The sequence below is a fragment of the Mesonia mobilis DSM 19841 genome, from assembly GCF_000423405.1.
In the GTDB taxonomy this organism is placed as follows: Bacteria; Bacteroidota; Bacteroidia; order Flavobacteriales; family Flavobacteriaceae; genus Mesonia; species Mesonia mobilis.
In genome coordinates this window covers 519043-562720 of the sequence record NZ_AUHX01000001.1, presented here as the reverse complement: position 1 = coordinate 562720, position 43678 = coordinate 519043, and the positions used below count along the sequence as shown (strand labels likewise).

Genomic DNA, 43678 nt, shown 5'->3' with positions numbered 1-43678 from the left:
GTAAAGTAAACACTATAGGCTTAAGACAAGCTAACAAGTGTATGCAGCTCTCAGCTATAGCCTACAACCTCAAAAAATACCTCAAGTTCACTCAAAACCGGGTGAAAAGTGGAGCAGGAATGTTCGCCTTGTTTTTTAAAATTCACAATGACCTTAAATCGGGAGTATACGTCATTTTAAAAACACTTCATTCTTCTAATTTGCAAAGGATATAAAAACAAAAAACCTCCTAAAAGCGGTTTAAATAAGTGAGATTTTCTAAGAATTAAAGGCTTGTGCAACGGTTACCATTGTTGTAGCACGTTTTTTATTCTTTCGTAATTTCGGATTTTAATTCTTGCGTTTCTGGATTGTATTCAAAATTTCCACTGTAAGATGGACAGCAAGAAGCATCTTCATCAATCCAAATGTATGTTTCTCCATTAATTGTTCCATCAAAAGACTTCAATGATGTTGAAAGTTTCCAAATAGAATAAACTCCATTTTCCGCCAATTCACTTTTTATCTTTTTCTCAATCCTTTCAGTCAGCTTTACATCTTTGTAGTATTCTCCTTCATTAGAAAATATAAGAACAGAATAATCAGATGATGTTGCGTTTCCACCATTACAAGGTTCAACTTCCATACTTACAAACGCATCTACCATTCCGTCATTATTGAAGTCAGTTTTTTTAATTGTTATGTTATCTGAAATACCAAATACCTGGTCTGGATTTTCTTCTATCCACTTTTGGAAACTGTCATAATTACAAGGGTTTCCTAATTCACCAGTTAAGATTAATTCTTTTTTCCATTTCTCAATTTCGTTATCTAAAGTTGGTTTGTTAGATTGACTTTGGCAGCTCAAAACTGAAAGTCCACAAAGAACAGAAGTTAAAATTTGTTTTTTCATTTATTTAGTTTTATTGTTTTTCAAATGTGCTACAACGGTCTTGTATATTTGTCAGTTGTGGGAATTTAGGAACTAAAGATAGTAAAAAGAACTGACTTTGACGCGTGAGCGTCTGTGTCCGCAGGACACAAAACCACAATTGGAAATATACGTTGTTGGCTACAGTATTTATTTAGATGGTAATATTGTTAGAGATATAGTGACGTGAGTTTTATTTTCATAATCAGAATTTGGAGTAAAAGCACAAACTAATAGAGAAGTATTTTGCGAAATCATTTGATTAGTTATTTCAAATGAAATTTTATTATTTGATTGTGATGGAACGTTAATTTTTCCACCAATTGAGTATAAATAGTATTGTATTTCTCGATCTTTAGGGTCATTGGCATCTATAATTAATTCATAAATATCTCCAACCCTTAAAATTATATTTTCATTTATATTAGGCCATGAATTTCCAAAATTGTCGTTAATACTTATAATTTGAATAAAATAATCTTCTTTCATTATATTTTTATTATGATATATAGTGATTTGATTTCTTGTGTCATCGACTATACCATTCATTAAGTTTTCTTGACTTGATGTAAGTTCTCTACCATGTGATAAAGTATTTCTAAATTTTTCTATTTCATTAAAAAAAATATCAAATCTTTTTTTTTCTATAAAAATAGGAGAAAATATTTCCCAATTTTTATGGATAATAGTTCTCAAATCGTAAAAATCTGAATAATAGATAATTCTATCTTCGATTAAAGTTCCTTTATATTTTTTTCTTTCTATTTCCCGTTTTTCTTTCCAAGCGTTAATTCGTTGTTCAGTTACTTTATAATTACTATCATCATCTGAACCAATTAGTTTGATGAATAACTGTCTTAATGTATTTTCAAAAAGGATAATGGGAGATTTTTTCATTTATATTGTTGCCAACGGTCTTGTATAATTTCCCAGCTAAGGGAATTTGGGAACTAAAGATAGTAAAAAGAACTGACTTTGACGCGTGAGCGTCTGTGTCCGCAGGACACAAAACCTTAGTTGGAATTATACGTCTTAACTCCACGCTTATAGTTTAGAGTTCTATGAATCTAACTTTAAATTTAAAAAATCATTCCAGATTATTAGCAGGTATATTATTTAGTATTTTCATCTTTAGTTAAAAATTTATATTAAAAGGTATCTTAAAGTTGGTTAGGATTTCCAAAATAAATAATAATGAATTATAAATGGAAAGACTAAAAATTAAAAATCAGAATTGTAATTATAAAGTTTACTAAACATTTATTGATCACAATAATCAATAAAATAAAATTTCAATAATGTCGATAGGGATTACAATCTCAATTTTATATTTAATTAATAGTAGAATTTAATATCATTTATCTCGAAATGAGATTATCTAAATCACTTTAACTTTTAAATTTGAAAAAGGTAAAATTCTGTACCTATTCTGTACCCATTAAAAAACAAAAGGCTTTCGATTTCTCGAAAGCCTTGTTATTACTGTAGCGAGACCGAGATTTGAACTCGGGACCTCCGGGTTATGAATCCGACGCTCTAACCAACTGAGCTACCTCGCCGTTTGCGGGTGCAAATATAAAATTATTTTATTGTGCCGCAAATATCTTTTTAAAAAATAAAATAATTAATTTTTCTTTCAATGTTAGTAAAGAATATATATATTGCCTTACAACTAATAACAGAATATGAGTACTAAAATAAAATACGAAATGGAGTTTCCTATTCAGGCATCTCCGTCATTATTATATCAATATATTTCAACTCCTTCAGGTTTAAGCGAATGGTATGCAGATAACGTAAATTCTAGAGGAGAAATTTTCACCTTTATTTGGGAAGGAAGCGAAGAGCAAGCCAAGTTAGTAAGTAAAAAAAGTGGCGAGCGTATTAAGCTGCGTTGGTTAGAAGATGAAGAAGAAGGCGATCCGTATTTTTTTGAATTAAGAATTCAGGTAGATGAGATCACCAAAGATGTTTCTTTAATGATTACCGATTTTGCGGAAGACGAAGATGAAGTAAATGAAGGAAAAATGCTTTGGGAAAACATGATTTCAGATTTAAAACATGTATTAGGTTCTGTTTAAAAGACCCTTTTAATTTAGTATATTTGCCCCGTTTTTACTTAAATACGGGGTTTTTTATGATACATTTTGAAGGTGAACTATTAGAAGATCAAAACGCAAAGTTAGACTTAGATAACCGATCTTTTAATTACGGAGACGGCCTTTTTGAAACCATTAGAGTGATTAATGGTAAAATTATGTTTTGGGAAGATCATTATTTTCGTTTAATGGCTTCGATGCGAATTTTACGTATGGAAATCCCGATGAATTTCTCTCCAGAATATTTAGAAGAACAAATCCTTCAGCTTATTGAAGCTAATGGCTTAAGCCAAAAACCGGTAAAAGTAAAAATAAACGTTTACAGAAAGCCCGGTGGTCTTTATCGTCCAACGACAAGAGAAGTTGGTTATGCGATTAGAACTTACGAATTAGAAAATCCTTTCTACATTTTAAATGAAGAAGATTATGAGGTAGAATTATTTAAAGATCATTACCTCACCAGCGGATTGCTTTCTACGTTAAAATCGACCAATAAAACCTTAAATATCTTGGCAAGTATTTTTGCTGAAGAAAACGCTTACCAAAACTGTTTATTGGTGAATGAAAATAAAAGTATTGTTGAAGCGATTAATGGGAATTTATTTGTTGTAAAAGGCAATAAAATTAAGACTTCGCCATTAAGTGATGGTTGCTTAAACGGTATTACGCGTAAGCAATTAATAGGGATCATTCAAAAAACGGAAGAATTTACTTTTGAAGAAGCGTCAATCTCACCATTCGAGTTACAAAAAGCTGATGAATTATTCATCACCAATGTAATTTCTGGGATTCAACCTATTACAAAATACAGAAAGAAAAAATTTGAAAATAAAGTAGCGAAGCAACTGTTAGCTAAATTAAATACGACGGCAAGATTAGGTTAATTATAACTAGGATTTTCTGGTGCGTTAGACCAAATAAGGTAATCACCACCAAGCTCTTCCATCTTATCTTTCCAGAAGTTGGTAGCATCTTGTTGTAAAATACCTTTGTTGTCTTTGTTTTCGATCACGACCCAAGCATTGGCATCTAATTCTACGTTAAGTTGATTAGAATCCCAACCGCTATAGCCTAGAAAAAACTTGATATCATCTTCAAAAATAAGATTATTTTCAATGAGGCTTTTTACGACTTCAAAATTACCGCCCCAAAAGATACCGCCATCAATTTCTATACTGCCAGGAATAAGGTCTGGAACTTTATGTATAAAATAGAGATTGTCCTGCTCGACCGGACCACCGTTATAGATTTTAAAATCTTTATTTACGCCGGGTACAAGTTCAGAAAGGCTATAATCTAAAACCTTATTCAAGATAAAACCTACCGATCCTTCTGCATTATGATCTGCCAATAGAACAACAGATCGATTAAAGGATACGTCTCCTATGATCGAAGGTTCTGCTACTAATAATTTCCCTTTATTTGGTGGTAATGATATCAAAAATTCAATTCTTTTAAATTAAATCTAATTTAAAAATCTTATAAATGCAATAATTCAGTAAAAAAAGTCAATAAAAAAAAGCCTTTCAAGAGAGAAAGGCTTTGATTTTTTATGAATTACAGTTAATTCATAAATTAATTAACTGCTTTTTGTAAATCAGATCCAGCTTTAAACTTCACTACGTTTTTAGCAGCGATCTTGATAGTTTTTCCTGTTTGTGGGTTTCTACCTTCACGAGCAGCTCTTTTAGATACAGACCAAGATCCAAATCCTACTAGAGAAACTCTATCTCCTTTTTTAAGAGATCCTTCGATGTTTTCTAAGAAAGATTCTAATGCTTTTTTAGCAGCAGCTTTAGAGATTCCGGCATCTTCTGCCATTGCATCAATTAAATTCGTTTTGTTCATAATTTTTGTTTTAAACTAATTGTTGGTTAAACATTTATTGAATTCCTCTACAAATTTATACGGAAATCTCATCTATGCAAGCAATAGCAAGCGAAATGCGGATAATTGTTAATAACTTTGGTTAATTGTTAATAAAACTATCTTGTTTTATTTAAAATTTGCTCACTTCACTATTTATAAGGGTTTACAACATTTTTGCATTTTCTTCTAACGAAAATCCGTTGAGCAAATCTTTTGTTGCTAATTTTCGTTTTCCGGGAAGTTGAATTTCTTCAATAAAAATAAAACCATCTGAGGTAGCGACTTTTAGCTTTTTTTCTTCAACAGCAATATTCCCGATCGGTAATTCGTGTTTTTCGATAGAATAGTCTGCCGAATAAACTTTACATCGCAATTGCTTTTCACCGTTGTTAAAATACGTCCATGCCACGGGATACGGACTTAAACCTCTTATTAAATTAAAAATAGTTTTACTAGGTTGTTGCCAGTCTATCTTGGTGTTTTCGTTATTTAGTTTATAGGCTGTTTTTAAATTATCGTTTTGGTCTTGAGTGATCGTTTTCACTTCATCTTTTGCTATCGATTCTAAAGTATTGGCAACTAAATCTGCTCCTAAATGCATGAGTTTGTCGTGTAAAGATCCTGCATTTTCTTTCGGGTTAATATCAATTTCCTTCCTGTCGATAATGGCTCCAGTATCAATTTTTTCATCAATAAAAAATGTGGTTACACCGGTTTTTTCTTCTCCGTTGATAATTGCCCAATTTATAGGAGCGGCACCACGATATTGGGGTAATAAAGAAGCGTGCAAATTAAATGTACCTAATTCTGGAAAATCCCAAACTTTTTTAGGTAACATTCTAAAGGCAACGACGATAATTAAATTAGGATTCAAACGTTCTAAATCTGCTTGAAAGTCGTCAGATTTTAAATTAGTAGGTTGTAAAACTTCTAAATTATGTTTTAAGGCTGCTTGTTTTACGGCAGAAGCTCTTAGTTTTTGTCCTCTTCCGGCAGGTTTATCTACTGCAGTTACAGCGCCAACAACATTATAATTTTCAGCAATTATTTTATCTAAAATGGTAACAGCAAAATCTGGCGTTCCCATAAATAGTATTCTTAGATCTTTCATTTGAGCTTGTATTTTTTATCTGGGGTTAAGGTAATTTTTTCTATTTGATGCAAACGTTCTATAATTTCTAACATTAATTTTTCATCTTTCTGTAGAAGTAAAATTAATTCTCTTGAAGAATAAGCTTTTCGGCTTAAAATTTTTAAAATATTTAAAGCTAATTCTTTTTTGTAGCTATTTTTTGCAGGCTTTTTTTCTTCCGCTAAACAAACAGAGCATTTGTTACAGTTAGAAACATTTTTCTCTCCAAAATAGGAGAGGAGTTGCACCATTTTGCAGGTTTCTTGATTTTCAATAAAATCGAGTACTGCATTTATTTTATGTTCTTTATTCTTGTATTGCTGCTGAATATAAGGAATTAACGGATTAATGGTCGAATTGTCTTCTCTAGGCTGAAGAAAAAATACCGAAGTATCTTGATTCACGATTTCTAACTCAATAATTTCTTGCTGCTTTAATTCGCTTAAATCTTCTTTTAACGCAGAACGACTAAAACCGGTTTTGTATTGAAGTTCTTTAAATTCTAGCGGAGTAAATTGCTCAAAAATACCGGAATAATTCCTGGTTAAAACTTGAGTTAATTGAAAGTATTTTGGGTTCTTTTCTAAGTAAAAATCTAACTGTTTAGCGCTTACTCGAAATTTAATTTCGATTCGCTGCGTATATTCTTTTTTTAAAGTAAGCACGCTGGTTCGATCTAAAAGTTGTAGCGACTGAAAAGTTTTAGACGTATGTAATTGGTAAGTTTTGCAGAATTCTAAAAAGTTGAAATTATGAAAACTTTCTTTGCCTTCACCAAATGCGATCGAAAAATAGGCGTTTAACTTTTTATAAGTCAATTTTACATCTTCTACCTGCGGAAGCGTATTTAAAAACTGATTTTTTAAGCGTAAGCGATCGGCTTCATTATAAATTAAATACGTATAAGCTTCTTTACCATCACGACCGGCTCGACCAATTTCCTGAAAATAGCTTTCTAAACTTTCCGGTAAATGGTAATGAATCACGCTTCGCACATTGGCTTTATCGATACCCATTCCAAAAGCGCTGGTCGCTACCATAATTTGGGTTTTTTCTGCCAGCCAATCTTCTAAAAGTTGATTTTTTGTTGAATTATTTAAACCGCCGTGAAAAGCTGCCGCGGTAAAATTTTCGGTTGTAAGAAATTGCGCAATTTCTTCGGTTGCTTTTCTGTTTCGAACATAAATAATGCTTGAACCCTGATATTTTTGAAGAAACTGCTGAAGCTTATAATTTTTGTCTTCAAATTTTTCAAGGTTGATCGAGAGATTATCTCGCTTAAAACTTTGCTTAAAGACCTTCGCATTCGGGATATCGAGATATGTTGTAATATCTTCAACCACTTTTTGAGTAGCGGTTGCCGTAAGTGCAATGGTTTTTATAGTTGGATGTAAGTTTTTAAATGAAATTATATTCTGGTAAGCCGGTCTAAAATCGTGACCCCATTCAGAAATACAATGTGCTTCATCGACCACCAAATAACTTACATTCATTAATTTGATGCGTTCTTGTACCAATTCTTGACTTAAACGCTCTGGCGATAAATATAAAAATTTATACTTCCCGTAAATGCAATTATCAAGGGTTTTGTCGAGATCTGCGTAAGAAATTCCGCCTTCGATCATCAACGCGGGAATCCCGATTTTATTTAGATTATTTACTTGATCTTGCATTAAGGCAAGTAGCGGAGAAACCACGATACAAATGCCTTCTTTTAGCAATGCGGGAACTTGAAAACATAAAGATTTGCCACCACCGGTAGGCATTAAAGCAATCACATCATCTTCATTTAAGATATGACGAATCACTTCTTCTTGGCTTGGCCTAAATTTAGTATAGCCCCAATATTTTTGTAATATGTTTTCGGCTCTTCCTATGAGTTTGATTTTATATTTTCTAAAATGAAGTTAACTCTTTTTTCAACAGAAACTTTAGGAACTTCAATTAAATTATAGCCTAAGCTTTGATAAGTTTTTTCAAGGTATTTTTCAATCTCGATCGCTTGTTCTAAGTTTTCGTAACGTTCGTTATCAGATTGATAGATCTCTTCCCAGATCGGAAAAATAAAGGTTTGATCGTAGGTATATTTTTTATTGGCTTGCAGAAATTCTTCCGGGTAAGTATCACCTTTAAAATCCATATAAGCCGTCACATCGGGAATACCGCGATCTAAGAAAACGGGTTCGTTAATTTTTTCAGCTTCTTCAAACTGTTTTATTCTACCTTCTAAAAGTTTTTGGCTAAACAGTAAAGGATCGGTTAAAAATAACTGCTCGATTCCTTCTTGTTGTGCTTGCTGAATGATCTCTCTAGAAACTTCATCGAAACACGTGTAATTTCTGTTCTTTAATCCGTTAATTACAGATGTTTTTCCGGTACCGGGACCTCCGAGAATTAATATTTTAGAATGTTTTGGCATGAATCGCTATTTAATTAAAGGCAATTTAAAAAAATAGCTTAATTACAGTATCTTTGTGACACAAAAAAAGAAATAGATTTTATGAGTGCAAAAGAGAATCCGGAAGAGTTTTATAAAAAATTGCATAGCCAATTGCAAGAAACTACTTCTTGGCCAAGTGAATACCTATATAAATTTATCGTTCCTTCAGATAATCATAAAATAGCTTTGGTTGAAGGTATTTTTGATAATATGGGAGCAGTTATCAATACCAAACAATCTTCAAAAGGGACTTATACCAGTGTTTCTGTTAATGTAACGATGAATAATCCTGATCACGTGATCGAAAAATATAAAGAAGTTGGAGAAAAAGTAGAAGGCGTAATTTCACTTTAATTATTTATTATACATTTTTTTAAGTAACCTTCAATATAATTTGTTATTTTGCGCAAGAAGGTTATGACTACTACGATAACCAATAACTTAATATTTAGTAAACTTCAGTTTTGATATACGATTTAGAATACAATTCAGAGAGAAGCAAATTAATTATTCCTGAATATGGACGTCATATTCAAAAAATGGTTGAATATGCGGTGAGCATTGAAGATGATAAGAAAAGGAATGAAGTTGCGAACTCGATTATTGCGGTGATGGGAAATTTGAATCCGCATTTGCGTGATGTGCCCGATTTTCAGCATAAACTATGGGATCAGTTATTTATTATCAGCGATTTTAAATTAGACGTAGATTCGCCGTTCCCAAAGCCTTCTCGAGAACAATTACAAGAATCTCCAGATGCGTTAGCATACCCGCAAAACTTCCCTAAATATCGTTTCTACGGAAATAATATTAAGCGAATGATCGATGAAGCGATGAAAATGGAAAGCGGACCTTTAAAAGAAGGTTTAGTATTTACCATTGCTAACCATATGAAAAAATGTTACTTAAATTGGAACCGTGATACGGTTGAAGATAAAGTAATTTTTGATCATTTATTTGAGTTAAGCGACGGGCAAATTAACCTAAACAAAAAAGATGAAGACCTTTCTGATTCTTCAGATCTTTTAAGAGGAAAACGTCGTAATAACAATAATAATCACAAGAAAAATACAAAAGGAAAAAACCGCGGACGCAAGCGTTATTAAAACCAACTAACCAACTATGGCTACATTTCAGATCGAGGGTGGGCAACCTTTAAAAGGTGAAATTCAACCTCAAGGCGCAAAAAATGAAGCACTTCAAATTTTATGTGCAGTACTTCTTACTAACGAAACCGTAAAAATTAATAACATACCCGATATTAGAGATGTAAATAAACTTATAGACATCTTAAGTAATCTTGGAGTTAAAATTCAGAAACTAGGTAAAGGCAGTTACAGTTTTAAAAGTGACGAGCTTAATTTAGAATACTTAGAAAGTGAACAATTTAAACAAGAGGGTAGTGGTTTAAGAGGTTCGATCATGATTGTTGGGCCGTTGTTAGGTAGATTTGGAAAAGGATACATTCCGCGTCCCGGAGGTGATAAAATTGGTCGTCGTCGTTTAGATACCCACTTTGAAGGTTTTATTAAACTTGGCGCAAAATTTAGGTATAATAAAGAAGAACGTTTTTATGGTGTTGAAGCTCCCGATGGTTTAAAAGGAACTTATATGCTTTTAGAAGAAGCATCGGTTACCGGGACTGCAAACATCGTGATGGCAGCTGCTTTAGCTGAAGGTGAAACGACTATTTACAATGCCGCTTGTGAACCTTACTTACAACAACTTTGTAAGATGTTGGTTTCTATGGGAGCTAATATCGATGGTATTGGTTCTAATATGCTGAAGATTAACGGAGTTAAAGAACTTGGTGGTTGTACGCATACCATTTTACCCGATATGATCGAAATTGGATCTTGGGTTGGTTTAGCCGCAATGACAAAAAGTGAATTAACCATCAAAAACGTAAGCTGGGAAAATTTAGGATTAATCCCAAATACGTTTAGAAAACTAGGAATTACCATCGAGAAAAAAGGAGACGATATTTACATTCCTGCACATAAAGAGGGTTACGAAGTGCAAAGTTTTATCGATGGTTCTATTATGAATATTAGCGATGCTCCTTGGCCGGGTTTTACTCCAGATTTGTTGAGTATTATGTTGGTGGTGGCTACACAAGCTAAAGGAAGTGTGCTAATTCATCAAAAAATGTTTGAAAGTCGTTTGTTCTTCGTCGATAAATTGATCGATATGGGAGCGAAGATTATTTTATGTGATCCGCACCGCGCTACAGTAATTGGTCATAATTTTGAATCACAATTAAAAGCTACAACGATGACGAGTCCGGATATTAGAGCCGGTATTTCGTTATTAATCGCTGCCTTATCTGCCAAAGGAACTTCAACTATTCATAACATCGAACAGATCGATCGTGGTTACGAAGATATTGACGGAAGACTTAGAAAGATCGGAGCAAAAATTACTCGTCTGTAAATAACTAAAATATAAAGCATAAAAAAAGGAGTTTCAATTTGAAACTCCTTTTTTTATTGGTTAAAGTTGAATTGAATTTATTTCTGTTCAATTACTTTATTGTTATTTCGATACCCAAATAAGTTTTGAGATTTAATCATTTCTGCAGTTTCCGGCGGAAGCATTTCTTCCCAGCCATCTTCACCTTCAGTAATCATTTGTAAAACTTCTCTAGAGAAAATATCCATAATAGTTGGGTCGTAGTCTTGAATATCGACTACTTTACCGTTGTATTTAAAGAATTTGTACAATTCTTTCATACGAGGATGCACTTTTAAGTTATCACTATCGGTAATTTCTCCGGTTTTCTTGTCTTTTAAAGGATATAAGTAAACCTTTAGATCTTTAAAGAACAATTTACCAAAAGCTTCCAAAATTCCTCCACTTAAATGGCGATAATATTTTTCATCAAAAATATCGACTAAGTTATTTACTCCCATTGCTAAGCCCATACGTTCTTTGGTATAACGAGAGAAATATTCAACTACTTTGTAATATTCTTGGAAATTAGAGATCATTACGGTTTGTCCTAAAGCACACAGTAATTTAGCACGCGCCATAAAATCTTTTTCGTCAATTTCACCTTCAGATCTTAGGTTAGAGAGTGTAATTTCAAAAACACAAACGGTATTTTCTTCTTCAACTCGGCTTTCTTGCTTAAACAATTCCATCGAGTTCCTGTAAATATCCATATTTACTTTAGTTACCGGTCTAAAACTACCTCTTAAAGCAAGTACGTTTTTCTTGTATAAAATTCTCGCCGGTAAAACATTGTTACCATCTGGAGAGAACATTACTGCTTCGGTCATTCCGTTTTTAACCAATTGCAGACTCATTAAACGATTATCTACATTTTCAAAACGCGGACCAGAAAAGTTAATCGTATCTATTTCTAATTGATCTTTATCTATATGATCGTATAAATAGCGTAAAAGTTTCTTAGGGTTGTCGTATTTATAGTAAGCTCCATAAATTAGATTTACTCCTAAAATTCCTAAAGTATTCTGTTGTAAGCGAGCATCATTTTCTTTGAAGCGAATGTGAAGACTAATTTCATTATAATCTTCATCTGGTCGCACTTGGTATCTAATTCCTACCCAACCGTGACCTTTGTATTTCTTAGCAAAATCGATGGTTGCAACGGTGTTAGCATAGGTGAAAAATAGCTTCTTAGGATGTTTTTTACGATCCATTCGCTCTTCCATTAAACGCATTTCGTGAGAAAGCATTTTTTTAAGTCTAGCTTCAGTTACATATCTCTTATCATCTTCAATACCATAAATAGCATCACTAAAATCTTTATCGTAAGCACTCATTGTTTTGGCAATGGTACCAGAAGCTGCTCCCGCTCTAAAAAAATTTCTAACGGTTTCTTGTCCGGCTCCAATTTCTGCAAATGTGCCGTAAATATTTTCATTAAGATTAATGCGCAGCGCTTTACTTTTTATCGAAGGAACGTTTTCAAATTCCTTATCGCCCATAATGGTTATTGGCATATCGATCTAGAGATTTAAGTTGTGTGTTATTCTTTATATCAAAGGTAGTGAATTGGCGTTTAAACAAAAAAATATAATTACTTTTGTGATAAAATTAAGCTGTGGAAATTACATTTTTAGGAACAGGAACTTCACAAGGTATTCCTATAATTGGTAGCGACCATCCCGTATGTTTAAGTGAAGATTCTCGAGATAAAAGATTGCGTGTATCTATTTTGGTAGAATGGGATAATTATACTTATGTAGTAGATTGTGGTCCCGATTTTAGACAACAAATGCTCGCCAATCAAGTATCGAAAATCGACGGAATTTTATTTACCCACGAGCATAATGATCACATTATTGGTTTAGACGATGTAAGACCATTTTATTTTAGACAAGGCGATATTTCGGTATTTGCTCACCCAAGAGTTATTAAGGCTTTAGAAAAGCGTTTTGATTATGTTTTTGAAACGGTCAACAAATATCCAGGAACACCGAGTTTAAAAATTAACGAAATTAACGACAAGCCTTTTACGATCGGTAATTTAGAAGTTGTTCCTGTAAATGTGTGGCACCATAAATTACAAGTTTACGCGTTTCGATTTGGCGATTTTGCTTATGTAACCGATGCAAAAACAGTAGAGGAGGAAGAACTTGAAAAATTAAAAGGTGTAAAAGTACTTACGGTTAATGCCTTAAGAAAAGAGCCGCATTTATCACATTTTAATTTAGAGGAAGCCTTAGATTTTATAAGAAAAGTGAATCCGGAACGAGCCTATCTAACACATATAAGTCATTTATTAGGTTTTCACGAAGAAGTAGAAAAAGAATTGCCGGAGAATGTTTTTCTAGCGTATGATAATTTAAAAATTACAATTTAGATGAAAGGTAAAATTTTTATGTACCTGTTTCTGTTTGCAGCTCTGTTCATTATTTTTCAGTACGCAAATGTGAAAAAAACTTACGAAGCTCAAGAACACGATATTAAAACCTTAAAAGCTGAAGTTGAAGAAGCCGAAGCAACTACAGATTCTTTACTTCAATTAAATAGTGCTTCAATTGCTGAAGAATTTACCTTAGACGGTGATGAAAAAGCTCGTATGTATATCGAAGATTTAGGTTACAACATCAACGATTTTAAAACTTCTTTAGAAACCAAAATTTTCTCTGAAAACAAAGCCGATGCCGATAATGCCTTAGTTCCGTATAGTGGAATGGAAGGTTTTATGCGTATTAACGGAATGAAAATTATTAACCACAAATGGGTGTTAATTGAATTTACCGATGGCAAATACTGGGGAGAAGCTCTCCTAAATTATTACATCGAAGAAGACGGATCGATCACTTTTGAAAGCAATGACGGCTTTTTGTACGGTAATTAATTGTTCGCTAACCAGTTTTTAAATTCCATAAAGTTTTGCGGATTTACACCGTGACCTACCGGAAATTCTGAAAACGTATAATCGATTTTTAGACTATCGATAAAAGGTTTGTTTTTACGTGCCCATTCGATCGGGATTACTTGATCGACCGTACCGTGAGAACCGTAGATCTTCAAATTAGAGAAATCGTTATTTTTATAACCTTCTTTAAAAATAGATTCGTGAATATAACCACTTAAAGCAACAACACGATTTACTTTTTCAGGATAAGAAAGTGCTACGGCATAACTTAAAATTGCGCCTTGGCTAAATCCTAAAAGGGTAACTTGGCTGGCGTCGGCATGATAAGCTTCAATTACTTCATCTATAAATTTTGCGATCAAATCTCGAGAAGCAATGGCTTGCTCATCGTTGGTGAATTTATTTTGGTCGGCATCAAAATTAATTTCATACCAAGCGTTACCGTAAGGTTGCATGGGTAACGGAGCTTTAGCTGAAACAATTAAATATTCATCTGGCAACTCTGAAGCGAACGAAAATAAATCGTTCTCATTGCTGCCATAACCGTGCAACATTATAATTAATGGTGCTTTTTCGGTTAACGATGAAGGTTTTATAAGATGCTCTAAGCTTAAATTTTGTGTTGTCATTATGCTAATTTATCGAACCATTTTTGAAAATATTCCCCCACAAACGGGAGTAAGTTTTTCTTGCCTTGCAAAGCAGAAATAAAACTATAACCCCATAAAATAAAGTTGAAAAGTAAAAACGATGAAAAAATACTTAAGAATATAAATTCACTTTCTACATCGTTAAAACCATTAGCGATCGCCATCGTAGCAAAATAGATAATATGAATACCTAAAGCTTGTTTTATATGAAAGCTAGCAAAGCTATTCTTACTGTCATTATTCATAAACATAGCGATTACACAACCTATAATGGTAAAATAAGCTACAATCGCATTCGATTTTCCTGCGCTAATTTCTTCCGAAGTATTCATTAGGCTTCTGTAAATTTTAGGTTGGCAATTATTCCGTAAACTTTTCCTTTTAATTCAGTTTCTAAAAACATTGAATTTTTTGAGGTAGAAAGAATATCATTTTTGGTAAACGTATATTTTTCTTCAGGATTAAATAGGGTGAAATCTGCTTGCGCTCCTTCTTCTAAAACCGAAGTGTTTAACCCGAAACGTTCTCTTCCTTTGGTTAATAATTCAATTGCTTTTTCTGTTGAAAATATTTTCTGCAAAGCTCCAAAAGCAGTTTCTAAACCAATAGTACCGTAAGCTGCATTTTCAAATTCAACTTTTTTCTCTTCAATATCGATAGGGCAGTGGTCGGTAGTGACCATATCGATCACGCCATCTTTTAAACCTTTAATTAATCCTTTTGCATCTTTAGAAGTTCTTAGCGGAGGCAAAACTTTATAATTCGCATCGAAGTTCTGTAATTTTTCATCGGTAAACACCAATTGATGTATCGCAACGCTACAGCTTACATCTAGGCCTTTTTTCTTGGCTTCTTTAATAAGTTGAACAGACTTTTCTGTCGAGATCGTCGGGATGTGTAATTTACCGCCGGTATATTCTAAAATAAATAAATCTCTGGTAATTTGTAATTCTTCTGCAAGCGCGGGGATTCCTTTTAAACCTAATTGTGTACTTTGGTAATCTTCGTGAGCACAACCATTTCTGGCAATTGCATTTTCTTGCGGAAAAGATTGCACCAAGCCGTCAAAATTTTGAGCGTATTGCAAAGCGATCTTTAAAAGATTCGGATTTTTAATCGGCTTTTTATAATCTGAAAAACTTACCGTGCCGGAATTTTTCATATCAAATAATTCCGCTAGATCTACGCTTTCACTTTTTACGGTTAGCGCGCCTACAGGATGTACTTCAACGCCATATTCACCTGAATGACTTTTTAAAAATTTGATCGAAGTGCTTTGATCGGCAATTGGGTTACCGGTTGGGTTTAAAGCAATTGAAGTAAAACCGCTTTTTGCCGCAGTTTTTAATCCGTTATCTAAAGTTTCTCGCTCTTCGTAACCTGGTTCTCCAAAACAAACGCTGCTATCAAACCAACCTAACGAAAGGTGAAGATTTTCTTTTTCAATGGTTTGATCTGCTTTTGCAGCAATAGATTTATCAATTTTCTCAATCTTACCGTTATCGAGTAAAATATCTACTTTTTGTTGGTGGTATTTACTTTCGGGTTGAACAACGGTAGCAGATTTTATAAGGATTTTCATCAATATTATTTTAGAAACTTTAAGAGTAAAAATTCAATCACTAAAAATAGTAATGCAAAAATAACAAACCATTTCCAAAGAAAGTTCATTTGATTAGCATTAATCTCTTGGGTAAAGAAATTTGTGATCGAGTCTTGTTGGGTAATGTTTTTATAGTCAGAAAAATCGGTAAAAATAAGTTCACTTTCATCTCTACTGTAATTAAAACTCACTTGCTTTAAGTTATTTTCTTGAGCAACTAAATCGTAATTACCGGCTGTTTTTGGCTCGTCTTGTAGGGTAAGTCTTACTTTATTGGCAAAACGTTGCTGTAACGGAATAAAACTTTGACTAGAATCTTGCACTTTTACCACTTCATCTTCATTTAAATTGACATTGATCTCGATCGTATTTGTCCCTTGATTAATGTAATAAAGTTGTGGTAATTGTAGGCTTTGTTTCGCAATATTATAAAAAGTAGGAACGATTAAAGGCGAATTTTTAAAGTTGCTGTTTTCTTGATCGATGGCTGAAGAAAACACATAACTATTCCCAAATTTCTTCAAAAACGCCTGTCCGTTATTGTAATTTAAAATTTGATCACCGGCGTTTGTAGTCGTGTAATAAGAATTGACTTTTGGGTAGTCGAAATTTTTAATTTGTTTGTTGAAAACATTATGGTACAACGGATGCGAAAAATTAATATTCGTGATTTTTAATTCTTCATCCTGTTTTTGCTGAAGCGAACTTAAATTTAACGAACTAAAAAGTTGTTGATAACTTGATTGATTGATCTCTGCGGAAGGAATAATAGCTAACATTCCGCCATTTTCAATATGTTCATTTAAGATCGTCGACAAACCTTGCGGAATCGTTTTTAACTCGTTGAGAATAATGAGGTTTTGCTCAGAAAGTTCGTTGTAGTTTAATTGATCGCTGTTAATGAGATTCAGCTCAAATTCAGTTTTGGTGTATATTCTTTTCAAGAAAGCATTGTCGGCATCGCTAATTGCAGCCACTTTTATTTTTTCATTTTGTTGAAGTGAAAAATACAAGCGATTATCAAACTGCAAGCTATTATCGTTTATTTGTAAAACACCTTCAATATTTTCGTTGGTAGGAACGCTAAAACTGGTGGGAGCAATTTTGTTTTCAGCAAAACTTACACTGCTTTTAGCCATCAAATTTTCGCGGTTGTAAAGACTTACCGTAAATAATTCTTCTGTAGTTGTGGCCGCAGAAAGGTTTACTTGCAATTCGGTATTTTCAATCGTTTTTTCTTTTACAAAAACAGAATCGATACTTACGTTAAAATTGCTTTCCGGTTTTAATTGAATGATCGTATTTTCAATTTCAGCATTAAAATCTAAATCTTCTACATTTTGCTGCTGAAAGTCTGAAATCGCTACAAATTTTTTAAGCACATCTGCCTTTTCTGAAAATAGATTTTGCGCTCGTAAATAGTTGGTTTTAAAATTTGACGAAGTGGCGCTATAATTAATTTGCTGTAATTCTTCAGTAAGTTCTTGTTTGGTGGTGTTTTTATAAACCTCGTCGTTGGTAACTAACGAAAAGCTATAATTTTCTGGAATTTCTGTTAAAAGATCTTGTACGGCTTTTTTCAGCAATTCACCTTGAGCTCCTTTTTGTTGCATACTAAACGAATTATCCAGATAAATAACCGTTTCTTTTTCTTGCAATGTTTGCGAAGTTTCTGGGAAGTAAGGTTGCGCAAAAGCTAGAATTAAACAAGCCAAAGCTAAAAGTCTTGCTAAAAGCGTTAGCCATTTTTTAACTTGTGAGCTTTTACGAGTTTCTAACTGAACTTTCTTTAAAAACTTAACGTTGGTAAAATATTCTTTTTTGAATCTTCTTAACTGAAAAAGATGAACAATGATAGGGATTATCAGTAAAAATAACGCGTAAAGAAGTTGCGGATGTTTAAATAGCATTCGTCGTTTTCTATAGAGTCTCAAATATAGAAAATGAAACGCAAAATTGTGATGTTCGCCGCGTTTTTATGCGGTTTTCTTCACAGTATTTTTCTTGATGCTAAAGCTAAAGCTGGTTTTTTCTCCTAAGGTTGAAGTCACCTTAATATCGCCACCCATTTTATTGATTAGTTTTTTAACAGTAGAAAGTCCGATGCCGTTACCTTTATTCCCATTTCTATCAATTTCTGCCACGGTAGAAAAAAGTTCGAAAATCTCTTTTTGTTTATGTTCTGGGATTCCCATACCATTATCACTTACGGTAAAATTATAAACATCTTGATGAAGGTAGCATTCTACATCGATCACGATTTTCTCCTTGTCATTGTATTTTAAACTATTGCCAATTAAATTCAATAAAATTTGTTCTAAAGCAACACGATTACAGTGAAGTTCGATGTTTTGCTCCGGGAAATTAATTTCACAATCTTCACGAATATTAAACAGATCGACAATTTCTTCTAACAGGTGATGAATATCGAAAGTTTCGCTTTCTTCTAGATCATCAAATTTATCACTTTCGTAATGCGTTAAAATTTTGGTGATATAATCGCTTAAGGTGAATGAAGATTGTTTTAGATATTTTAAATATTGTTTTCCTTTTTCATCTAATTGCGCGCTGTATTTTTCTTTTAAAATATCGACAGTTACGATCATATTAGTAAGTGGCATTTTCATATCGTGAGAAACCACACCTGCAAAATTTTTCAGTAATTCATTTTTAGCTCTTAACTCTTTTTCAATAGTTTTCAGCTTATTGTTTCTTAATCTAAGTTCTAAAAGTTTTACTACTTGATTGGCCACCGTTTTTAATTTAGACTTTTGCGTCTCGGTAAGTGTTTTAGGTTGATGATCGATAATACAAAGCGTTCCTAAAGCATTTCCCATTTTATCGGTAAGTGGCATTCCGGCATAAAAAATCACCGGAGTATCTTTTAAAGAAGTTAATGGGTTATCGGCAAAACGTTCGTCTTTGGTGGCATCTTCAACAATCATTAATTCTTGAGGATGATTAATAGCGTGACCGCAAAAAGAAATATCTCTATCGGTTTCACATAAATCGGTACCAATATGAGATTTAAACCACTGTCTTTTTTCTTCTAAAAAAGTAATTAACGACACTGGAGTTTCACAAATATAAGAAGCTAGCGAAGCAAGATCGTCAAATTCTTGTTCTGCTTTGCTGTCTAAAATGTTGAGTTCTTTTAAAGCCTGAAGCCTAAAAGTCTCATTTTTCGGAATCTCTGGTTTAATCATCTTAAGAAGAATATTAAGACAAATTTAAGAAAAAAATTATTAAAAATCTTTTTCAAAAGCGCCAATTCCAAAAAGCGCAAAGTCATATTTTACAGGGTCTTTTTTGTCTAGTTTACGCAAATTTTTATCTAATTCTGCCAAAGCTTTCGCGTCATTTTGCTTTCTTTTGAGTAAGCCTAATTTTCGAGCAATATTTCCGCTGTGTACATCTAAAGGGCAAGAAAGCGCTGCAGGTAAAATTTTTTTCCAAAAACCAAAATCAACTCCTTTTTCATCATCTCTAACCATCCAGCGTAAATACATGTTGATGCGTTTTGCTGCTGAATTTTTTAAAGGATCGCTCACGTGCTTTTGTGTCCGTTTTAAATGTGGAAGTTCAAAAAACACTTTTTTAAATTCGTGAATCGCAGTTTGTGTAGAAGTTGGCGTCGCGTGTTTACCAAAAACTTCTTCTAAACCGCCGTGATGTAGATAGATGTTTTGCAACGACATAAGAAAATATTTTAAATCTATGTCGTTAAACGTGCGATGCACAAAACCATCAAATCGTGCTAGATCTTTTTCTTTAAAATTTAAAATGAAATCGTGCGGACTCATATCCAGCAATTCCATCAATTTTCGGGCATTATTTAAAATGCTTTTACGATTTCCCCAAGCGATGGTTGCGGTTAGAAAACCTGAAATTTCAATATCTTCTTTTTTTGAAAATAAATGCGGAATTTGAATTGGATCGGTTTCAATAAATTCTGGTTGATTGTATTGAGCAACTTTAAAATCTAAAAAATCGCGGAGTTCCTTTTTATTCATCTTCAAAATTTTCTACGGGTTTGGCATAAAAACCGTCCTTTAATTTTCCGGTTCTTAATTGAGGAATAGTATGAAAATTTTTATAGAAAAACTCGATTTGTTCCTTTTTTATGGAAGGTAATTCGCCATCGCCGGTAATCCAGAAAAAATTTTGGTTAACCGGATTGTTATATTCTAAGTTCCCTATTTTTTCTTTTTGATACACATATTCGTATTTCGAATTTTTATGCGGAACTACGATATTTTTAAATTGAAACTGACTATTATTTTGGGTGAATTGATTGTTAGTGAATTTTGCTAATTGAAAGCTAAAAAATAGAGGGATTGCGCTGAATATAATTCCGAAGACTAAAAGAATTTTGAGTAATTTTTTTTGCTGAAATATGCTGAAAAAAATAATCGCCATAAATGCCAGAACAAATACCAAAAAGAAACGGTATTGCGGTGAAGTTAAAAACAAAACGCATAACTGAATGACCGCTAAAAAGTAGATAAATACTAATGGTTTTTTGTATTTTGATTTTATAATAAAAATCGGAAAGCATAACATTAAAACCAAAATAAATTTATTGACTATCCCTGTTAAGCCTTTTATAGAAAGCCATTGCAGGAATTTTTCTACGATAGATAAATTTTTGAAATGACGATAACTAATATCGTATCCGTCTTTTACAAAAGAACGCTCGAAATAAAATTTATAAGATTCAGGAAGCCTATAATCACTATCGATAAAATTAATTTCTTGGATAGGGAATAAAGGATAACCACTTAAAATTTGATTTTTAAGGATTATTAATAATAGCGTAAAAGTACCAACTATGAACATTGAAGGTGTGCTTCTTTTTAATTGCTGAAAATGAAAAACTAAAACTCCGAGAGGTAAAAAGGCTATAAAAATTGTACTTACTTTAATATAGATGGTGAAAAAAGAAAGTAGGTAAATTGTGATAAAGATCTCTTTTGAAATATTTTCCCAATGTTTCAGCAGTAAATGAAACAGTAAAAATGAAATTAAAAATATCGGAATATCTGAAGATGGCGCGCTTATAAATTGAAAAAATAAAATACTTCCTAACGGAATAATCGCTAAAAATATATCGGATAATTGAAAACTCTTTTTCTGTAGAAACAAGTTGATTTTCTCGAATGCGAAAAAATTCATCATCAAAAATAAAAAGGCACTTAAGTCATTTAAACGATCATATAAAAAGCTGAAATTGAATGCACTTTGCAAAATGTGCCAACCACTATTTTGTGCAAAAAACAGGTGTAGATTTGCTAAACCTTTCACAAAACCATATTCGTTGAGCCATTTAATAGTTTGTAGATAATATGATTCATTATCGATAACGAATGGGGCAGAAGCAGCTTGAGCCAAAATAAAAAGACTAAGTAAAGCAAAACAAACTTTTAAAAACTTACTGAAAGATTTAAAAGCAATGTGATAATGTTTAAATATGCTGAAAAGTTCATGTTTTTGCCAAACTACGAAAATGATATTCAGCAGTAATAAAACGAGATGAAATTCAATATTTATTCGACTGAAAAAAGCAAAAATAGAAGTAAACAGACAGATCGAGAATAAACCCAATAACTGCTTAATGATCGCGTGACTTTTTTCAACTTTAAAAATTTTAGCAGTAATTACTCCCCAGCTACTGGCAGAAAAAAAAATGTAGAGAAAAGAGAGTAAAACGATAATCATTTACGAACCAATTGTGCCGTCGACCATGGTGAGTTTTCTATCGGCCATATTGGCGAGTTCTTTGTTATGTGTAACGATCACAAATGTTTGCCCAAATTCTTCTCGTAATTTAAAAAATAACTGGTGTAAATTTTCAGCAGATTCAGAATCTAAATTTCCCGAAGGCTCATCGGCTAAGATTACTTCAGGATTATTGATTAACGCACGCGCAACCGCAACACGTTGTTGTTCACCACCACTAAGTTCAGAAGGTTTATGGTTTTTACGGTGCGATAAACCTAAAAACTCTAACAACTCTAATGCTCTTTTTTCTGCAGCAGCTTTTTCAGTTTTATTAATAAATGCAGGGATGCAAATATTTTCTAAAGCCGTAAATTCTGGTAATAATTGATGAAACTGAAAAATGAAACCAATGTGTTTATTTCTAAAGGCTGCTAATTCATTTTTAGATAAATTGTAAATTTCAATGTCATTAATTTTTAGAGAAGATTTTTTGTTTTTGGTCGCAAAATCCAATGTTCCTAAAATTTGTAATAATGTGGTTTTTCCTGCTCCGGAAGCGCCAACGATTGAAACAATTTCTCCTTTTTTTATCGATAGATTTACGTTATTAAGCACGTGCAAATCATCGTAATATTTATGAATATTTTGAGCAGTGATCATTCAGCTAATAAATTTGTAATGCTAAAATAAACTATTTTGTAGGAACAATCGTATGATAACAAAGCTTTATAAGTTTTGTTGTTCTAGATTCAGATTTTAGGCTTAATTTTAAAATAAAAAATGAATACAGAAAATATAAAAACCGCAACTTTTGCTAACGGATGTTTTTGGTGTACAGAAGCAGTTTTTCAGCGTTTAGAAGGTGTAAGTCATATTGTTTCCGGCTTTACGGGTGGAAATATAAAAAACCCACCTTATCGAGAAGTAGTGCAGGGAAGGACTGGTCACGCAGAAGCCATTCAACTAAAATATGACGAAACTTTAATTAGTTATGAAGAATTATTGTTGGTCTTTTTTACAACTCACGATCCTACTACTTTAAACAGACAAGGTAATGATGTGGGAACACAATACAGAAGTGCGATTTTTTATCATTCTGAAGAACAAAAATTGATAGCTGAAAAAGTGGTCAATCGTTTAAATGAGGAAGTTTTTGACGGTAAAATTGTAACTGAAATCACGCAAGCTTCTCCTTTTTATTCAGCGGAATTTGAACATCAAAATTTCTATAATAATCATCCAAGTCAGCCTTATTGTCAATTTATCATCGACCCAAAAATTAAGAAACTCAAAGAGGTTTTTGCGCATAAGCTAAGATCTGCTTAAAGCTTCAATTAAATTTCGGCAGGTTTTTTGCTATTGTATAGTTGAATTAATTAAAATGAATTATGAAAAACCTGAAAAATAAATTGTTACTAAAAGGATTACTGTATGATGGTATTGGTATGTTAAGTAGTGCAATACCGGTTGTTGGTCCTTTTCTAGATCTTGCTTGGGCGCCTTATGCGGCTAAAAAAATGCAGGAAATGTATCCTTCTAAAAAAGGTAAAATAGCTTCCATTTTAGTTTTCATTGAAGAGATTTTACCGTTTACAGATATTATACCAACATTCACGTTAATGTGGATTTATAACTTTGTTTGGAAGAAGAATCAAGTAGAAGACATTCAGTATACCGAAGTGATTTCGTAAAATAAAAAAGGCTATCAAATTTCGATAGCCTTTTTTTTATTTTTAATCCTCGTCTTCTTCATCATCTTCATCGTCGTCTTCCATTTCTTCTTGATCTTCTTTAGAAATTTTGACGCTTTCAGGAATATCTACAATAGGTTCGTTTAGATCTTCATCTTCATAATCATCTTCATCATAATTTGCCATCGTGTTTTCAAGACGTGTACTTACTTTTACTAAGTAAATGCAATCTTCAGTTCTTACTTCAACCGCTTCAACCGTTTCATTTTTGGCATTTTTAAACGTGATAATGTGATCGTCATCATATCCGTCAGGATATTTTTCAACCAACATTCCTAAAATTTCTGGAGTTAATTTTTTATAATCTACGATAACTCGTTTCATATTCAATAGCTTAGTTTTAGTGCTTAACGAAAACAATAATAAAAAAGTTTCTTTTAAATTGAAGCGATAATATTAAAAACTTATATTAATTTTTTTGATAGTCTATAGTTAAGATTGTTACCAAGCTATCGCAATTTCTAAAACTTGTTTTAAAGGTTTTTTCATCCTTTTTCGATTCAACTAAATACACATTACAAGAATCTAAAGAAGTTTCACTTTCACTAAATAAAACGTCACCGGTTTGTAGAGTTTGATCTATAAAAATCGAATCTAATTGAAAAGTTTTCATTTGCTTTTCAGCTTCCGCAGTGTAAGTTTTATGTTTACTTCTAATATTTTTTAAAACTCGTGCGTTAGGACCGTAATCGCAAGAAGTTTTCTTTCCACTTAAAAAAAAGATAAGAATAACAATACCAATGGTAAAACCGCCAAGGTAATAGCCTATACGATGAATTAATTTCATATTACTTAAAAAATAAGCAAATTGATGTCTCTGTGCGTGAGATTAAACCAATCTGCAACCGATTTGTTGGTTAAAATTCCGTGGTAAAAGTACAAACCGTTTCTTAAACCACGATCAAATCTTAAAGTATTTTCTAAACCACCTTCTTCACCAATATGAAGTAAATAAGGCGTAAATATGTTACTAATTGAAATTGAAGAAGTTCTCGGATATCTGGAAGGAATGTTTGGAACCCCGTAATGAATTACATCGTATTTTTTAATGGTTGGATGATCGTGAGTAGTAATTTCTGAAGTTTCTACACAACCCCCCATATCGATACTCACATCAATAATTACAGAACCGGGTTTCATATTTTCGACCATCGATTCTGTAATGATCACCGGCGATCGATCTTGACCTCTAACGGCGCCGATCACCACATCTGCTCTCATTAAAGATTTTAATAAATTTTTGGGTTGAAGGGTAGAAGTATATAGTGGTCTACCTAAATTAGTCTGAATACAACGTAATTTAGTTAATGAATTATCGAAAATCTTAATATTTGCTCCTAAACCTAAAGCAGATCTTCCTGCAAATTCTCCAACGGTTCCTGCACCAATAATTACAACTTCTAAAGGAGGAACTCCGCTAATATTGCCGAACATGAGTCCGCTACCTTTCGGGCTTGCTAATATTTCTGAAGCGATAAGCACCGAAGCAGTTCCGGCAATTTCACTAAGCGCTCTAACGGCCGGGTAAGTACCGTCTTCATCTTTAATAAATTCAAAAGCAAGTGCAGTAATTCTTTTTTCGGCAAGTTTTTGAAAGTAGCTTTTTTCTTGAGTTTTAAGCTGAAGCGCAGAGATAAGCGTCGTCTGCGGATTCATCATTTCTAACTCTTTAAGTGATGGCGGTTCGACTTTTAAAATAATCGGACACGCAAAAACCTTAGAAGTATCTTTAGTTACTTCTGCTCCGGCTTCGCTATAATCTTTATCTGAAAAATTTGCGTCTGCACCGGTATTACTTTCTATTAAAACTCGATGACCATTGGCAGTGATTGCTGCTACCGCATCGGGTGTTAAACAAACCCTTTTTTCTTGGTAAGAAGTCTCTTTGGGTAAACCAATAAAGAGTTCACCTTTTTTCTTTTGAATTTCAAGCATTTCTTCCTGCGGAAGAAGTTCTCGTTGACTAAATGGAGTGGTTGGTTTGTTCATTATTTCTAAGATAATGAACTAAAGAAATGAAAAATATTGCTGATTAGCAAAAGAGAATTTAATTAGTTGCGAAATAAATCTCTAAAGTGAGAGAAGATATTTTTTTTGTTCTGTAGCTCATATTCAATCTCTTCTAACGAAGGATTATGCATACTCGCAAAAATCTTAGCCCGAATTAAATAAACTAAAGGTACAATAACCGCCATGATTGGAACAAGATACCATATTTCAATTTCATCAGAGAACTTTATATCGTCATTAATAGCACTAATTAATTGAAATAAAAACATCCCTATAGGAATCAAAATTACGTGATACCACCAATGTTTACAAGTTAGGAACCAAATTGTAAGTAAATATAAAGGAATAAACTTTCCCATAAACGTCCAAACGCTAGTATATACTTCTTGATACCAATTGGCTTCATAAGTAAATAAAAAAGTTTCCCACACTTTTTGTTGAGGGAAACTTCTATAAGAATAAAATATGTAAGGTGATATTGCTATTGAAAAAGCAATAATGCTACCCATTAGAAGGGACGATGATTTTCGATTTATCGATGTTTTGGATGTTGTCTTGTGTTGTGTGCTCATCTATAGATTGTGGGGAACAAGATGTTACTAAAAATCCTAATGCTGCGATGGCGAAGATAGCGTTTTTTAATTTCATAATAATTAATTTTTAAGTTTATTAAAGTTGTTTTTTCGTTTTGTTCTGGTACAAACCTAGAAAGAAATTAGTTAAAATTTTTAATTTTCTTTACCGTACCTTTGTCCGTTTTTAACAACATATATATTTGATAATCAATTATTTACAAATAACTGCTGTGGCTGTATTTTTCGATTTAACATTTTAAATTTCAGTAGAAATTGAAATTTTTCTTGTTTTATTTGAAATTTTTTCTATTGAAATCTTCAAGATTTTTGTGGGAAGTAAATTTTTAACTCTATCTGGCCATTCTATAAAAACCCAATGGCTCTCCAGTAAATATTCTTCGAAACCGATATCGTAAGCTTCTTTTTCATCTTCAACTCTATGAAAATCAAAGTGATAAATATAATCATTTTCTGCGTGATATTCATTAACTAAAGAAAAGGTAGGACTCGATACTCGATCTTTAGAACCTAATTGTTTTGCTAGTTCTTTGATTAAAGTGGTCTTGCCGGCGCCCATTTCACCGTAAAATAAAAGTGTCTTGGTAGAAGACACTTTTAAGATTTTTTCAGCAACCTCTGGCAGTTGCTCTATATTATAAGTAATTTCCATAATATATTATCTTGGGCTGAGCACCGAGAAAGGAATCACCATTTCTTCTAAAGATACTCCGCCGTGTTGATAGGTGTTTCTATAATAACTTACGTAATGGTTATAGTTGTTAGGATATGCAAAAAACAAATCTCCTTTTGCAAATATATAAGAGCTACTCATATTTATACTTGGTAAATGAAAATCTTTAGGGTTTTTTGCAGCTATCACATCTTTATCTTCATAGGTTAAACTCTTTCCAGTTTTGTAACGTAGATTTAAACTCGTGTTTTTATCTCCAATAACCTTAGACGGGTTTTGAGCATTTATTGTTCCGTGGTCAGTTGTAATGATAAGTTTAAAACCTAATTGTTGCGCTTTTTGAATCATTTCTAGCAATGGAGAGTTTTTAAACCAGCTTTCTGTTAACGATCGGTAAGATTTATCTGTAGAAGCAAGTTCTTTAATCACTTCCATTTCAGTTTTAGAGTGTGAAAGCATATCTACGAAGTTGTAAACTACCGCAGTTAAGTCATTGTTTTTAAGTTGCTTAAAATTCTGCACTAAATTTTTACCTGCTTTTAGACTGGCAATTTTATAGTATTCCATCTTATAATCTAAGCCTAAACGCTTCATTTGAGCTTGCAGAAATTCTTCTTCGTGCATATTCTTTCCGCCTTCATCGGTATCATTCAGCCATAAATCTGGATGAAGTTTTTGCATATCTGAAGGCATTAACCCAGAAAAGATCGCATTTCTAGCATATTGCGTAGCGGTTGGTAAAATACTTGAAAACGCTGCTTCTTTATCTTTTTTGTAGTAATTATTAATAATGGGTTCAAAAGCTCGCCATTGGTCGTAGCGCAAATTATCGATCACTAAAAGTAGCGTAGGTTGCTTATCGCTTAATTCCGGGACAATTTTCTTTTTAAATAATTGGTGCGAAAGCGTTGGCGCATCTTCATCACCATCAAACCAGCCGGTGTAATTTTTTTCTACAAACTTGCAAAATTGGGTATTGGCTTCTAATTTTTGAGATTCCAAGATTTCGAACATACCGGTGTCTTCGATATTTTCTAGTTCAATTTCCCAATAAATAAGTTTTTGGTAAAGTTCAGCCCAACCTTCCCAAGAATTGATCATCGACATATCCATGGCGATCTTTCTAAACTCTTGTTGGTAGTTGGAAGTTGTTTTTTCTGAAACTAATCTTGAATGATCTAAGTTTTTCTTTAAACTCAGCAAGATTTGATTAGGGTTCACCGGTTTAATAAGGTAATCTGCTATTTTAGAACCAATAGCTTCTTCCATAATATATTCTTCTTCACTTTTAGTGATCATCACTACCGGAAGATTATTTTTTTTCTCTTTTATTTCAGCAAGAGTTTCAAGACCCGTTAAACCCGGCATGTTTTCATCTAAAAAAACAATGTCAAAGTTTTGGTTTTCAACTTCTTCTATAGCTTCAGTTCCACTTTGGCAAGTGGTAACTTCGTAGTTTTTCTTCTCTAAAAATAAAATATGAGGTTTTAATAAATCTATTTCATCATCTACCCAAAGTACCTTGATATTATTCATATATGTATATTTGTTTTTTTCTATTAAACTATCAATTTGAATTCACGTAATAAACTCAAAATATTAAACGATCCAATTTACGGATTTATTACCATTCCTAACGAACGTATATTCGACATTATCGAGCATAAATACTTTCAAAGATTGCGCCGAATTTCTCAAATGGGCATGTCTTATTTGGTCTATCCGGGAGCGCAACATACAAGATTTCATCATGCGTTGGGTTGCATGCATCTTATGCGAAAATCGTTGGAGGTGCTTCGTTTTAAGGGAGTTAAAATTTCTGAAAAGGAAGAAGAAGCGCTGCTTATCGCCATTTTATTGCACGATATTGGGCACGGACCGTTCTCTCACGCAATGGAACATAGCATCGTAAGTGGAGTGAGTCACGAGTGGCTTTCGCTTCAATTTATGGAAAAAATGAATGCTGAATTTAACCAAAGTTTAACGCTTGCCATTCAAATTTTCAAAGGTGAATATCACCGAAAGTTTTTTAAACAGCTTATTGCAAGTCAGCTTGATGTCGATCGTTTAGATTATTTAAAGCGTGATAGTTTTTATACCGGAGTTGCTGAAGGAAATATTAACAGCGAACGTTTAATTACTATGCTTAACGTGAATAACGATGAATTGGTGGTTGAGCAAAAAGGAATTTATTCGGTAGAAAAATTTCTGGTAGCCAGACGATTAATGTATTGGCAGGTTTATTTACACAAAACCAGTTTAGGTGCCGAGCAATTATTAATTCGCGTATTAAAAAGAGCGAAAGAACTATCGGGAAAAGGAGTAGAGCTTCCGGCAAGTAAAGCACTTTCTTTCTTTTTAAAGAATGAAATGAATTTTGAAAATTTTACCGATAAAACCTTGCATACGTTTAGCAAATTAGACGATTACGATATTGTTTCAGCGATGAAAGAATGGATTTCTTGTGACGACTTTGTACTGAAAAATCTCTGCAAATCAATCATCAATAGAGATCTTTTAAAAGTGAAACTGAAGAAAACGCCGATTGAAAGCGGTAAAGTTGAAAAACACTTAGAAGAACTTCAGCAGAAATATAATATAAGTAAAGAAGAAGCTAATTATTTTGTGTTTAAAGGAAGCGTTTCTAACCTTGCTTATCGTGATGATGTAGAGAATATCAACATCCTTTATAAAAATGGTAAAGTGAGCGATGTGATCAAAGCTTCAGACCAATTTAACCTTAGCGCACTCACCAAACCGGTAGTAAAATATTATATCTGTTATCCAAAACCATAAAGATTAACAATTTTTTCTATTTTTGTCAGAATGAAATTTACAGCAGAACAAATTGCAGAAGTTTTAGAAGGTACTATTGTAGGAAATCCGGAAGCAGAGGTTTCTGAACTTTCTAAAATAGAAGAAGGTCATTCTTCTTCCTTAACTTTTTTATCAAACCCGAAATACACTCATTATATATATACAACCAATGCAGCCATTTGCATTGTTAATGAAGATTTTGAACCAGAAAAAGAAATATCGGCGACACTAATTAAGGTCAAAGATGCTCGAAATTCTTTTTCTAAGTTGTTAGAATATTACAATCAAGTAAAAATGAGTAAGACAGGAATCGAAAACCCGTCTTACATTGCTTCAACAGCAAGTCACGGAGAAAACATCTATATCGGAGCTTTCGCGTATATTGGTGAAAATGTAAAAATCGGTAATAACGTAAAGATTTATCCGAATGCTTATGTTGGAGATAATAGTAAACTTGGCGATAATGTAATTGTATTTGCCGGAGCCAAAATTTATTCAGAAACCATTATTGGGAATAACTGTGTAATTCACGGCGGAGCTATTGTTGGAGCCGACGGTTTTGGTTTTGCACCTAACGAAAAAGGAGAGTACGACAAAGTACCACAAATTGGGAATGTGATTATTGAAGATAATGTAGATGTTGGTGCCGGTACAAGTATCGATCGTGCAACTTTAGGTTCTACAGTAATTCGTAAAGGCGTAAAGCTTGATAATCAAATACAAATTGCACACAATGTAGAGATTGGAGAACATACCGTGATCGCTGCACAAACCGGTGTAGCCGGTTCAACCAAGATTGGTAAAAATTGTATTATTGGTGGTCAAGTAGGTATTGTTGGTCATATAACCATTGGTGATCGTGTTCGTATTCAAGCACAATCGGGGATTGGTCGTAATGTAAAAGACGATGAAGCTTTACAAGGTTCTCCCGCTTTGGGTTATAACGATTTTAATAAATCGTACGTACACTTTAAAAATTTACCAAATTCAATAAAAACACTTCATAAAATAGAAAAAAAGCTAAATACTAATGGCTGAACAAATTAACCAAACTACTATTAAAAATGAAGTTACTTTAGAAGGTGTAGGTTTGCACACCGGTAAACAAGTAACTTTAACCTTTAAGCCGGCAACTGCAGATACAGGTTATGTATTTAAGAGAGTAGATTTAGAAGGTGCTCCAGAAATTGCTGCCGATGTAAGTTATGTCGTAGATACGCAAAGAGGTACTTCATTAGAAAAAAACGGCGTTTCTATTCAAACTTGTGAGCACGTATTAGCGGCTTGTGTAGGTTTAGAGATCGATAATGTTTTAATTGAAATGAATGAAAGTGAACCTCCAATTATGGATGGTTCTTCTAAATTTTTTGTTGAAGCTTTAGAGAAAGCAGGAAAAACTGAGCTTGATGCTGCCAGAGAAGAATACGTAGTGAAAGACGTGATTTCTTATGTAGATGAAAAAACTGGAAGCGAGCTCGTTATTATGCCATCAAATGAGTATGAAATTACGACGATGGTTGATTTTGGGACTAAAATTTTAGGAACTCAAAATGCTTCGATCAAAAGTCTTTCAGAATTTAAAGATCAAATTTCAGACTCTAGAACCTTTAGTTTTTTACACGAGTTAGAAACCCTTTTAGAACACGGACTAATTAGAGGTGGCGATTTAAATAATGCAATTGTTTATGTCGATAAAGAGCTTTCTTCAGATACAATGGAAAAGCTAAGAAAAGCTTTTAATAAAGATGAAATTTCTGTAAAACCTAACGGAATTTTAGATAATCTTACTTTACATCATCCAAATGAAGCAGCGAGACACAAACTGCTAGACGTTATTGGTGATTTAGCCTTAATAGGTACAAGAATTAGAGGTAAAGTAATTGCTACAAAACCTGGACATTTTGTAAATACAGAATTCGCTAAGAAATTAGCGAAGCACATTAAAGATGAAAAGAGAAATAACGTTCCGCAAGTAGATTTGAATCAACCTCCTTTAATGGATGTGAATCAAATTATGAAAATGCTTCCTCACCGTCCGCCATTTTTATTAGTCGATAAAATTTTCGAATTAACAGATGAATATGTGATCGGTACAAAAGGAGTGACGATGAACGAGCAATTTTTTAATGGTCACTTTCCTGGAGCTCCGGTAATGCCCGGTGTTTTAATTGTAGAAGCAATGGCGCAAACCGGCGGAATCTTTATTTTAAGTACAGTTCCAGATCCTGAAAACTACTTAACGTATTTTATGAAGATCGATAAGGTGAAGTTTAAGCAAAAAGTAGTTCCGGGAGATCAATTAATATTTAAATGTAATTTAATTACTCCAATTAGAAGGGGTATTTGCCATATGCAAGGTTATGCTTTTGCAAATGGTAAATTATGTGCCGAAGCAGAATTAATGGCACAAATTGTAAAATCAAAAGACGCGTAATTTTATGAATCAGCCATTGGCATATGTACATCCGGGAGCTAAAATAGCCAAAAATGTAGTGATTGAGCCTTTTACTACCATTCATAATAATGTGGAAATAGGTGAAGGAAGCTGGATCGGTTCTAACGTAACCATTATGGAAGGTGCTCGTATTGGTAAAAATGTAAGTATTTTTCCGGGAGCTGTAATTTCAGCGGTACCACAAGATAAAAAGTTTAACGATGAAGAAACCGTAACCATTATTGGTGATAACACAACCATTAGAGAGTGTGTAACCATTAATAGAGGTACTTCAGACCGAATGAAAACCGTGATCGGTAAAAATTGTTGGATTATGGCGTATTGCCATATTGCTCACGATTGTATTGTGGGTGACAACTGTATTTTTTCGAACAATAGTACGTTAGCAGGTCATATTACAGTAGGAGATCACGTAGTTTTAGCGGGAATGACTGCTATTCAGCAATTTTGTATGGTAGGTAGTCACGCCTTTATTACCGGAGGTTCTTTGGTAAGAAAAGATGTTCCGCCATTTGTAAAAGCTGCTCGTGAACCTTTATCTTATGTTGGGATCAATTCTATTGGTTTACGTAGAAGAGGTTTTTCAACAGAAAAAATTAGAGAAGTTCAAGATATTTATCGAATTTTATATCAAAAAAATTATAATAACTCTCAAGCCGTTACGATCATCGAAGCAGAAATGGAAGCAACTCCAGAGCGAGATGATATTTTAGAATTCATCAAGAATTCTCAACGCGGAATTATGAAGGGTTATTTTTCAAATTAAAACATAAACAGAAATGGCAAGTACAAGTGATATTAGAAACGGGTTATGTATTCGTTATAACCACGATATTTATAAAATTATTGAATTTTTACACGTAAAACCAGGTAAAGGTCCTGCATTTGTAAGAACAAAATTAAAAAGTGTAACTACAGGAAAAACTATTGAAAATACCTTTTCTGCAGGTCATAAAATTGATGATGTTCGTGTAGAAACGCATAAATTTCAGTTTTTATACAATGATGGTGAATTCTATCATTTTATGAATACAGAAGATTATACGCAGATCAGATTAGTAGAATCTGCATTAGACGCACCGGGATTAATGAAAGAAGGAGAAGTGGTAACCGTAATTATCAATTCGGAAGATAATGCGCCACTTTCTGTAGAAATGCCACCAAGTGTAATTCTAGAAGTTACGCATACCGAGCCGGGTGTAAAAGGAAATACGGCAACTAATGCTACCAAACCGGCAACGGTAGAAACCGGAGCAGAAGTAAATGTACCTTTATTTATTAATGAAGGTGATAAAATTAAAATTGAAACCGAAAAGGGTACGTACAAAGAACGTATTAAAGAATAAATAGGTTGAAAACTATATGAAGTTTCCGCAAACGCACACACTTCAACAAATCGCAACCATTATTAATGCTGAATTTGTTGGTGATTCAAATTTTCCGGTCGAGGGGATGAATGAAATTCATGTAGTTACTCCGGGTGATATTGTTTTTGTAGATCATCCAAAATATTACGATAAAGCTTTACAATCTGCGGCAACTATTATTCTTATCAATAAAGAAGTAGAATGTCCAGAGGGTAAAGCTTTGTTAATTTCAGACGATCCGTTTCGAGATTTTAATAAGCTTACCGATTATTTTAAGCCTTTTCAAAAATCTGTGGAGAATATTTCTTCTTCCGCAGAAATAGGAGAGAACACCGTGATTCAACCTAATAGTTTTATAGGCAATCACGTAAAAATTGGTAAGAACTGTATTATTCATTCAAATGTGAGCATTTATGATTATACAGAAATTGGCGATAACGTAACCATTCATTCAAACACCGTTTTAGGAGCTTCTGCTTTTTATTACAAAAATCGACCTGAAGGTTTCGATCAGCTAAAATCTGGCGGACGCGTACTTATTGAAGATAATGTAGATATTGGCGCAGCTTGTACAATAGATCGTGGTGTATCTGGCGATACGACTATTAAAAAAGGCACAAAAATAGATAACCAAGTACATATTGGTCACGATACGGTAATTGGTGAAAAATGTTTAATCGCTTCGCAAGTGGGTATTGCCGGTTGTGTTGTGATAGAAAATGAAGTTACTATTTGGGGCCAAGTAGGAATCACGAGCGGAATTACCATTGGTGAAAAAGCAGTCATTTCAGCGCAAAGTGGCGTAAGCAAATCGTTAGCAGGTCATACTTCTTATTTTGGTACTCCGGCAGATACTTTCAGAAAAAAATATAAAGAAATAGCCTCTATTCGTTTAATCCCAAGTCTAATTGAAAAAATAGATAAACTTTAGTATGCAATCCAAAGAAAAGCAATTAGTACAAGATTTTTATACCTCTGGTTTTCATGAAGATACTTCTTTATTAGAAAAATATCTTCACGAAGACGCTACGATCTACTGGAATTCTAGTTCAGGGTTTTCAAAACTAGATTTTGAAGATTTTTCTAGAATGTCTTCAGATCTTGGTAAGTCTTACGAAGGTCTTTCTTGTGAAATCACGCATTTGCTACAAGAAGATAATAAAGTAGCGATCAGGTTTACTTACCATGCCAACACGATTGAAGATCCGGAAGAAGATGGAGCATTAGCACATTTTATGTGTATCTGGGAGATAAAAGACAATAAATTATACGAAGGTTACTTAATTAGTCAACCGGGAGACGATTCTGAAGAAAATATCTCATCTTTTCTTCCAAAAAACTAGTAAAAACTTTTAGAGTTACTTTTAAAAAATTAAATTTGCAAGGCAACAAATCAAGAAAAAAATTATGAGCGTTTTAGTAAATAAAGATTCAAAAATAATTGTTCAAGGATTTACCGGTAGTGAAGGTACTTTTCACGCTGAACAAATGATAGATTACGGTACTAATGTTGTAGGAGGTGTAACTCCGGGCAAAGGTGGTCAAACTCATTTAGGAAAACCGGTTTTTAATACTGTTGCAGAAGCTGTAAAAGAAGCTGAAGCAGACACGACTATTATTTTTGTGCCGCCGGCATTCGCAGCAGACGCAATTATGGAAGCAGCAGATGCAGGAATCAAAGTAATTATCACAATTACTGAAGGTATTCCGGTAGCAGATATGATTAAAGCCTCAAACTATATTCAAAATAAAGACTGTCGTTTAATTGGTCCTAACTGTCCGGGTGTAATTACTCCGGGTGAAGCTAAAGTTGGTATTATGCCAGGTTTCGTTTTCAAAAAAGGTAAAGTTGGTATCGTATCTAAATCAGGTACCTTAACTTACGAAGCAGCAGACCAAGTAGTAAAACAAGGTCTTGGTATTACGACTGCAATTGGTATTGGTGGTGATCCAATTATTGGTACAACTACTAAAGAAGCGGTTGAGTTATTAATTAACGATCCAGAAACAGAATGTGTAGTAATGATTGGTGAAATTGGAGGTCAATTAGAAGCCGATGCTGCACAATGGTATAAAGAAAGCGGTTCTAAAAAACCAATCGTTGGTTTTATCGCTGGTGAAACTGCTCCTGCAGGAAGAACAATGGGTCACGCGGGTGCAATTGTTGGTGGTAGTGAAGATACTGCTCAAGCAAAAAAGAAAATTATGAGCGAATGCGGAATTCACGTAGTAGATTCTCCAGCTGAAATTGGTAAAAAAGTAGCTGAAGCGCTTGCATAAAAATAGTTCTGTTAAAAAATTAACAGATTTTGTAACATTTAAAGTTCGTTAGTGTCTTATAACTAACGAACTTTTTTTATTTTTAAGAGTTACTTAACTTAATACTAACTTATGAAGAAATTTTATTTACCAATTTTCTTCTTTCTGGGCTCTGTAGCATTAATTAGTTGCGGCGACGATAAAGAAGAGAAAGACAAGGATGCAGAAGACCAATACCATCATACCGATGAGGCTGGTTTTTCTTACGAAACCTTTAAAAACGATCCAACCGGTTTACGTCTATATACGTTAGACAACGGGCTAAAAGTGTATTTAGGCAAAAATGAAGAAGAACCTAAAATACAAACCTTAATTGCCGTTCGTGCCGGTTCTACTTATGATCCTGCAGATAATACAGGTTTAGCACACTATTTAGAGCATATGGTTTTTAAAGGAACCGATAAAATAGGAACCCAAGATTGGGAAACCGAAAAAGTGCTTTTAGATAGTATTTCAGATTTATATGAAAAGCATAAAGCTGAACAAGATCCTGAAAAAAAGAAAGCAATTTATACGCAAATCGATTCTGTTTCTCAAAAAGCTTCAGAATATTCCATCGCGAATGAATACGATAAAATGGTGGCTTCTTTAGGAGCTGAAGGGACTAATGCTTTTACTTCTAACGAGCAAACCGTTTATGTAAATAAAATTCCTTCTAACGAGTTAGACAAATGGTTAAATGTAGAAAGTGAGCGTTTCAGTAATTTAGTATTACGTTTATTTCATACCGAATTAGAAGCAGTTTATGAAGAATTTAACCGTGGGCAAGACAGCGACGGTCGTAAACAATACCAAGCTACTTTAGAAGGTTTATTCCCAACGCATCCTTATGGTACACAAAGTACGATCGGTAAGTCTGAGCATCTTAAAAATCCTTCCATGGAAGCGATTCACGCTTACTTTGATAAATATTACGTGCCTAACAATATGGCAGTTGTTTTAGTAGGAGATATCGATTATGATGCAACCATCAAAAAAGTAAACGATGCCTTTGGTGATTATGAGAAAAAAGAAGTTTCTCACCCAAGTTTCCCGGATGAGCAACCCATTACAGCTCCGGTAGAAAAAGAGGTTTTCGGACCAACTTCAGAGTCTGTTTACGTCGCTTTTAGAACCGATGGAGTAGGAAGTAAAGACCAAAAAATCGTAACACTTATCGATTATATTCTAGCTAATTCTCAAGCTGGTTTAATCGATTTAGATTTAAATCAGCAGCAAAAAGTTCAGCGTGCATCTTCATTTACCAACTTTAATAATGATTATGGTTTCCATTTACTTTATGGGATGCCAAAAGCTAATCAAAGTTTAGATGAAGTAAAAGAATTATTATTAGCTGAAATTGAAAAAATCAAAAAAGGTGAATTTGACGATTGGTTAGTAGAAGCCGTGATCAACGATTTAAAACTATCAGAAATTCGTCAGTACGAAGATGCTTCTTCAACAGCTTACGCGTATATGGATGCGTTTATTCACTTTGAAGATTGGCAAGATCAGGTCGATTTTATTGAAGACTTAAAATCGGTGACCAAAGAAGATTTAGTGAACTACGCAAACAAACATTATAAGGATAATTATGTGGCGGTTTACAAACGTAAGGGAGAAGATTCTAACATTGCGAAAGTTGAAAATCCTGGAATTACTCCTGTAAAATTAAATCGCGATAAGCAATCAGAGTTTATCAAAGAATTCAATAAAACAGAATCTCCGGCGTTAGAACCGCAATATGTAGATTACGATCAAGCCATTCAAAATTCAGAAACAGAAAGCGGTTTGCCTGTAGCTTATATCGAGAATGAGAATAACGATTTATTCAACCTATACATCATTTTCGATATGGGGCAAGACAACGATAAAGAATTGTCTCTGGCAGCAGGATATTTAGATTATTTAGGAACCGAAAAATATTCACCGGAAGAAATAAAACAAGAGTTTTACAAACTAGGGATCAACTATTTTGTAAGCTCTGGAAACGATAAAACTTACGTAGGTCTTTCAGGATTAAAAGAAAACTTACCGGAAGGTTTAGCATTATTAGAAGATCTTTGGAGCAACGCCAAAGCAGATCAAGAAACCTACGATAAGTATGTAGAACAGATCTTAAAAGGTCGTGAAGACAATAAAACGCAAAAAGGAAATATTCTTTTTAACGGTTTAATGAATTACGGTCGTTACGGTGAAAATTCAAGATTGCGTGATATTTATTCTTCGGAAGAATTAAAAAATAAAAATCCTGAAGAATTAGTTCAAAAGGTAAAAGATATGCGTAATTACAAACAGCGTATTTTCTACTACGGAAAAGATCTCGATAAAGCTGTTGCAGCGATCGACGAAAACCACAAACTTCCTGCAGAACTTAAAGAATATCCGGAAGCTAAAGAATACAAAGAAGTAGATACCGGTAAAAAAGTGTACTTTGTAGATTACGATATGGTGCAGGCAGAAATGGTTTTCTTATCGAAAGGAGAAGATTTTAGTCCGGAGAAAATGGCAGCAACCGAGTTGTTCAATACTTATTTTGGTAGCGGACTTTCATCTATTGTTTTCCAAGAAATTAGAGAATCTCAATCGTTGGCTTATTCAGCCTATTCTGCATACCAAACCGCAAGTGAAAAAGATAAGCCAAATTACGTGATGGCTTACATTGGTACACAAGCCAACAAAATGCCACAAGCGGTAGATGCGATGATGGAGTTAATGACGAATATGCCAGAAGCAGAAGAGCAATTTCAATCGGCAAAAGAAGCTACTTTAAAGCAAATTGCTGCCGATAGAATTACTAAAACTTCTATTTTCTGGAACTACGAAAGCCTGAAAAAACGCGGAATGGATCACGATTATCGTGAAGAAATGTACAACGCGATTAAAGATATGACGATGGAAGATCTAAAAGAATTTTTCAACAACAATATCAAAGGGCAAGATTACAATGTGATGGTGATCGGTAACAAAGAAGATGTCGATATGCAATCACTGTCTAAACTAGGAGAAGTGGAAGAATTAGACATCGATTATTTATTTAATTACGAAAATTCTTCAGAAGATTTAAAACTCTAAGTTTTACTTCAACTTAAAAGAAAACCTCTCGAGATTTCGAGAGGTTTTTTTATGCCAAAACTCTAAGCGAATTATTATATTTGGCTTTGCTATTATTAAATCAATTCAAATTATGAAAATATTAGAAGGAAAAAATGCTATCATTACCGGAGCCAGTCGTGGTATTGGTAGAGGTATCGCACAAGTTTTTGCTCAACACGGAGCAAACGTGGCATTTACCTATAGCTCATCGGTAGAAGCAGCCGAAGAATTAGAACAAGAATTAACCAATATGGGCGTTAAAGCAAAAGCCTATAAAAGTAATGCTGCAAGTTTTGAAGAAGCGCAAGATTTAATTGCACAAGTATCTAAAGATTTTAGCAGTATCGATATTTTGATCAATAACGCAGGAATCACAAAAGATAACCTGTTAATGCGTATGAGCGAAGAAGACTTCGATAAAGTAATTGAAGTGAACTTAAAGTCTATTTTTAATATGACTAAAGCCGTACAACGTACCATGTTAAAGCAACGCCACGGAAGCATTATTAATATGAGTTCTGTAGTTGGTGTAAAAGGTAACGCCGGTCAATCTAACTATGCCGCTTCTAAAGCAGGAATTATTGGGTTCTCTAAATCGATGGCTTTAGAGTTAGGTTCTAGAAATATTAGAACTAACGTGATCGCTCCAGGTTTTATTGAAACAGAAATGACGGCTAAATTAGATGAAAAAACCGTACAAGGCTGGAGAGATAATATCCCATTAAAACGTGGCGGAAGTCCTGAAGACATCGCCAATGCTTGTGTGTATTTAGGTAGCGATTTAAGTAGTTACGTAACCGGACAGGTAATTAACGTTGACGGCGGAATGCTAACTTAAAACCTAATTAGTTCGAATGATTTTGTGCTGTAAAACAAATCAAAATTGTATCGAAAACTAACTTTTTTACTTCAATTGTCACTTCGAGCGGAGTCGAGAAGTATTTATTATTTAATTGAAAAATTCTAATATAATTTAATGACAGTAACCAACATCCTTTTTATCATTCTAGCAGCGATTATCGCATTAGTATTGGTGTTGGTACAATATTATTTTACGAAGAAAAATAAACGTTCAAAGCACTGGATACTGTTCAGTGCTTTGCGTTTTATCACCTATTTTTCGGTTTTTTTACTCTTAATTAACCCGAAATTCACGAATACCAGTTACACTTTAGAAAAACCGTCTTTGGCAATTGCCGTCGATAATTCTTCATCGATCAATTATTTAGGAGAAAAAGGTGAAGTATTAAATTTGCTGAATCAATTACAGCAAGACGAAGAGCTAACGGAAGCTTTTTCTATTGAAACTTATAGTTTCGGGACTAACTTTACAAACGCAGATTCGTTAAGTTTTTCAGAGCCGCAAAGTAATTTGCATCAAGCGTTTTCTAATCTTCAACAACTTTATAAAAACAAAACAGCTCCGGTTGTTTTTATTTCAGACGGTAATCAAACTTACGGCCAAGATTTTACTTATTCTGCCCAACAACTCAAGCAACCTATTTTTCCGGTGGTTGTGGGCGATACCACACAATATGAAGATCTAAAAATCGGTCAGCTAAATGCTAATCGTTATGCATTTCTCAACAACAAATTTCCGGTAGAAGTATTTGTAAATTATTCAGGGAATTCAGCAATTTCTCGGCGTTTCGAAATCAAGCAAGCGAATCAAACCTTATATTCAGAAACGATTTCCTTCAGTAGCAATAAAACTTCCGCAGTTATTCATGCAACACTTCCTACAAATAGTGTTGGTGTAAAAACCTATTCAGTTGCTATTCAACCGCTAGAAAACGAAAAAAACATCGAAAACAACACCAAGAATTTTGCGGTAGAAGTGATCGATGAAAAAACAAATGTACTGTTACTTTCTTCAATTTTACATCCCGATTTGGGAGCTTTCAAAAAAAGTATAGAACATAACCAGCAGCGAGCTGCAACGATTAAAAATATTGAAGACGATATCGATTTTGGTGAATATCAATTGGTCGTGCTTTATCAACCCGATGAAAATTTTGCGCGTGCTTACGAACAAATTGAGCGTTTAGGGTTGAATACCTTAACCGTCACAGGAACCAAAACGAACTATCAATTTCTGAATAGAAATCAACAAGTTTTCACCAAGCAAACCACCAATCAAGAAGAAGATTATTTAGCGGCTTACAACGAAAATTATTCTTCATTTCAGTTTGAAGATATTGGTTTTGACGATTTTCCGCCTTTAAAAGATAAGTTTGGTGATCTAAGTTTTTCTACAGAAGTAAACCCTTTACTTTTTCAATCGATCGCCGGTTACGATACGGAAACACCTTTATTAGCCACTTTAGAAAAAGGAAGTAAGCGCCACGGATTTTTATTTGGAGAAAACGCTTGGCAATGGAGAGCTAAAAGTTTTTTAGAGGAAGAAAGCTTCAATACGTACGATGAATTTTTCGGAAAACTTATTCAATATTTAGCTTCCAATAAACGTCGAGAGCGATTACGCTTAGATTATAATTCATTCTACAATTCAGGTGAAGATATCGTGTTACAAGCGCAATATTTTGATAAGAATTACGAGTTTGATACACGCGGAAAATTAAATCTTACCGTAAAAAACAAAGAAACCGATGCTTCACAGATATTCCCTTTTTTACTTCGGAATAATCAATATGAAGTAGATTTAAGCAATTTGCCGGCAGGTGATTATACATTTACAGCAAAGGTAGAAGGGGAACAACTTTCAAAATCTGGAAGTTTTACGATTGTCGATTTTGAGGTTGAAAAGCAATTTTTAAATGCTAACCTAAGTGCTTTTCAGCAATTAAGCGATCAAATTTATTTTCCTAATCAGTTTGAAGAAATTAAACAACAATTGCTACAATCGCCGGAGTTCAAACCTATTCAAAAAAGCAAACAAGAAGTTTCTCCCTTAATCGATTGGGTTTATTTATTGGCAATCATTGTTTTTTGCCTATCTTCCGAATGGTTTCTAAGAAAATATTACGGACTTATTTAATTCAATATAATGAACAACAAATTTCCAAAAGCATTAATTCCCGTGATCATCATCGGGATCGTATTTTTAATTATTTTATTTAAAGCAACAGTAACCATTGGTTCTGGTGAAGGCGGCGTTTTATATAGAACGCTCGATGGCGGTGTTGTGACCGACGAACCACCAATGGGCGAAGGTTTTCATTTTGTTGCTCCGTGGAACAGTGTTTTTGTTTACGAAGTACGGCAACAATCTTTAGAAGAGAAAATGCAGGTGTTAAGTTCTAACGGACTAGAAATTAAACTGGATGCATCTACTTGGTTTCAGCCTAAATATGACGATTTAGGAAAACTTCATAAAGAAAAAGGAGAAAAATACATCGAACGATTATTAAAACCCGCAGTTAGATCTGCCGCTAGAGCAGTAGTTGGTCGTTACAGTCCTGAGCAATTATATGCCAGTAAGCGAGAAGCTATTCAAAAAGAAATTTTAGAAGAAACACAGCTTTTACTAAAAAACCAATACGTACAAGTAAATGAAATTTTAGTAAGAGATGTTTCTTTGCCAACGACTATTAAAGACGCGATTGAACGTAAATTACGTCAAGAGCAAGAATCTTTAGAGTACGAATTTAGATTGACTAAAGCACAAAAAGAAGCTGAACGACAAAAAATTGAGGCCGAAGGTAAAGCGAGAGCAAATACAATTTTGAGTCAGTCGTTAACCGATAAAGTTTTAAAAGAAAAAGGAATCCAGGCAACCGTCGAACTTTCAAAATCGAATAATGCTAAAGTAATCGTAGTTGGGAGCGGCGATGAAGGACTACCAATAATTTTAGGTAACAATTAGACGAATATTAAATTTTTCTAAAATTCATTTTTTCTTCTGAATAATTTATAAGTTTGTAAAATAATGAGACAAATTAATTTACATCACCATCATATTCACTTCCACGCTCAAGCGAGGTGATTATGTATTTGATGAAATTCAAAGATAATTTACAAACCCGTTTGAGTAGTTTCAAACGGGTTTTTTGTTGCCTAAATTTAACTGCTCAAACTTTATTTTAATCAAAAATGTTAAAAATTGCTATTCAAAAATCGGGACGTTTACACGACGATTCCATTAAAATTTTAAAAGAAGCCGGTATTTATATCGATAACGGAAAAGATCAGTTAAAAACGACTTCTCGTAATTTTCCGTTAGAAGTTTTATACTTAAGAAACGGCGATATTCCGCAGTATTTAAGAGATGGCGTGGTAGATATAGCTATTTTAGGAGAAAATCTTTTAGTTGAAAAAGGCGAAGATCTAAAAATCGTAGAGAAGCTAGGATTTTCTAAATGTCGGGTTTCGGTGGCGGTTCCTAAAGAAAATGATTTTAATAGCTTACAAGATCTAGAAGGAAAGAAAATAGCCACTTCTTATCCCAATACCGTCAAGAATTTTTTAGCTGAAAAAGGAATCAACGCAGAATTACACAAAATTTCCGGTTCGGTAGAAATCGCTCCGAATATAGGCTTGGCAGATGCAATTGTCGATATCGTTTCCAGCGGAAGCACTTTATTCAAAAACAATTTAAAAGAAGTTGAGCAAATTTTAAAAAGTGAAGCGGTTTTAGCGGTTTCGCCACAAATTTCTGCGGAAGCCAATCAGATTTTAGACAAACTTTTATTTAGGATCCAGTCGGTTTTAAAAGCGAGAACCTCAAAATATGTATTGCTGAATGCTCCTAAAGATAAGCTCGATAAAATCATCGAGATTTTACCGGGAATGAAGAGTCCGACGGTGTTGCCATTAGCAAAAGAAGGTTGGAGTTCACTACATTCTGTAATTAATGAAGAAACTTTTTGGGATGTAATCGA

45 protein-coding genes and 1 tRNA gene (1 of these 46 cut by a window edge) are annotated in these 43678 nt (G+C 33.5%); 23 read left to right on the top strand and 23 right to left on the bottom strand.

Translation table 11 applies throughout. From position 1 onward, the window contains the following. Positions 1–215 (top strand): hypothetical protein (locus G551_RS16710; protein ID WP_205618354.1); only part of this gene is annotated, 215 nt, incomplete at its 5' end. A 92-nt stretch (positions 216–307) separates the two neighbouring features. On the opposite strand, the gene G551_RS0102560 is transcribed toward G551_RS16710, so the two are convergent. The 3 genes from G551_RS0102560 to G551_RS0102550 all read right to left on the bottom strand — a co-directional run bounded on the left by G551_RS0102560 (position 308) and on the right by G551_RS0102550 (position 2469). Next, positions 308–892, bottom strand: a complete 585-nt coding sequence (locus tag G551_RS0102560) for a hypothetical protein (RefSeq protein ID WP_027884098.1) — start codon at positions 890–892, stop codon at positions 308–310. A gap of 168 nt (positions 893–1060) precedes the next feature. Beyond that, on the bottom strand, positions 1061–1807 hold the full coding sequence (locus G551_RS0102555; protein ID WP_027884097.1) for a hypothetical protein: 747 nt from the start codon (positions 1805–1807) through the stop codon (positions 1061–1063). 588 nt (positions 1808–2395) lie between these two features. Further along, positions 2396–2469 (bottom strand) — tRNA-Met (locus G551_RS0102550). Positions 2470–2595: 126 nt separating this feature from the next. Between G551_RS0102550 and G551_RS0102545 the strand changes: the two genes are divergently transcribed. Beyond that, positions 2596–2991: an START-like domain-containing protein gene (locus tag G551_RS0102545; RefSeq protein WP_027884096.1), complete on the top strand. Its 396-nt coding sequence runs from the start codon at positions 2596–2598 to the stop codon at positions 2989–2991. A gap of 56 nt (positions 2992–3047) precedes the next feature. Continuing rightward, positions 3048–3893, top strand: a complete 846-nt coding sequence (locus G551_RS0102540) for an aminotransferase class IV (RefSeq protein ID WP_027884095.1) — start codon at positions 3048–3050, stop codon at positions 3891–3893. Here the strand turns inward: G551_RS0102540 and G551_RS0102535 are convergent. The 5 genes from G551_RS0102535 to G551_RS0102515 form a co-directional block, all read right to left on the bottom strand. Beyond that, on the bottom strand, positions 3890–4450 hold the full coding sequence (locus G551_RS0102535) for a YqgE/AlgH family protein (RefSeq protein WP_027884094.1): 561 nt from the start codon (positions 4448–4450) through the stop codon (positions 3890–3892). The genes G551_RS0102540 and G551_RS0102535 overlap by 4 nt on opposite strands. 134 nt (positions 4451–4584) lie before the next feature. Further along, positions 4585–4857, bottom strand: a complete 273-nt coding sequence (locus tag G551_RS0102530) for an HU family DNA-binding protein (RefSeq protein WP_027884093.1) — start codon at positions 4855–4857, stop codon at positions 4585–4587. Between the two features lie 184 nt (positions 4858–5041). Then, the gene (gene fmt / locus G551_RS0102525; protein WP_027884092.1) at positions 5042–5989 is read right to left on the bottom strand and encodes a methionyl-tRNA formyltransferase; all 948 of its coding nucleotides are present in this window, start codon (positions 5987–5989) and stop codon (positions 5042–5044) included. Further along, complete coding sequence (locus G551_RS0102520; RefSeq protein ID WP_262492845.1) at positions 5986–7869, bottom strand: RecQ family ATP-dependent DNA helicase; 1884 nt, start codon at positions 7867–7869, stop codon at positions 5986–5988. The genes fmt and G551_RS0102520 overlap by 4 nt, the downstream gene beginning before the upstream one ends. Before the next feature lie 14 nt (positions 7870–7883). After that, positions 7884–8429 carry an AAA family ATPase gene (locus G551_RS0102515; protein WP_027884090.1) on the bottom strand — a complete coding sequence of 182 codons (546 nt, stop codon included), beginning with the start codon at positions 8427–8429 and terminating at the stop codon, positions 7884–7886. A gap of 81 nt (positions 8430–8510) precedes the next feature. On the opposite strand from G551_RS0102515, the gene G551_RS0102510 reads away from it, so the two are divergent. The 3 genes from G551_RS0102510 to murA all read left to right on the top strand — a co-directional run bounded on the left by G551_RS0102510 (position 8511) and on the right by murA (position 10883). After that, positions 8511–8804 (top strand): DUF493 family protein, encoded by a 294-nt coding sequence (locus tag G551_RS0102510; protein ID WP_027884089.1) that lies wholly within the window; start codon positions 8511–8513, stop codon positions 8802–8804. Between the two features lie 110 nt (positions 8805–8914). Beyond that, positions 8915–9556 (top strand): DUF4290 domain-containing protein, encoded by a 642-nt coding sequence (locus G551_RS0102505; RefSeq protein WP_027884088.1) that lies wholly within the window; start codon positions 8915–8917, stop codon positions 9554–9556. A gap of 16 nt (positions 9557–9572) precedes the next feature. Beyond that, positions 9573–10883, top strand: coding sequence for a UDP-N-acetylglucosamine 1-carboxyvinyltransferase (gene murA / locus G551_RS0102500; protein WP_027884087.1), 1311 nt, complete (start codon positions 9573–9575; stop codon positions 10881–10883). A 77-nt stretch (positions 10884–10960) separates the two neighbouring features. Here murA and G551_RS0102495 read toward each other — a convergent pair whose 3' ends face one another. Further along, positions 10961–12418 (bottom strand): TonB-dependent receptor, encoded by a 1458-nt coding sequence (locus tag G551_RS0102495; RefSeq protein WP_036243118.1) that lies wholly within the window; start codon positions 12416–12418, stop codon positions 10961–10963. Between the two features lie 101 nt (positions 12419–12519). Between G551_RS0102495 and G551_RS0102490 the strand changes: the two genes are divergently transcribed. Both G551_RS0102490 and G551_RS0102485 read left to right on the top strand, forming a co-directional pair. Then, complete coding sequence (locus tag G551_RS0102490; protein ID WP_027884085.1) at positions 12520–13281, top strand: MBL fold metallo-hydrolase; 762 nt, start codon at positions 12520–12522, stop codon at positions 13279–13281. Further along, positions 13282–13782 carry a hypothetical protein gene (locus G551_RS0102485; RefSeq protein ID WP_027884084.1) on the top strand — a complete coding sequence of 167 codons (501 nt, stop codon included), beginning with the start codon at positions 13282–13284 and terminating at the stop codon, positions 13780–13782. On the opposite strand, the gene G551_RS0102480 is transcribed toward G551_RS0102485, so the two are convergent. The 8 genes from G551_RS0102480 to G551_RS0102445 all read right to left on the bottom strand — a co-directional run bounded on the left by G551_RS0102480 (position 13779) and on the right by G551_RS0102445 (position 22437). Continuing rightward, positions 13779–14432, bottom strand: a complete 654-nt coding sequence (locus tag G551_RS0102480; protein WP_027884083.1) for an alpha/beta hydrolase — start codon at positions 14430–14432, stop codon at positions 13779–13781. The genes G551_RS0102485 and G551_RS0102480 overlap by 4 nt on opposite strands. Next, positions 14432–14785, bottom strand: coding sequence for a hypothetical protein (locus G551_RS0102475; protein ID WP_027884082.1), 354 nt, complete (start codon positions 14783–14785; stop codon positions 14432–14434). Before G551_RS0102475 ends, G551_RS0102480 begins: the two co-directional genes overlap by 1 nt. Continuing rightward, complete coding sequence (locus tag G551_RS0102470) at positions 14785–16035, bottom strand: dihydroorotase (protein WP_027884081.1); 1251 nt, start codon at positions 16033–16035, stop codon at positions 14785–14787. Before G551_RS0102470 ends, G551_RS0102475 begins: the two co-directional genes overlap by 1 nt. Before the next feature lie 5 nt (positions 16036–16040). After that, entirely contained in the window at positions 16041–17966 is a 1926-nt protein-coding gene (locus tag G551_RS0102465) for a BatA domain-containing protein (RefSeq protein ID WP_027884080.1), read from the bottom strand. A 66-nt stretch (positions 17967–18032) separates the two neighbouring features. Beyond that, complete coding sequence (locus G551_RS0102460; protein WP_027884079.1) at positions 18033–19262, bottom strand: sensor histidine kinase; 1230 nt, start codon at positions 19260–19262, stop codon at positions 18033–18035. Between the two features lie 39 nt (positions 19263–19301). Continuing rightward, a complete protein-coding gene (locus tag G551_RS0102455) occupies positions 19302–20069 on the bottom strand; it encodes a TIGR02757 family protein (protein WP_027884078.1) in 768 nt (255 codons plus the stop codon). Next, positions 20062–21774: an LIC_10190 family membrane protein gene (locus tag G551_RS0102450; RefSeq protein ID WP_027884077.1), complete on the bottom strand. Its 1713-nt coding sequence runs from the start codon at positions 21772–21774 to the stop codon at positions 20062–20064. The genes G551_RS0102455 and G551_RS0102450 overlap by 8 nt, the downstream gene beginning before the upstream one ends. Then, positions 21775–22437: an ABC transporter ATP-binding protein gene (locus tag G551_RS0102445; RefSeq protein ID WP_027884076.1), complete on the bottom strand. Its 663-nt coding sequence runs from the start codon at positions 22435–22437 to the stop codon at positions 21775–21777. Between the two features lie 120 nt (positions 22438–22557). Here G551_RS0102445 and msrA point away from each other — a divergent pair, with 120 nt between their 5' ends. Next, positions 22558–23103: a peptide-methionine (S)-S-oxide reductase MsrA gene (gene msrA, locus G551_RS0102440; protein ID WP_027884075.1), complete on the top strand. Its 546-nt coding sequence runs from the start codon at positions 22558–22560 to the stop codon at positions 23101–23103. Positions 23104–23165: 62 nt separating this feature from the next. Further along, positions 23166–23468, top strand: a complete 303-nt coding sequence (locus tag G551_RS0102435; RefSeq protein WP_027884074.1) for a hypothetical protein — start codon at positions 23166–23168, stop codon at positions 23466–23468. A 42-nt stretch (positions 23469–23510) separates the two neighbouring features. Here G551_RS0102435 and G551_RS0102430 read toward each other — a convergent pair whose 3' ends face one another. The 6 genes from G551_RS0102430 to porX all read right to left on the bottom strand — a co-directional run bounded on the left by G551_RS0102430 (position 23511) and on the right by porX (position 28340). Further along, positions 23511–23852 (bottom strand): hypothetical protein, encoded by a 342-nt coding sequence (locus tag G551_RS0102430; protein WP_027884073.1) that lies wholly within the window; start codon positions 23850–23852, stop codon positions 23511–23513. A gap of 85 nt (positions 23853–23937) precedes the next feature. Next, a complete protein-coding gene (locus G551_RS0102425; protein ID WP_027884072.1) occupies positions 23938–24315 on the bottom strand; it encodes a hypothetical protein in 378 nt (125 codons plus the stop codon). Positions 24316–24320: 5 nt separating this feature from the next. Next, on the bottom strand, positions 24321–25517 hold the full coding sequence (locus G551_RS0102420; protein ID WP_027884071.1) for an alanine dehydrogenase: 1197 nt from the start codon (positions 25515–25517) through the stop codon (positions 24321–24323). A gap of 62 nt (positions 25518–25579) precedes the next feature. Further along, positions 25580–26047, bottom strand: a complete 468-nt coding sequence (locus tag G551_RS0102415; protein ID WP_240470463.1) for a hypothetical protein — start codon at positions 26045–26047, stop codon at positions 25580–25582. A gap of 322 nt (positions 26048–26369) precedes the next feature. Beyond that, complete coding sequence (tsaE, locus tag G551_RS0102410; RefSeq protein ID WP_027884069.1) at positions 26370–26783, bottom strand: tRNA (adenosine(37)-N6)-threonylcarbamoyltransferase complex ATPase subunit type 1 TsaE; 414 nt, start codon at positions 26781–26783, stop codon at positions 26370–26372. A gap of 6 nt (positions 26784–26789) precedes the next feature. Continuing rightward, entirely contained in the window at positions 26790–28340 is a 1551-nt protein-coding gene (gene porX, locus G551_RS0102405) for a T9SS response regulator signal transducer PorX (protein WP_027884068.1), read from the bottom strand. A 36-nt stretch (positions 28341–28376) separates the two neighbouring features. On the opposite strand from porX, the gene G551_RS0102400 reads away from it, so the two are divergent. The 13 genes from G551_RS0102400 to hisG form a co-directional block, all read left to right on the top strand. Then, positions 28377–29600, top strand: coding sequence for an HD domain-containing protein (locus tag G551_RS0102400; protein WP_027884067.1), 1224 nt, complete (start codon positions 28377–28379; stop codon positions 29598–29600). A 30-nt stretch (positions 29601–29630) separates the two neighbouring features. Further along, entirely contained in the window at positions 29631–30659 is a 1029-nt protein-coding gene (gene lpxD / locus G551_RS0102395) for a UDP-3-O-(3-hydroxymyristoyl)glucosamine N-acyltransferase (RefSeq protein ID WP_027884066.1), read from the top strand. Then, positions 30652–32055, top strand: coding sequence for a bifunctional UDP-3-O-[3-hydroxymyristoyl] N-acetylglucosamine deacetylase/3-hydroxyacyl-ACP dehydratase (locus tag G551_RS0102390; protein WP_027884065.1), 1404 nt, complete (start codon positions 30652–30654; stop codon positions 32053–32055). Before lpxD ends, G551_RS0102390 begins: the two co-directional genes overlap by 8 nt. 4 nt (positions 32056–32059) lie before the next feature. Further along, positions 32060–32842 carry an acyl-ACP--UDP-N-acetylglucosamine O-acyltransferase gene (gene lpxA / locus G551_RS0102385; RefSeq protein ID WP_027884064.1) on the top strand — a complete coding sequence of 261 codons (783 nt, stop codon included), beginning with the start codon at positions 32060–32062 and terminating at the stop codon, positions 32840–32842. A gap of 13 nt (positions 32843–32855) precedes the next feature. Next, positions 32856–33422, top strand: a complete 567-nt coding sequence (efp, locus tag G551_RS0102380) for an elongation factor P (RefSeq protein WP_027884063.1) — start codon at positions 32856–32858, stop codon at positions 33420–33422. 16 nt (positions 33423–33438) lie between these two features. Next, positions 33439–34374 carry a UDP-3-O-(3-hydroxymyristoyl)glucosamine N-acyltransferase gene (locus tag G551_RS0102375; RefSeq protein WP_027884062.1) on the top strand — a complete coding sequence of 312 codons (936 nt, stop codon included), beginning with the start codon at positions 33439–33441 and terminating at the stop codon, positions 34372–34374. Position 34375: 1 nt separating this feature from the next. Continuing rightward, positions 34376–34786: a nuclear transport factor 2 family protein gene (locus tag G551_RS0102370; RefSeq protein ID WP_027884061.1), complete on the top strand. Its 411-nt coding sequence runs from the start codon at positions 34376–34378 to the stop codon at positions 34784–34786. A 64-nt stretch (positions 34787–34850) separates the two neighbouring features. Then, the gene (gene sucD / locus G551_RS0102365; RefSeq protein ID WP_027884060.1) at positions 34851–35723 is read left to right on the top strand and encodes a succinate--CoA ligase subunit alpha; all 873 of its coding nucleotides are present in this window, start codon (positions 34851–34853) and stop codon (positions 35721–35723) included. Between the two features lie 111 nt (positions 35724–35834). Continuing rightward, positions 35835–38816, top strand: a complete 2982-nt coding sequence (locus tag G551_RS0102360) for a M16 family metallopeptidase (protein ID WP_027884059.1) — start codon at positions 35835–35837, stop codon at positions 38814–38816. 112 nt (positions 38817–38928) lie between these two features. Further along, positions 38929–39675 (top strand): 3-oxoacyl-[acyl-carrier-protein] reductase, encoded by a 747-nt coding sequence (gene fabG, locus G551_RS0102355; RefSeq protein ID WP_027884058.1) that lies wholly within the window; start codon positions 38929–38931, stop codon positions 39673–39675. Between the two features lie 138 nt (positions 39676–39813). Continuing rightward, positions 39814–41835, top strand: a complete 2022-nt coding sequence (locus G551_RS0102350) for a vWA domain-containing protein (protein WP_027884057.1) — start codon at positions 39814–39816, stop codon at positions 41833–41835. A 9-nt stretch (positions 41836–41844) separates the two neighbouring features. Continuing rightward, complete coding sequence (locus tag G551_RS0102345) at positions 41845–42663, top strand: prohibitin family protein (protein ID WP_036243115.1); 819 nt, start codon at positions 41845–41847, stop codon at positions 42661–42663. 227 nt (positions 42664–42890) lie between these two features. Continuing rightward, a protein-coding gene (gene hisG, locus G551_RS0102340) for an ATP phosphoribosyltransferase (RefSeq protein ID WP_027884055.1) crosses the window boundary here: on the top strand, positions 42891–43678 show its 5' portion. Its footprint extends 64 nt past the window's final position; the window shows 788 of its 852 coding nt (coding positions 1–788); the start codon lies at positions 42891–42893; its stop codon lies off the right edge, out of view.

Excerpts from the sequence above, each read along its gene's own strand:
- G551_RS0102475 (WP_027884082.1), bottom strand. The coding sequence starts at position 14,785 with ATGAATACTTCGGAAGAAATTAGCGCAGGAAAATCGAATGCGATTGTA.
- G551_RS0102360 (WP_027884059.1), top strand. The coding sequence starts at position 35,835 with ATGAAGAAATTTTATTTACCAATTTTCTTCTTTCTGGGCTCTGTAGCA.
- G551_RS0102415 (WP_240470463.1), bottom strand. The coding sequence starts at position 26,047 with ATGGGTAGCATTATTGCTTTTTCAATAGCAATATCACCTTACATATTT.
- G551_RS0102390 (WP_027884065.1), top strand. The coding sequence starts at position 30,652 with ATGGCTGAACAAATTAACCAAACTACTATTAAAAATGAAGTTACTTTA.
- murA (WP_027884087.1), top strand. The coding sequence starts at position 9,573 with ATGGCTACATTTCAGATCGAGGGTGGGCAACCTTTAAAAGGTGAAATT.
- G551_RS0102370 (WP_027884061.1), top strand. The coding sequence starts at position 34,376 with ATGCAATCCAAAGAAAAGCAATTAGTACAAGATTTTTATACCTCTGGT.
- G551_RS0102560 (WP_027884098.1), bottom strand. The coding sequence starts at position 892 with ATGAAAAAACAAATTTTAACTTCTGTTCTTTGTGGACTTTCAGTTTTG.
- G551_RS0102375 (WP_027884062.1), top strand. The coding sequence starts at position 33,439 with ATGAAGTTTCCGCAAACGCACACACTTCAACAAATCGCAACCATTATT.
- G551_RS0102530 (WP_027884093.1), bottom strand. The coding sequence starts at position 4,857 with ATGAACAAAACGAATTTAATTGATGCAATGGCAGAAGATGCCGGAATC.
- G551_RS0102345 (WP_036243115.1), top strand. The coding sequence starts at position 41,845 with ATGAACAACAAATTTCCAAAAGCATTAATTCCCGTGATCATCATCGGG.
- G551_RS0102430 (WP_027884073.1), bottom strand. The coding sequence starts at position 23,852 with ATGAAACGAGTTATCGTAGATTATAAAAAATTAACTCCAGAAATTTTA.
- sucD (WP_027884060.1), top strand. The coding sequence starts at position 34,851 with ATGAGCGTTTTAGTAAATAAAGATTCAAAAATAATTGTTCAAGGATTT.
- efp (WP_027884063.1), top strand. The coding sequence starts at position 32,856 with ATGGCAAGTACAAGTGATATTAGAAACGGGTTATGTATTCGTTATAAC.
- fabG (WP_027884058.1), top strand. The coding sequence starts at position 38,929 with ATGAAAATATTAGAAGGAAAAAATGCTATCATTACCGGAGCCAGTCGT.
- G551_RS0102460 (WP_027884079.1), bottom strand. The coding sequence starts at position 19,262 with ATGATTAAACCAGAGATTCCGAAAAATGAGACTTTTAGGCTTCAGGCT.
- msrA (WP_027884075.1), top strand. The coding sequence starts at position 22,558 with ATGAATACAGAAAATATAAAAACCGCAACTTTTGCTAACGGATGTTTT.
- G551_RS0102515 (WP_027884090.1), bottom strand. The coding sequence starts at position 8,429 with ATGCCAAAACATTCTAAAATATTAATTCTCGGAGGTCCCGGTACCGGA.
- G551_RS0102435 (WP_027884074.1), top strand. The coding sequence starts at position 23,166 with ATGAAAAACCTGAAAAATAAATTGTTACTAAAAGGATTACTGTATGAT.
- fmt (WP_027884092.1), bottom strand. The coding sequence starts at position 5,989 with ATGAAAGATCTAAGAATACTATTTATGGGAACGCCAGATTTTGCTGTT.
- G551_RS0102425 (WP_027884072.1), bottom strand. The coding sequence starts at position 24,315 with ATGAAATTAATTCATCGTATAGGCTATTACCTTGGCGGTTTTACCATT.
- lpxA (WP_027884064.1), top strand. The coding sequence starts at position 32,060 with ATGAATCAGCCATTGGCATATGTACATCCGGGAGCTAAAATAGCCAAA.
- G551_RS0102350 (WP_027884057.1), top strand. The coding sequence starts at position 39,814 with ATGACAGTAACCAACATCCTTTTTATCATTCTAGCAGCGATTATCGCA.
- G551_RS0102420 (WP_027884071.1), bottom strand. The coding sequence starts at position 25,517 with ATGAACAAACCAACCACTCCATTTAGTCAACGAGAACTTCTTCCGCAG.
- G551_RS0102445 (WP_027884076.1), bottom strand. The coding sequence starts at position 22,437 with ATGATCACTGCTCAAAATATTCATAAATATTACGATGATTTGCACGTG.
- tsaE (WP_027884069.1), bottom strand. The coding sequence starts at position 26,783 with ATGGAAATTACTTATAATATAGAGCAACTGCCAGAGGTTGCTGAAAAA.
- G551_RS0102485 (WP_027884084.1), top strand. The coding sequence starts at position 13,282 with ATGAAAGGTAAAATTTTTATGTACCTGTTTCTGTTTGCAGCTCTGTTC.
- G551_RS0102545 (WP_027884096.1), top strand. The coding sequence starts at position 2,596 with ATGAGTACTAAAATAAAATACGAAATGGAGTTTCCTATTCAGGCATCT.
- G551_RS0102540 (WP_027884095.1), top strand. The coding sequence starts at position 3,048 with ATGATACATTTTGAAGGTGAACTATTAGAAGATCAAAACGCAAAGTTA.
- G551_RS0102555 (WP_027884097.1), bottom strand. The coding sequence starts at position 1,807 with ATGAAAAAATCTCCCATTATCCTTTTTGAAAATACATTAAGACAGTTA.
- porX (WP_027884068.1), bottom strand. The coding sequence starts at position 28,340 with ATGAATAATATCAAGGTACTTTGGGTAGATGATGAAATAGATTTATTA.
- G551_RS0102495 (WP_036243118.1), bottom strand. The coding sequence starts at position 12,418 with ATGCCAATAACCATTATGGGCGATAAGGAATTTGAAAACGTTCCTTCG.
- G551_RS0102450 (WP_027884077.1), bottom strand. The coding sequence starts at position 21,774 with ATGATTATCGTTTTACTCTCTTTTCTCTACATTTTTTTTTCTGCCAGT.
- G551_RS0102510 (WP_027884089.1), top strand. The coding sequence starts at position 8,511 with ATGAGTGCAAAAGAGAATCCGGAAGAGTTTTATAAAAAATTGCATAGC.
- G551_RS0102470 (WP_027884081.1), bottom strand. The coding sequence starts at position 16,035 with ATGAAAATCCTTATAAAATCTGCTACCGTTGTTCAACCCGAAAGTAAA.
- G551_RS0102455 (WP_027884078.1), bottom strand. The coding sequence starts at position 20,069 with ATGAATAAAAAGGAACTCCGCGATTTTTTAGATTTTAAAGTTGCTCAA.
- G551_RS0102465 (WP_027884080.1), bottom strand. The coding sequence starts at position 17,966 with ATGCTATTTAAACATCCGCAACTTCTTTACGCGTTATTTTTACTGATA.
- lpxD (WP_027884066.1), top strand. The coding sequence starts at position 29,631 with ATGAAATTTACAGCAGAACAAATTGCAGAAGTTTTAGAAGGTACTATT.
- G551_RS0102480 (WP_027884083.1), bottom strand. The coding sequence starts at position 14,432 with ATGACAACACAAAATTTAAGCTTAGAGCATCTTATAAAACCTTCATCG.